The 57,671-nt window shown below is 40.8% G+C and carries 41 protein-coding genes, 1 tRNA gene and 1 pseudogene (1 of these 43 running past the window's edge); 17 read left to right on the top strand and 26 right to left on the bottom strand.

From position 1 onward, the window contains the following. Positions 1 to 110: 110 nt before the first annotated feature. The 21 genes and pseudogenes from H6G69_RS27585 to scyA form a co-directional block, all read right to left on the bottom strand. Positions 111 to 374 (bottom strand): annotated as a pseudogene (locus H6G69_RS27585) (3-deoxy-7-phosphoheptulonate synthase); the annotation flags it as partial. 166 nt (positions 375 to 540) lie between these two features. Next, positions 541 to 1,662, bottom strand: coding sequence for an anthranilate phosphoribosyltransferase (trpD, locus tag H6G69_RS27590; protein WP_190692311.1), 1,122 nt, complete (start codon positions 1,660 to 1,662; stop codon positions 541 to 543). 76 nt (positions 1,663 to 1,738) lie between these two features. After that, positions 1,739 to 2,962, bottom strand: coding sequence for a tryptophan synthase subunit beta (trpB, locus tag H6G69_RS27595; RefSeq protein WP_190692312.1), 1,224 nt, complete (start codon positions 2,960 to 2,962; stop codon positions 1,739 to 1,741). Between the two features lie 148 nt (positions 2,963 to 3,110). Then, positions 3,111 to 3,929 (bottom strand): tryptophan synthase subunit alpha, encoded by an 819-nt coding sequence (gene trpA / locus H6G69_RS27600; protein WP_190692313.1) that lies wholly within the window; start codon positions 3,927 to 3,929, stop codon positions 3,111 to 3,113. A gap of 6 nt (positions 3,930 to 3,935) precedes the next feature. After that, positions 3,936 to 4,760: an indole-3-glycerol phosphate synthase TrpC gene (trpC, locus tag H6G69_RS27605; RefSeq protein ID WP_190692314.1), complete on the bottom strand. Its 825-nt coding sequence runs from the start codon at positions 4,758 to 4,760 to the stop codon at positions 3,936 to 3,938. Between the two features lie 96 nt (positions 4,761 to 4,856). Continuing rightward, a complete protein-coding gene (locus H6G69_RS27610; protein ID WP_190692315.1) occupies positions 4,857 to 7,058 on the bottom strand; it encodes an anthranilate synthase in 2,202 nt (733 codons plus the stop codon). A gap of 309 nt (positions 7,059 to 7,367) precedes the next feature. Next, positions 7,368 to 8,744, bottom strand: a complete 1,377-nt coding sequence (locus tag H6G69_RS27615; protein ID WP_190692316.1) for an alkaline phosphatase family protein — start codon at positions 8,742 to 8,744, stop codon at positions 7,368 to 7,370. Between the two features lie 81 nt (positions 8,745 to 8,825). Further along, entirely contained in the window at positions 8,826 to 10,067 is a 1,242-nt protein-coding gene (gene eboE / locus H6G69_RS27620) for a metabolite traffic protein EboE (RefSeq protein ID WP_190692317.1), read from the bottom strand. Positions 10,068 to 10,151: 84 nt separating this feature from the next. After that, positions 10,152 to 11,351 carry a 3-dehydroquinate synthase gene (locus H6G69_RS27625; protein ID WP_190692318.1) on the bottom strand — a complete coding sequence of 400 codons (1,200 nt, stop codon included), beginning with the start codon at positions 11,349 to 11,351 and terminating at the stop codon, positions 10,152 to 10,154. Further along, complete coding sequence (locus H6G69_RS34545; RefSeq protein WP_277883478.1) at positions 11,348 to 11,482, bottom strand: hypothetical protein; 135 nt, start codon at positions 11,480 to 11,482, stop codon at positions 11,348 to 11,350. The genes H6G69_RS27625 and H6G69_RS34545 overlap by 4 nt, the downstream gene beginning before the upstream one ends. Before the next feature lie 112 nt (positions 11,483 to 11,594). Further along, the gene (gene tyrA / locus H6G69_RS27630; RefSeq protein WP_190692319.1) at positions 11,595 to 12,422 is read right to left on the bottom strand and encodes a bifunctional chorismate mutase/prephenate dehydrogenase; all 828 of its coding nucleotides are present in this window, start codon (positions 12,420 to 12,422) and stop codon (positions 11,595 to 11,597) included. Positions 12,423 to 12,439: 17 nt separating this feature from the next. Beyond that, positions 12,440 to 13,726, bottom strand: a complete 1,287-nt coding sequence (locus H6G69_RS27635; protein WP_190692320.1) for a glycosyltransferase family 4 protein — start codon at positions 13,724 to 13,726, stop codon at positions 12,440 to 12,442. Positions 13,727 to 13,788: 62 nt separating this feature from the next. Then, a complete protein-coding gene (gene eboC, locus H6G69_RS27640) occupies positions 13,789 to 14,688 on the bottom strand; it encodes a UbiA-like protein EboC (protein ID WP_190692321.1) in 900 nt (299 codons plus the stop codon). Positions 14,689 to 14,748: 60 nt separating this feature from the next. Further along, entirely contained in the window at positions 14,749 to 15,669 is a 921-nt protein-coding gene (locus H6G69_RS27645) for a TatD family hydrolase (protein ID WP_242072203.1), read from the bottom strand. A gap of 11 nt (positions 15,670 to 15,680) precedes the next feature. Beyond that, on the bottom strand, positions 15,681 to 16,415 hold the full coding sequence (locus H6G69_RS27650) for an EboA family metabolite traffic protein (protein WP_190692322.1): 735 nt from the start codon (positions 16,413 to 16,415) through the stop codon (positions 15,681 to 15,683). Between the two features lie 502 nt (positions 16,416 to 16,917). Continuing rightward, the gene (gene scyF / locus H6G69_RS27655) at positions 16,918 to 18,075 is read right to left on the bottom strand and encodes a scytonemin biosynthesis PEP-CTERM protein ScyF (protein WP_190692323.1); all 1,158 of its coding nucleotides are present in this window, start codon (positions 18,073 to 18,075) and stop codon (positions 16,918 to 16,920) included. 135 nt (positions 18,076 to 18,210) lie between these two features. Then, positions 18,211 to 19,515 (bottom strand): ScyD/ScyE family protein, encoded by a 1,305-nt coding sequence (locus tag H6G69_RS27660; RefSeq protein ID WP_190692324.1) that lies wholly within the window; start codon positions 19,513 to 19,515, stop codon positions 18,211 to 18,213. A gap of 86 nt (positions 19,516 to 19,601) precedes the next feature. Continuing rightward, positions 19,602 to 20,819, bottom strand: a complete 1,218-nt coding sequence (locus tag H6G69_RS27665) for a ScyD/ScyE family protein (protein ID WP_242072204.1) — start codon at positions 20,817 to 20,819, stop codon at positions 19,602 to 19,604. A 169-nt stretch (positions 20,820 to 20,988) separates the two neighbouring features. Continuing rightward, positions 20,989 to 21,969, bottom strand: coding sequence for a scytonemin biosynthesis cyclase/decarboxylase ScyC (gene scyC, locus H6G69_RS27670; protein WP_190692326.1), 981 nt, complete (start codon positions 21,967 to 21,969; stop codon positions 20,989 to 20,991). A gap of 36 nt (positions 21,970 to 22,005) precedes the next feature. After that, positions 22,006 to 23,067 carry a tryptophan dehydrogenase ScyB gene (gene scyB, locus H6G69_RS27675; RefSeq protein ID WP_190692327.1) on the bottom strand — a complete coding sequence of 354 codons (1,062 nt, stop codon included), beginning with the start codon at positions 23,065 to 23,067 and terminating at the stop codon, positions 22,006 to 22,008. Between the two features lie 232 nt (positions 23,068 to 23,299). Continuing rightward, positions 23,300 to 25,162: a scytonemin biosynthesis protein ScyA gene (gene scyA / locus H6G69_RS27680; RefSeq protein ID WP_190692328.1), complete on the bottom strand. Its 1,863-nt coding sequence runs from the start codon at positions 25,160 to 25,162 to the stop codon at positions 23,300 to 23,302. A 1,205-nt stretch (positions 25,163 to 26,367) separates the two neighbouring features. Here scyA and H6G69_RS27685 point away from each other — a divergent pair. Both H6G69_RS27685 and H6G69_RS27690 read left to right on the top strand, forming a co-directional pair. Further along, positions 26,368 to 28,305: a scytonemin biosynthesis sensor histidine kinase gene (locus tag H6G69_RS27685; protein WP_190692329.1), complete on the top strand. Its 1,938-nt coding sequence runs from the start codon at positions 26,368 to 26,370 to the stop codon at positions 28,303 to 28,305. 123 nt (positions 28,306 to 28,428) lie between these two features. Continuing rightward, on the top strand, positions 28,429 to 29,247 hold the full coding sequence (locus H6G69_RS27690; protein ID WP_190692330.1) for a response regulator: 819 nt from the start codon (positions 28,429 to 28,431) through the stop codon (positions 29,245 to 29,247). 20 nt (positions 29,248 to 29,267) lie between these two features. Here H6G69_RS27690 and H6G69_RS27695 read toward each other — a convergent pair whose 3' ends face one another. Next, a complete protein-coding gene (locus tag H6G69_RS27695) occupies positions 29,268 to 30,089 on the bottom strand; it encodes a carbonic anhydrase (protein WP_190692331.1) in 822 nt (273 codons plus the stop codon). A gap of 151 nt (positions 30,090 to 30,240) precedes the next feature. On the opposite strand from H6G69_RS27695, the gene H6G69_RS27700 reads away from it, so the two are divergent. Then, on the top strand, positions 30,241 to 30,468 hold the full coding sequence (locus H6G69_RS27700; protein ID WP_190692332.1) for a photosystem II protein, Psb35-related: 228 nt from the start codon (positions 30,241 to 30,243) through the stop codon (positions 30,466 to 30,468). A 144-nt stretch (positions 30,469 to 30,612) separates the two neighbouring features. Here H6G69_RS27700 and H6G69_RS27705 read toward each other — a convergent pair whose 3' ends face one another. Together H6G69_RS27705 and H6G69_RS27710 are read right to left on the bottom strand one after the other, a co-directional pair. Then, the gene (locus tag H6G69_RS27705) at positions 30,613 to 31,872 is read right to left on the bottom strand and encodes an MFS transporter (protein WP_190692333.1); all 1,260 of its coding nucleotides are present in this window, start codon (positions 31,870 to 31,872) and stop codon (positions 30,613 to 30,615) included. 234 nt (positions 31,873 to 32,106) lie between these two features. Beyond that, the gene (locus H6G69_RS27710; protein WP_190692334.1) at positions 32,107 to 33,699 is read right to left on the bottom strand and encodes an FAD-dependent oxidoreductase; all 1,593 of its coding nucleotides are present in this window, start codon (positions 33,697 to 33,699) and stop codon (positions 32,107 to 32,109) included. Positions 33,700 to 34,228: 529 nt separating this feature from the next. On the opposite strand from H6G69_RS27710, the gene groES reads away from it, so the two are divergent. The 3 genes from groES to H6G69_RS27725 all read left to right on the top strand — a co-directional run bounded on the left by groES (position 34,229) and on the right by H6G69_RS27725 (position 36,593). After that, positions 34,229 to 34,540, top strand: a complete 312-nt coding sequence (gene groES, locus H6G69_RS27715; RefSeq protein ID WP_190692335.1) for a co-chaperone GroES — start codon at positions 34,229 to 34,231, stop codon at positions 34,538 to 34,540. A gap of 81 nt (positions 34,541 to 34,621) precedes the next feature. Further along, positions 34,622 to 36,262, top strand: a complete 1,641-nt coding sequence (gene groL / locus H6G69_RS27720; protein ID WP_190692336.1) for a chaperonin GroEL — start codon at positions 34,622 to 34,624, stop codon at positions 36,260 to 36,262. A gap of 175 nt (positions 36,263 to 36,437) precedes the next feature. Further along, the gene (locus H6G69_RS27725; RefSeq protein ID WP_190692337.1) at positions 36,438 to 36,593 is read left to right on the top strand and encodes a hypothetical protein; all 156 of its coding nucleotides are present in this window, start codon (positions 36,438 to 36,440) and stop codon (positions 36,591 to 36,593) included. Here H6G69_RS27725 and H6G69_RS27730 read toward each other — a convergent pair. Beyond that, entirely contained in the window at positions 36,587 to 37,774 is a 1,188-nt protein-coding gene (locus H6G69_RS27730; protein ID WP_190692338.1) for an aminotransferase class V-fold PLP-dependent enzyme, read from the bottom strand. The two genes, H6G69_RS27725 and H6G69_RS27730, sit on opposite strands and share 7 nt — an antisense overlap. 156 nt (positions 37,775 to 37,930) lie before the next feature. Between H6G69_RS27730 and H6G69_RS27735 the strand changes: the two genes are divergently transcribed. From H6G69_RS27735 to H6G69_RS27755, 5 genes are all read left to right on the top strand, one after another. Continuing rightward, a complete protein-coding gene (locus tag H6G69_RS27735; protein ID WP_190692339.1) occupies positions 37,931 to 39,400 on the top strand; it encodes a TM0106 family RecB-like putative nuclease in 1,470 nt (489 codons plus the stop codon). Beyond that, the gene (locus H6G69_RS27740) at positions 39,397 to 40,578 is read left to right on the top strand and encodes an esterase-like activity of phytase family protein (protein ID WP_190692340.1); all 1,182 of its coding nucleotides are present in this window, start codon (positions 39,397 to 39,399) and stop codon (positions 40,576 to 40,578) included. Before H6G69_RS27735 ends, H6G69_RS27740 begins: the two co-directional genes overlap by 4 nt. A gap of 461 nt (positions 40,579 to 41,039) precedes the next feature. Next, the gene (locus tag H6G69_RS27745; protein WP_190692341.1) at positions 41,040 to 42,635 is read left to right on the top strand and encodes a serine/threonine-protein kinase; all 1,596 of its coding nucleotides are present in this window, start codon (positions 41,040 to 41,042) and stop codon (positions 42,633 to 42,635) included. A gap of 105 nt (positions 42,636 to 42,740) precedes the next feature. Continuing rightward, on the top strand, positions 42,741 to 44,267 hold the full coding sequence (locus tag H6G69_RS27750) for a protein kinase domain-containing protein (RefSeq protein ID WP_190692342.1): 1,527 nt from the start codon (positions 42,741 to 42,743) through the stop codon (positions 44,265 to 44,267). 157 nt (positions 44,268 to 44,424) lie between these two features. After that, a tRNA-Asp gene (locus H6G69_RS27755) sits at positions 44,425 to 44,498 on the top strand. Positions 44,499 to 44,654: 156 nt separating this feature from the next. Here H6G69_RS27755 and H6G69_RS27760 read toward each other — a convergent pair. Beyond that, positions 44,655 to 44,819 (bottom strand): hypothetical protein, encoded by a 165-nt coding sequence (locus tag H6G69_RS27760; protein WP_190692343.1) that lies wholly within the window; start codon positions 44,817 to 44,819, stop codon positions 44,655 to 44,657. 24 nt (positions 44,820 to 44,843) lie between these two features. Here H6G69_RS27760 and gltX point away from each other — a divergent pair, with 24 nt between their 5' ends. The 6 genes from gltX to H6G69_RS27790 form a co-directional block, all read left to right on the top strand. Continuing rightward, a complete protein-coding gene (gene gltX / locus H6G69_RS27765; RefSeq protein WP_190692344.1) occupies positions 44,844 to 46,280 on the top strand; it encodes a glutamate--tRNA ligase in 1,437 nt (478 codons plus the stop codon). A gap of 212 nt (positions 46,281 to 46,492) precedes the next feature. Further along, positions 46,493 to 46,987, top strand: a complete 495-nt coding sequence (locus H6G69_RS27770; RefSeq protein ID WP_190692345.1) for a hypothetical protein — start codon at positions 46,493 to 46,495, stop codon at positions 46,985 to 46,987. A gap of 612 nt (positions 46,988 to 47,599) precedes the next feature. Further along, positions 47,600 to 49,486, top strand: a complete 1,887-nt coding sequence (ftsH2, locus tag H6G69_RS27775; protein WP_190692346.1) for an ATP-dependent zinc metalloprotease FtsH2 — start codon at positions 47,600 to 47,602, stop codon at positions 49,484 to 49,486. Between the two features lie 481 nt (positions 49,487 to 49,967). Beyond that, entirely contained in the window at positions 49,968 to 54,881 is a 4,914-nt protein-coding gene (locus H6G69_RS27780) for a DUF4011 domain-containing protein (RefSeq protein ID WP_190692347.1), read from the top strand. Between the two features lie 81 nt (positions 54,882 to 54,962). Beyond that, positions 54,963 to 55,502, top strand: coding sequence for a hypothetical protein (locus H6G69_RS27785; protein ID WP_190692348.1), 540 nt, complete (start codon positions 54,963 to 54,965; stop codon positions 55,500 to 55,502). 294 nt (positions 55,503 to 55,796) lie between these two features. Beyond that, positions 55,797 to 57,671, top strand: the 5' portion of a protein-coding gene (locus tag H6G69_RS27790; protein WP_190692349.1) for a patatin-like protein. The gene runs 1,425 nt beyond the window's last position; only the first 1,875 of its 3,300 coding nucleotides appear in the window; the start codon lies at positions 55,797 to 55,799; its stop codon lies beyond the right edge, outside the window.

The raw sequence follows: 57,671 nt of genomic DNA on the forward strand, positions 1-57,671 counted from the left end.
CTGAATTATTGATATTAAGTCCTAATAAGCGTCCTTACTACCAACAAGGTCAAAGGGCTATGAAGCTTATTTTGTCTGCATTATAGCCCTTTTTGTATCCCCTTAAGAGGTACAACAACTTCGCTGGCTTCTCCATAACGGAATTCTCGACTCACCCGCTTGAAAGGTTTTTCCACACGTAAGACTTGCTCAATCCAAGGACTGAACTCTTGGATTTGCATCCGATCAATCGTAGAAGTATCGCCAATCATCCCTAAGATGACTTTATGCGCGCCGACACTTTTTTCGACTGTGACACCCCAAGATTCTTTTAAACCTTCACTGATACGAGTAATTTCGTCAGCAGGTGTACCGCTTTTAAGAACTACAATCATTATTTTTGACCTTTGTATAAACGAACAGAAATTATCTATAAATTCAAGGATTTGCCAATAAAAACATCCCAATTTTTTGTGGGGTGGGCATCCTGCCCGCTCTGGTTGGGGACGGGTGAGGACTCCCATCCCACAAGATAGATAATTTATTGCGTACTATTAGGAACTAGTGCAAGAATACTGCGAGTTGTTCTAACTTTGTCCAAGCTGCGCCACTTTGCAGAACTTCTTTAGCTAGGGTAATACCTTTGATGCAAGCTTGGGAAATATCTTTTGTCCCTTCAATTGCTTCACCAACTTGCAGTGCTAAAGCTGTATTCAAAGCAACTACATCTTGCTGTGCTGGAGTGCCTTTTCCTTGAAGCACGGCTTTCAATATTTCTGCATTTTCTTGTACATCGCCGCCACGCAATGCGTCCGTTGGTGCAGGATTTAAACCAAGTTCTTCAGGATTGATAGTCAGAGAATGGACAAGTCCATCTTGAAGTACAGCCAAATCTGTGACATCAGCTAATCCAGCCTCATCTAATCTTTCTCTGCCGTGGAGAGCGATCGCACGTCTACAACCCAGTTGTGATAAGGCTTGGGCGATTTCTTCAATTAACAATGGGTCATTTACACCAATAATTTGTCCTGTCGGACGTAGCGGATTGACCAAAGGCCCCAGCAGATTAAAAATAGTCCGCACTTTCAGGGTTTTTCGCAAATCAGCAACCGCCTTCAGTGCTGGATGCCAACCAGGAGCGAATAAAAAGGTAATGCCTACTTCTCCAACTGCCGCTTGTACCTTTTCTGGATTGGCGTTGAGGTTGATTCCCAAAGCTTCTAAGACATCAGCAGAGCCAGTCTTGCTAGATGCAGAACGATTGCCATGCTTGGCAACCTTTACCCCTGCGGCGGCGGCGACAAAAGCCACTGCTGTAGAGATATTAAAGGTAGAAGCACCATCTCCACCTGTACCGCAGGTATCAATTAGGGGAGTGGGGAATGGTGGTTCGGCTTCGCTCAGCAACCGGGAGTGGGGAGTAGGGGAAGATGATTGAGATTGTAAGACGCTGGCCATGCCTACTAATTCTTCGGCGGAGATGCCTTTGGTTTGAATTGCGGCTAAGATTGCGCCTGATAAGACAGGGGGAATGGCATCTGTTAGCCAACCGTGCATTAAATCTGTGGCTTGGTTAACTGTTAGTGATTGGCGTTTAAGTAACTGTTGTAATATGCCTGGCCAGTCAGAGGCAACAGCAGTTATAGAAATTTTGTCTGGCGGATTTTGAGTTATGGCTACCATATTGAATTAATGATTTAGAGCAGTCGAAGCATAAATTTAGAAATATTCTAAAAATACTGAGTTTCAACTCAGCACTTTACTTGAGGAGTTTAGCAACGGTTTGAACATCCTTATCACCTCTACCAGAGCAGTTAATCACTATGCGTGGGCTGCCTTCTAATTGGGGGCAGAGGGTTTCGAGGTAGGCGATCGCATGGGATGTTTCCAATGCAGGTATAATCCCTTCTAGCTGCGAAAGTCTTTGAAATGCTTCTAGTGCTTCTTCGTCAGTCACACTGTAATATTCAGCACGACCTAAATCTTTTAAATAACTATGCTCAGGCCCAACACCGGGATAGTCTAATCCAGCACTAATCGAATGAGCTTCAATAACTTGACCATCATCATCTTGTAAAATGTAGCTCATCGCACCGTGCAGCACTCCCACTCTACCTAGTGTCAGAGTTGCGGCGTGTTTTTCTGTATTTACACCTTCGCCTGCTGCTTCCACACCAATCAGACGCACAGAAGGTTCATGAACAAACTCATGGAACAATCCGATAGCATTGGAACCACCACCCACACAAGCTAAAAGAATATCTGGTAGTCCGTTCCATTTCTCTTGAGCTTGTACGCGAGTCTCTTTACCGATGATGGCGTGAAAGTCTCTGACGAGCATCGGATAAGGGTGAGGGCCAGCAACGGAACCTAGGATGTAGTGAGTTGTTTCAACATTCGTTACCCAATCTCGAATAGCTTCTGATGTGGCATCTTTAAGAGTGCCAGTCCCCGCCTCCACAGGACGCACTTCTGCACCCATCAGCTTCATGCGGAACACGTTCAGGGCTTGGCGTTCCATATCATGGATGCCCATATAGATGACGCATTCCAAGCCGAACCGCGCACATACAGTTGCCGTTGCTACACCGTGTTGACCTGCACCAGTTTCAGCAATGATGCGTTGTTTACCCATGCGCTTGGCTAGTAATACCTGCGCTAGGGCGTTGTTAATTTTGTGCGCGCCTGTATGATTTAAATCTTCTCTTTTTAAGTAAATTTGCGCACCAGTGCCATCGGGTCTAGCGTAGTGTGCTGTTAGACGTTCAGCAAAGTATAACGGGCTAGGTCTTCCTACATAATCGCGGAGTAAATTTTGTAACTGAGTTTGGAAGCCAGCATCGTTACGGTATTTTTCAACTGCGGCTTCTAACTCGCTGAGGGCGGGCATTAAGGTTTCGGGTACGTACTTACCGCCGAATTTGCCAAATCTCCCTAATGAGTCGGGTTGGACTGTATTTTTGATATCTGGAGTGCTGACCACTATCTAAAACCTCTCACATAAAAATTATTCTTTCCTCTGTGTCGCGCCAGTTGCTTCAAGTCGGGAAACCCGCCCAACGCACTGGCTTCTCTGCGTCTCTGTGGTTCGATAAGAAAACGAACCGCAGAGGCACAGAGGGCGCAGAGATTTATTTAGCACCAACTAGAGATGCAGGAGTAATTGCTGCTTTCAGTTCTTTACACAGTTGTTCTACTGCTTGTAAGCCTTCGGTGGGAGTACCTTCTGAAAGGCGTTTGACGAAGGCACTACCAACTATGACTGCATCTGCGCCCCATTCTTTAACTTGCTGGGCTTGTTCTGGTGCGGAGATGCCAAAGCCAACGCCAATGGGTTTATCGGTGACGCTGCGTAGGTCTGTTAGTAGGTGCTGGACGCGGTTTTGGATTTGAGAACGCATCCCAGTTACGCCTGTGACACTGACTAAATAGATAAAGCCTCTAGATTGACGAGCGATCGCATCAATTCTATCTTGGGAACTGGTAGGGGCTACTAATAAAATCACGTCAATGTTAAAGGTAGCGGCTGTTTGAATTAATTCTGCGGCCTCTTCTAAGGGTAAGTCTGGGACTACCAAGCCTTTTACGCCAACCGCAGCGATAGTTTGTAAAAATGGCTTGATGCCACGATGCAAGATGGGATTGTAGTAAGTAAATAGGATGATGGGTGCTTTGATGCTAGGGCTGATATCTGCCAACATCTCTAGCACTTGTTCTAATTTTGTGCCTCTTTGTAAGGCGCGGGTGGCGGCGGCTTGAATTACGGGGCCATCTGCTAGGGGGTCTGAGTAAGGAACGCCCAATTCAATAAAGTCAGCACCATTGCGATCTAATATGCGTAAAGCTTCGGCAGTAGTTTCTAAGTCTGGGTCGCCAGCTGTGATAAAAGGAATCAAAGCACATTGTTGGCGATCGCGTAAAGTTTGAAAATGCTCAGAAATAGTAGTCATTATGAATTATTTAAGTAATAAACTCTGCACAGCTTGTTCTATATCAGGTTGTTTAACTAAGGATTCACCCACCAAAACTGACCTAGCACCAACTTCAGCGACAAAGGTTAAATCAGCAGGTGTATAAATTCCCGATTCACTCACAACGGTGATATGGGAGTTTTGTATTTGTTCTTGTCTCTGGGTTAAAAGCTGCTGGGTTGTTTTTAAATCAACCGTAAAATTTTCGAGGTTGCGGTTGTTGATTCCTAATAAACGTAGTCCGTCTAGCTTTAATACTCTGTCTAGTTCAGCTAAGGTGTGGACTTCTACTAGCGCAGTCATCCCCAATTCATGAATGAGTTGCAAAAACTCTTGCAGTTGTTGGTCTGTAAGGATGGCGGCAATTAATAAAACTGCGTCTGCGCCTGCTGTGCGTGCTAGATATATTTGGTAGGGGTCAATGATGAATTCTTTACATAGTAGGGGTAATGAAACTTGCGATCGCACTTTACGCAAGTTATCAAAGCTACCTTGAAAGAACTTTTCATCAGTGAGAACCGATAGACAAGCTGCACCACCACGTTCATAAGCTTGGGCTATATTTACCGGGTCAAAGTCAGCCCGAATAACACCGCGACTTGGTGATGCTTTTTTTACTTCGGCAATTAAACTGGGATGTTTGGGATGTTGTTGTAAAGCTTTTAAGAAATCTCGCACAGTCGGCGCAGCAGCTAATTTTTGTTGCACAGCAGTCAAAGGTAATTCCTGCTGCATCTGGGCAACTTCTGGCCGTTTGTGCAAAACAATTTCTTCAAGGATATGCCGAGGCGGGGCGACTTGGTTTGTCATAAGTGGGAGGGGAAGAGGAAAAGGGGCAGGGGGCAGGGAGCAGGGGAGCAGAGGAAGAACAAGAAGTAATTATTTCTTACTCAGCACTCAGCACTTTTAACTAATAACTATTGACTCTTTACTTTGCGTGTAAGTCCGCACTACATTTTTAATAATTGTCATACCCACTTCTCCGGCTAAGGTCATGATTGATTCGGGATGGAACTGTACAGCCGCAATAGGTAGGGTTTGATGTTCTATAGCCATAATTACTTCATCCTCAGAAATTGCGGTCACTTTCAATTCCTGGGGTAAGCGTTGGGGTAAGGCAAACAGTGAATGATATCGCCCGACTGTAAAGGATTCTGGTAAGCCTTGGAACATGACAGAATCGGTAGCGGTGACAAAAACACGGGAAGATTTACCATGCTGGGGATAGTTCAGCACGCCTAATTCTCCGCCAAAAGCTTCAACAATGCCTTGTAAACCTAAACACACACCGAAAATCGGTATTTGCCGACGAATACAAGCGGCGACAGTCTCAGGAACTTTGAAATCCTGTGGTCTACCAGGGCCAGGAGACAAAACTACTAAATCTGGGCGTTCTGTATCAAAAACTGACTCTGGAAAGCCGTGACGGAGTGTGGTAACACTTGCACCTGTGGAACGAATATAGTTAGCTAGGGTATGAACAAATGAATCTTCATGGTCAATCAGTAAGATGCGTTTACCGGTTGGAACATCGGGGACGCATTTGCTTAATTTTGTAGAACCGCACTCGTCGATTTGTGTATCCTTTAGCTTGGCGCGGCGGATGGTTTCAAATAACGCGGCGGCTTTGGTGATGGTTTCTTGTTCTTCTGCTTGGGGTATGGAATCATAAAGCAGTGTTGCACCAACGCGCACTTCGGCTATGGAGTCTTTTAAGCGAATGGTTCGCAGAATTAAGCCGGTGTTTAAATTACCGTTGAAATTTAAATAGCCAACTGCGCCACCATACCAACGTCTAGCAGTGCGTTCGTGTTGTTCGATAAATTGAATTGCAGCGCGTTTAGGTGCGCCTGTAACTGTTACTGCCCAAGTATGACTCAAGAAAGCATCTAACGCATCAAAATCTGGACGTAATATGCCTTCTACATGGTCTACTGTATGGATTAAGTGACTGTACAATTCAATTTGGCGACGACCAATAACTCGCACTGAACCCGGTTCGCAAATGCGGGATTTGTCGTTGCGGTCTACGTCAGTACACATGGTCAACTCTGCTTCATCTTTGTGGGAGTTGAGTAACTGACGAATTTGTACAGCATCATCTATGGCATCTTGTCCACGGGTAATTGTGCCACTAATGGGACAAGTTTCTACCCGCCGTCCTTCAACTCTGACAAACATTTCTGGTGATGCACCAATTAAATATTCGCCACCTAAATTAAAAATAAATCCGTAAGGGCTAGGATTAATTTGCTTTAAGGTTTCAAATAATTTGCTGGGTTGTTCTTCACAGGCTGTGAAAAAGTTTTGGCTGGGAACTACTTCAAATAAGTCACCGCGACGGAAATAATCGAGGGCGAATTCAACTTGCTTGGCATATTCACCGATTTGATGATCGGCAGTTTTTGTCGGTGTCAAACGTTGACCGCGATAATCAACAGATTCACCTGTACGAGGCAGATTATAAGTGCTGCCGTGTGCTGTAATAAAGTCGTATTCTAACCGAAAAGCTTGTTGTTGATAGTAGTCTACAACTATCAGTTCATCGGGTAAATATAAAACTAAATCTCGTTGGTCTGAAGGACGTTTTAAGTGATGCGCAATTGGTTCAAATTGAAATACTAAGTCGTAACCAAATGCGCCATACAGTCCTAAATGTTCATCTTCTTGGCTATAAAATGTATGGAGGATTTCGCGGATAACTGTAAATGTTGAAGGCTGTTTACTACGTTCTTCTTCCGTAAAGAATTGCTGTGTAGGCTTAATTGACCCTGTGATATAGTTTTGATTTTGAGTGATATTTTCTAAGTCTTGTAACTTGCCTAGACGTTCATACAGCAACGCTAAGAGTATTTTACCGCGCTCATTTAGGGCGGTGAGAGTGAAAGTATTTTCTTTTGTGGTTAATTCTAATGGTGGGTTGACAAATCCAATTGCCCATCGCTTATATCTCCCTGGATATTCGTAGCTGCTGGTTAATAAACCTCCACGCTGAGAATTGAGATAAAACAAAATATCTTCGACGGCAGTCTCCATTTTGATTTCTGTAATCGAGCGCGAGACGCGCACATTATCCAAGGTTGTATAGGAATGGGAATCAGTAATCATAAAGAATTATTTAGAATTTTCAGAACTAACTTGGAACGATAGGAAAATTATAGAACTTGATTATTTTTCATTGACTTTACTTTAGTATGCTTTTTAGAGTTGATGTAGCTAGCAAAAACCATACTTCTCTATTTAGCCTACTCAATAAAATCTGGCTAATGAATGAATAATTTTTCGGTGAGGCTGACATTTTATTTGTGTTTCATAATATTTTGTTTTTAAGAATACAAAATTATTGATTTCTGTTTTTGCCAACATCCTTAAGAAAGAGATTTTGCTAGTTTTTGATTTTACCAAAAGATGGGTGTTTTATTTTATAGTTAAATGGTCAAGGATTAACTGACAGACACTAGTCGCCGGAATAGATGAGGAGTTGAGTAACTGGGTTTGTTGACTAATTAATAATGGCCCCTCAGATGGTGAAGGGGGAAGACAGCCGTGAGAACCTTTAACCAAAGAAGCATCTAAAGGAATCACATCCATTAAGTAGCGCAACCCAAGTTTTTTAGCTAAAAGTTTAGCACCAATTTTTAGTTTAGGAAATTTGATTTTTGGGTCTATGAAGAGTTCTACAGGGTCATAACCGGGTTTGCGATGAATATCGACAGTTGTGGCAAAATCAGGGGCGCGACTATCATCAAGCCAGTAATAATAAGTAAACCATGCGTCTGGTTGGGAGATAGCGACTAATTCACCTGAACGAGAATGGTTGAGATGATAGGCTGGTTTTTCGCTTTCGTCTAGAACGTAGGCGACTCCTGCTGTTTCTTCAAGGAGCGATCGCACTTTTGGGATATAAAATGGATCATTAACATAAACATGGGCTAGTTGATGGTCAGCAACTGCAAAGGCTTTACTCGCACCCGCATCTAAGAGTTCCCGTCCGAGTTCTTCACGCACTGTCAACAAGCCATGTTCGCGCAAAATACGGTTGAGGTGGATGGATTTAGATACTGATGTAATGCCGTATTCTGATAAAACAATGACTTGCGCGCCGCGATTTTCGTAATATTGAATTAAGTCGCTGCAAACTGCGTCAATTTCTTGTAAGTCTTTGGCTACTTTGTCTGGGTTAGGGCCGAGTTTTTGTAGGCAGTAGTCTAGATGTGGTAAATAAATCAGGGTTAGGGTTGGATTATTTTGTTCTTCGACAAACTTGGCTGAGTCTGCAATCCATTGAGTAGATAGAATTGAGGTGTTAGGCCCCCAGAAGTTGAAAAGAGGAAATTGGCCTAGTTGAGATTGAAGTTGCGATCGCAAATTTTCTGGTTGAGTATAAATATCTGGTAGTTTTCGACCATCGGCTGGGTACATCGGTCGAGGCGTTACCGCATAGTCTACCGAAGAGTACATATTGTACCACCAGAATAAATTGGCGCAGGTAAAACTAGGGTCTAGTTGTTTGGCAATATCCCAGATTTTGGGAGACTGGACTAGTTTGTTAGACTGTCGCCAAAATTTGGCTTCACACTCATCTCGAAAGTACCAACCGTTAGCAACAATTCCATGTTCATCGGGTGTTTTACCTGTGAGATATGTGGCTTGGGCTGTACAGGTAACAGCAGGTAAGACGGGTTCTATTGGTACGGCTTTTCCAGTGGATGTCCAACGCGAGAGGAAGGGGGTGTGTTGGCCTATTAGGTTGGGGGTTAGTCCGACTACGTTGAGGATGACTGTTTTTTGCATACGAACCGCAAAGGACGCAAAGGACACAAAGGAAGGGAAAAGAGTTGAGTTAAGAAAAGAATCAAATGACAAATGACAACTTTAACTAGGGACTAATTGCTTAGTTAACAGTTTGTTCATTACCCATTCATATTCACGTTGAATGGAGGCTGGTAAGTCTAATTTCATTTCATCAGGTAGGACTTCCCAGGTGTAGGTTTCGATTTCTAAGTGGTTGCAAAAGTGCTGATTTTGTAGCAGGTTTAAAACATTTACAATATCGTCTTGAGTGGATTGTAATAGTTGATAATCACGCACGAATATCGGAACATGGAAGTGAATTCGCCATTCTTCATCTGTGGTATTTTTGAGGTTTGGTAAGGCGTTTTCTAAATCTGAGTAGTGAAGCAGTCTGTTATTTTGTGTGCGTGCAATTACTTGATGTAAATATGTAGACTCGGCAAAAGGTTGTAATTTTTCTAATATTAATTGGCGTTGTTGTGTATCTTTGGGTATATTGACTTGCAATGCTGCACTAATTTGGATTTTACTAACTTTTATTCCAGTAGCTTGGAACTTTTTTAAAACTAAGATAGGGTCTTCATACTCTACAGCAAAATGGCAAGTATCATAACAAACGCGCACATGGTCTAATATATATTGTTCAGCAGTTTCTTGGGAGATACTTAATTGCTTGGTTAAATAATTCCTGGCAATGGGTAATAAATACTTTTGAAAATAATCTACTACTTCGTCGGCATTTTCAATTAACCCGTCTGGTTCTGGTTCTAAACCCAAGTGTATGAGTTTACCTTGTTCAGTGCGGATGCGAATCATTTGTTCTACTAGCTCTGCTATGTGGAGGCTAGAACTGTTCATTACTGATGCTTGAACAAATTGATTGGCGTCAAACCAAGGTTTATAAGAAAGGGGTAATGTGGAGATGCTACCTTCTATATTTGGTGGTAATATTTCTGCCAGAATTTGCGTTAGTTGCAATGTATATTCTAGGCGTTCTTGCTTTGTCCAATCTGGTGCATAAACTTGGTCTTTAACTATTTGCCGATGAAATTGTCCGTAGGGAAAGCCGTTTAAGGTAAATACGTATAAATCTTGTTGGGTTAACCAGGATTGGAATTGAATTAATGTATCTTTTTGAAGTAGTTCTTTAGCGGCTATGGCTGCTAAACGTAAACCTATACCGAATGGTTTATTAGGTGATAGTTTTGCTTTTAATGGTGGTAGATATTGTTGGAGGTTAGCAAAGACTTGTTGCCATTCTTCGCCAGGGTGAATGTTTGTGCAGTAGGTTAAGTGAAGGTTGTTGTCGGTTCCTATTTTCATAATTTATACCAAGATGATTTTTTAACGAACCGCAGAGGCGCAGAGAACGCAGAGGATATTGAGATTGCTTAATACGTATTGTTGTTATTTAAATTCACGTAGTAAGGATATTGCGTGTTTGTACAAAGACACATCTACTTCGTGAACTTCAATTCCCTTACCAATATTTTGCAGTAGGGTTAGGGTTAATTCTCCGCCTAAATGTTCGCGGAATTCTGTTAAACCTCGGAAGAGACAACGAGAGTTATTGATAGATAATGATTGTTCAGCTAGTTCAGGTATATACAAACTAAAACCTAGCGCAACAAGTGTTTTTAATATCTTTTGCCACTCTTGATGAGAAAGCATTCCTAAGAGATAGGAATAGGTGCTATCTAAGGCGATACCAATAGCTACTGCTTCGCCGTGTCGTAATCTATAGTTGGTCAATTGTTCTAGTTTATGGGCTACCCAATGTCCAAAATCTAAGGGGCGGGATGAACCCATTTCAAAAGGATCGCCGGCTGTGGCTATATGTTCTAGGTGTAACTGGGCGCAACGATAAATAAGTTGTTGCATAGCATCCATGTCTCGACAGGCAAGGGCTGTAGTATGGTCATGGATGAAATGGAAGAAGTTAGCATCTTTAATTAAGGCGACTTTGATGGCTTCGGCTATTCCAGAACGCCAATCGCGATCGCACAATGTACTCAAGAAGCTAAAATCGTTAATTACAGCATAAGGTGGGGCGAATGTCCCCAAAAAGTTCTTTTTACCAAAGGCGTTGATACCGTTTTTCACCCCTATTCCTGAGTCGTTCTGCGCTAACACTGTTGTGGGAATGCGAATGAGGCGCACACCCCGATGTGCTGTGGCTGCTGCATATCCGATTAAATCTAAGACTGCACCTCCGCCAATTCCTAACACGTAAGAATGGCGACATATCCCGGCTGCTTCAATTAGTTGGTGAATTTGTTCTAACAATTTTGGCTCATTTTTTGCCGCCTCTCCACCTGGAACTAATAAAGGTTCCGCCGCTAGTGTCAGCACTTCGGCATAGAAATTTGTATAGTTGGTTAATTGTTGGGATAAATTCGGACAAAATTCTAATAATCCGGCATCAATTACGGCTAATATCTTTTTAGGCTTCTTTTCACCATCAGCTGCGATCGCTTGTGCTAATGTAGGATTTTTTAAGTCGAATATATTGTTAGTAAAGTGAACTTCATAGTTAAAAGTAACTACAACCCTTTGCTGAATAGGTTGAATGTGAAATTTATTTTTTTTGTTAATATCAACTATCATATTTTTGCTTCCATTAATGCAGCACGATTAAAAGCTTGGAGAAATAATTCCACTGAGGCGGAACTTTTGACTTGGACTTTGTTGCTGATAATAAAGTAAGGTACGCTGGTAATGCCAATAAAATTAGGCAAACCTCTGCGGAACTTTGCGTTTAACTCCGCGTTCCTCTGCGTTAAAAACACTATTTTTGTACCTCACTTAACTGAAAATTTCTATATTATGACTCCTGCCTTCTGCCTCCAGCTAAATTTGTTGAAAAAACCATTGAGTATTTTCAAACTCTTTAATTAAAGCCTCTCTATCTTTTTTGGCTACTAACTTTGCTAAACGATTATAAGTATTAGCTAAAGATTTAATTGCTTGGCATCTTTCCTCGGTAGCTAACATAATATCAACGCACAACTGAGGATTTTGGCGAAACAAACGTTTTAAAATCTCGATTTCTTGACGATAGCTAGGTGATGAAATTGATAAACTTTGTTCTATATCAATATCTGCTTGAGCTAAGAAAACACCCAAGCTTAACCTACAAAAATGCTGCGTTGCTTGAATATACACCATCAGGCGATCGTGTTCTTCTGGTGAACAGGTTATTAATTCTGCGCCTTGACTTTCGAGGAAATTTAATAACCATTGAAATGCTTCATGATTACGGCCAGGACATACAACTACTTTTTGCGAACAAAAAGATTGGACACTTGGGCCAAACATAGGGTGTAAACCCATAACCGGGCCAGAATGATGCGCCAGCATCGCCTGATATGGTTGAGTTTTAATACTCGTGATGTCGCACAAAGCTATATGAGGTGATAAATATTTAGCTGCACGTTTAATAACATCAACTGTATATTTAATCGGCACGCTGACTAATACTAGTTCTGTATTACTTAACAGTTGACCTGCATATTCCCAATCCTCTTGTTCGAGAATATTTACTTTATGTCCTGCCTCTAAAAGTTGCTCTCGAAATAATCTACCCATTCTACCATGTCCACCGATGATAGTTATTTGTCGGCATTTGACATGAGTTTTTGATGTGAACTCTGGGTTAAGTGAGGATTGCAAAACCATTTGCCAGTCTCCAATTTTCAAATATCAACAATTGATTCTTTGGGACTCAATTCAGGCAATACTTCTAAATTTGTGGTGCGGTTGGTAATTACATCAGTAAATAGTTGTTCATAGCTATCTAATGCTTGTTCAAAAGCATAGTTTTCGACAGCGAATTTTCTACCTTGATGACCTAGTTGTGCAGCTAGTTGAGGATTTTTATATAATTTCACCACCGCTTGAGCTAAAGTTTCTGGTGACTCTGGAGAGACAACAATACCGCCACCACTTTTACGAATGGCTTTTGCAGCCGTACCACTGGCGGGAACTGAAGCAATAATTGGGCGATCGCTTGCTAAAAGTAGTGGTATTTTAGAAGGCATATTGAAGGAAATTACATTTTTCTTCTGCACAACTAACCCCACATCAGCAGCAGCCAGCATTTGTGGTATTGTTTCCCTAGGTTGCAAGGGTAACAATAAAACATTATCTGCACCGCAATCACAACAATATTGTTGTAATCTTTCTAAAGCTTTCGCTTCACCAGCAATGACAAAGGTAATTTCTGGAATATGGCGCAAGTTAGCGGCGGCTTGAATTACTGTTTCTAAACCTTGAGTTAATGCAATATTGCCGGAATAAAGCACCACGAATTTATCGTTAAGATTGTGAGTTTGTCTCCAATTATTTTGTTTAGGGGAAGGTTTAATAAAATTTAAATTTACCCAATTAGGAATGCAATTAATTTTCTCACCAGGTACGCCTTTACTAAGTAAATTATCGACAAAGCCATCAGCAATCACGCTAATACTATTGGCAGTTCGATAAGCAAATTTTTCTAAGACTTCAAAAGCCTTAATCATCAATTTATTTTTAATAATGCCAACCCGCACACCAGCTTCTGGTAAAATATCTTGTACATTTAACACTACTGGGCAGTTATAAAACCAACCTAATAAAGTTGCAGGTACAGAAACTAACAAAGGCGGAACTGTTAATAAAATTACATCTGGACGTTCACCTTTGATAGCTTGAGGAAAGCTCGTCAAAACAAAACTTAATTCCAACAATAACCGATCTAAAAGGTTGGGTTTAGATTTAATTCGCAGATAACAACGTTGAATAGTCACGCCATTTCTTTCTTCTGTTACATACCACTTACCCTGATATTCATCATAAATTCGGCGTTCGGGATAGTTAGGCATACCTGTAATCACCCGCACTTGATGACCTCGTTTAACTAATCCTTCTGCGAGTTCCGTCATCAATGGTGCAATGCCAATCGGTTCTGGATGATAGTTGTAAGAATAAATCAGAATGTGCATGAGTTATGTTTGAAGAAAGCAGGGTGCAGGGGTGAAGTCTCACTTTTCATACTTCAGACTTTTTAAGTCACAGCAAAAATTCTGGCCAAAATCATCGACATTGGTAGCAGGCTCAGAACTAGCACGCCATAGGGTAAGCCTGCAAAACCCGCAGCGATAGTTGTATCTAAAATAATTAATGACAATACACCTGCTCTAACGGCGATGCGAATTTGCTCTGGGGTAGGTTGGCGTGCGGCTTTGATAAAAGGTAGTAAAACACGGATGGCTAATAATGCCAGGAATGGTAAAGCGGTAAGAACTTGATACTCTGTCAGCCATCCTAGACTTAAAAGCCCAACAAGAACTGCCACGATTAATAATACTGCGATGATGCCAGTGCTGAGTTTGCCTCCGTGTACTTCACCGCGACTAAGGGCAGTAATGGCAGCAATATAGATTATGGGGATGAAAGCCAAAAACCAGTAATCTTCGAGTATGGCGGGTACAACACTCACACCCAGCAATAAGTTACCGCCTCGACAAAGCCCCATATTGATGGGGCCGAGAATTGGGTGATGCTTTGCGATCGCATCATACAATAAAGCAGATGTGGCAATAGCGATCGCGAGTATGCCACTCAACAACGAAACCTGCACCGCCGCCGTTACCCCTATACATAACAGCACAGTCCCTAACACAGTTGCGCCTGTGCGTGATGCCCTACCGCTAGGAATCGGTCTTTCTGGGCGTTCTTGGGCATCTAGTTGAGCATCAAATACATCGTTGAAGACAATACCGCCACCATATAACCCAGTTGTCGCTAACAATAGCCATAACAGTGGCGTGAGATTTGCTGGGAAGAAGTACCCAGAAGCAGCGAAGCCAGCCATAATATCTGCCCAGGCGGTGATAATATTGGCGGGGCGGAGTAATTGCAGATATGCCCAGAGGCGATGAGAGTTGAGGGTGGCGGTGTTCATGGTTTTACTCACGCAAAGGCGCAAAGGCGCAAAGGGAAAAAGACAGAGTTTCTAGAGTACTTATTCAATGAGTGCGTATTCGTGGGGGGACTCAACTAATGGTTTTTGTCCTCGGAGGACGGAGTTATCGCTGTAGGTTTGGCGTTGGTCGATGGGTTCAGGGTTGAGCCAGTCGGACTCTTGCATTTGACCGCTTTGACTGTAGGCTGTGAGGGCATTTTGATAGCAAACTTTCTGCACAGCTTTTTCGGAAATGCCGCGTTCTAGCATCAGGAGGGCGGTTTTAGGGACGGCGAGAGGGTCGCTTACGCCCCAGTCGGCGCTGCTATCGACGATGATGTTATTACTGCCATATTGTCGGACAATTTCTACCATCCGGGCATTGCCCATTTTGGTATTTGGATAAATGGTGAATGCTGCCCAAAAGCCTCTATCAAGCACTTCTTGGACTGTTTCTTCGTTGTTGTGGTCAACAATTACCTGCGATGGTTTTAACCCATGTTCAATGCAGACATCCATACTGCGGCTTGTACCAGCTTTTTTATCGCGGTGCGGTGTATGAATCATCACCAACATATCTAGCTCTTTGGCGAGTTCTAGCTGGAGGCGAAAATATTTATCTTCGGCTGGTGTCATATCGTCATAGCCAATTTCTCCAATAGCTACCACACCTTCTTTACAAGCATACAGAGGCAACAATTCCATTACTTGTTCTGCTAAAGCTTCGTTATTAGCTTCTTTAGAATTTAAGCCAATAGTACAGTAATGTTTAATGCCAAATTGTGCAGCCCGAAATCTTTCCCACCCAACTAAGCTACTAAAATAATCTTGAAAAGAACCAACATTAGTACGTGGTTGACCAAACCAAAAAGCTGGTTCAATTACTGCCACAATTCCTGATTGTCGCATCAATTGATAATCATCAGTAGTGCGGGAACTCATGTGAATGTGGGGGTCGATAAACATCATATTGTTATCCATAACTTTTTTGCCTACTTTTTGCGTAATTCTTCTATCATTCCAGCGTCAGCAAATTTTTCTACCAATCGCCAAATTTCTGCTGATACTAAGCGATTGGCACTATATCTTTCGTGGGCATAATCAATTAACATTCGAGATAATTCACGGTTAGCACGTAAGTCTAAGCCTTGAATTAAATGCAAAGGACTGCCTACAAACAAAGCTTTCACCACCATCTGATTCCATGCCAAAGTATCAAAATATTCGGCGGGATAAGGATTTTGTAAAGCCACAGCATTAAATACTGCTGTCATATTGCTGCGAATTCCTTCTGCTGCCCGTTTTTGTAACTTTTCTGGATAAGGTAATAAAGGTAGTGCTTGATAAAGGGCAACTAATTCACCAACATCAGCAGCTTGAAATACTTGCTCTAAAATATATAAATATTTTTCGGAATCGGTTTGAGGCAGAGTTAATACTAATAATGTCCGTGCGGCTTGGTCTACACTCCAATGGCTAGGAAACCAGTTTGGGCGAATTTGTGCAGCATTATCTAAGTCTTGAGAAGTTAGTTTTAATTGATTTTTACCTGTATAACGAGAGACTTTACTAAAAGCACTAAAAAATATTCTTGTATTAGCACCACTATTTATCTGCTTGATTGTTTCCTCTAAGCAAGTAACAGCTTCTGAATTTATTTGTCGTGTTACCCAGTGGTGTAGTAATTCATTAATGCTGGTTATTTTTAAATCAGTGACAGCAGACATAATCAATACCTGAGAGAAGTATGAAGTATGAAGTATGAAGTCTGAAGTAATACCGGCGTTGCATAAATGCAGGATGAATTGAGATGTTTAACAAAAATAAAATATTGATTCTTCGCGCCTTTGCGCCTTTGCGCGAAACAAAAAACATCCCACTAATCAGCAATGCCGTAATACCAATTGAATGTGAAATTGCACATATTTCGCTCCCCCTAAATCCCCCTTCAAAAGCTATCCATTATAAACATCTTTCTTAACATTTCGAGAGTATTAACTCACGTCTCTAGAACCCTTATTCGCTCGTTTTTCATTCTCAATAAAAACACTGTTTTAGCGAGAAGAATAAATGATAATTTGTCAAGTATGCTTAAAGGTTCAGCCACTAAGATGCTTATAGAGCAATGGTTTTAAGATTGTAAAGAAAGATGTGGGTAACGCATAGCTTAAAAAGGGGGACTTTGATAGATGTTTTTCCGGTTCTTTTGAAGGGGGGCTAGGGGGGATCTTAACTTATGGCTTTTTGTTGGCGATTTCTCCGCAATTTCACAACAGCAGCACCTAAACCAAATAATCCCATACCTAATATTGAGCTTGGTTCGGGTACTTTGGCTCTGTCTTCAACGTTGAACACTTGAACACGGCCTTGGAAGAAGTCGCCGACATAAAGTTTCCCATCTTTGTAGCTTGTACCACCTGTCCAGTTAAATACGCCAGGACGCAAATCGAGGGGGTTGCCAAAGGGTGGCGAACCTAATGCGGGTGCTGGTACAATTGCGCCTGAAGCATCACGAGCAGGTTCGCCAATTTCCGTCAAGAATTTACCGTTTTTATCAAATACCTGAACGCGGCTATTGATAGAATCAGCTACGTAAATATTTTCATATTCATCTATTTCTATACCAATGGGCTGGTTAAATTCTCCTTGCCCTGTGCCTTGTTTACCAAATGTCAATAGGGGTGTGCCGTCAGGGTTAAGTACCTGAACACGGTTGTTAAACTGGTCACTTATATAAAATCTGCCGCTAACTGGAGAAATTCTCAGGCCTGCTGGCCCTTGAAACTGCCCAAGTCCAGTACCAGATGTGCCAATGGAACCAAGCAGTTGACCATCTGGAGTGTATTTATTAATTTTATCGCCGCTAAAATCACCTATATAGACGTTACCCTGTTTGTCAAATGTCACACCAGAAGGGCCAAAGAAAGCTCGACCAGGAATCAGACCACCAAATGAGCCAAAGGAATTAATAAAATTACCTTGAGGATCGTAGACATTAACGCGGTTATTAAAAACATCGCCTACATATAAATTTCCTGTTACCGGAGAGATTTCTAGGGCTGATGGTTCGTCGAATTCTCCTGGCCCTTTGCCGCCTTTACCGATCGCACCGATATAATTACCTTGAGGGTCAAAGACTTCGACTTTATTACCAATATTTGGGTTAAAAGTTCCATCGGGGTTAAGTCCACGCCCATTACTAATGAGGGTATTGCCATTTTGATCAACGGTAATACCTTGGGGAACAAACAACTGTCCAGGGCCAAAGCCAGGGCTACCAATACTACGCTCGTATTTTAAATTTAAAGAGAAAGCTTGAGTCGATGTTGCCAATACCATAAATCCGGTACTTGCAGTAGCGATCGCAAAATGTTTTACTAATCCCATAAGTTTTACAGTTCTGGTTGATGAGGTATACTCTTTGCTAGACTAATGTCGCTCCCAGACCTCGTTTGGGAAATTGAAAATTCGGGCTGCTGCCTCACGGGCAAAGGGCAGCAGTCCATTCTGTCAAAAGAGAAATTAAACTATTTCTGCTTTAGCCAAAGCTTGACGTTTGCGTTTCTTCGCCATCGCTACACTACCGAAGGTCGTCACTAAAATTGTGCCGAAGATAGTGCTAGGTTCCGGTACTCGCGCACTAGGGTCGATGCGGAGAATTTGTCCTGTGCCTGCTAATCGAGCGTGGTTGGAGGTATATAAATAACCATCAGGGCCAAAAGTGAGTCCCGAAGCTGCTTCTAGACCGTTACCACTCCAGACGGTTGTGCGGCTACCATCTTTGCCAATTTTGATAATCGAACCACTAATATCCCCAGTAATGATGCCGCCTTGTTGAATTTCCTTCCACTCGGAACTGTTGATATGTTGTAAGACAAACAAGTTACCTTCGCTGTCGTAAGCTGCACCAGTTAACTGTGTGAAACCATCAGCGATGGTTTTGATGCTCAAATCATCAGGATCAACTGAGAAGACACGCGCTTCTTTTTCTGGATATGGGAAGTATGTATACTCGCTGATTGTTAAACTACCATCAGGCGCGATCGCAATGCCTGTAGGTACTGATTGTTGTGTGACAGGTAAGGTACTAGGATCTACATCTGGCCCCAAGTCTGGGTATTCGAGTTTATCTCTAGGGATAACTTTGAGTGGAAATGCAGCTACATCTTGAATACCACTACCATCAAGACCAACAGAATAAATTGTGTTACCGCCGCCATCAACTACAAAAGCTTTATCATCTTTAATGGCGAAAGCATAGGGGTTAGAAATTATATCTGTACCATCAGGATTAAATTTGCTTTCATAGTCAGCAAAATCGGCAATGGTTGTCAGACCACCAGTTGCTAGGTCTACTTTATATAGTTTGCCTAGGTCAGGCCCTTTTAATATAGTATCCCGGTTAGAAGGATCACCTGCTAAACCAGTTAATAAATAAGCGTTACCTTGAGAGTCAAATTTGAAATCGGCTGGGCCAGCTGCTTGTTCTCCCGATGGAGACAATGCTAAAGAGGTGAGATTAGAAATGACAGTGGTTTTTGTCCCATCTTTAGCAATTTTGAGTAAAGTTCCATTTTGTGCAGCGCATAAAGGAATATAACCTGCACTGGGTGATGGAATACATCTGCCATCTTTGCCATCGCCGCCATAACCACTTTCAGTCACATAAAGATTACCGTTAGGGTCAAAGGCGAAATTTCGCGGATTATTCAGACCGTCCGCAATGACTGTTAAACCTGATAAACTAGCAGCTTCGGCGGCTTTTGACCCAGCAACAACGGCAACACAAACACTCAAAAGTGTAATAGTTAAATGTTTTAGCTTCATTTGTCGTAAGTTGAGAGATTAGTAAAGTTGTGGTTAATGATTCTGGGAAAATTGTTGAGACTGGGTTCGTGGCCTAAGTTTGTAGGTTAATTTTCAATCCCTACACCCCACACCCCCACACCCTTGATGTTTCTTTTCCGTAACCAATTCAGGCTGAAAACGCTAAATGCTACTAAGCCAACAGCAGAAGTAGGTTCGGGAATAGATTTTGAATTGTCAATTCTGATAATTTGTCCTTGTCCTGGGCGATCGCTCCGATTACTGATATAAAATGAGCCATCAGTACCAATAGTTAAACCGTTGGGTGATTCTAAGCCATTGCCACTCCAAATTGTGGTACGTGTACCATCGGCAGCAATTTTAATTAAAGAACCATCGAAGTTACCTTTCCACGCTGACTGATTAGCATATTGCAAAGCGTACAAATTACCTGCAATATCAAATTCCAAGTCTGTGAGTTGGGTAAAACCATCGGCGTAAACTGTGGCTTTACCGTCAGCACCTATCCGGTAGATTTTCGCTCCTCCTTCGGGAAAGGGAAAACCTGTAAATTGACTGACGTAGTAAGCACCATCAGGGCCTTTAACAACGCTAGAAGGTACTACTTGAATTGGAATCTGCGCTGGCGGTGGTTCTGTGGGAGTTGGCACTTGGCCAGGTTCATTAGATGGGTCTCCGGCTGGCGGAAAGACGGGATTATTCAATATTTCGTCGGGAAATATCGTCAGTGCTTGCAAATTACTGCCATCTTTTTTCACACTCAGTAAGTCATTTGCAGCTGCATCTACTGTCACTAGGCGCTCGCCATCAATCACAAAGCCCAAGGGATTGCTGTTTACATCACCTCCATCAGGGTTGTTGAGAAGTTCATAGTTGGCTAAATCGGCAACAACTGTCCAGGAGTTAGTTTGAAAGTCTGGGGTAATAATTTTTCCCAGAGCAGTATTGCCAAGGTTGTTGCGGTAGCTTGGGTTAGCCCCATAACTCACCAAAATATAGGGCTTACCTGTCGCATCAAATTGGATGTCGCGCGGGCCACCGCCTCCTGTACCATCAGCTAAAGCAATAGAAGGCAGTCCTGTTAGTACGGGCTTGACTTGGCCATTCCCAATTTTGAGAATTCTGCCACTTGTGCCGTAGCACAAAGAACCACCTTCACCACTTGCAGTTGGAACACAAGCACCTTTCCCTCCGGTTCCTGCCTCTGTGACATACAACTGTCCATCCGGGCTAAAGCTTAGACCTCTAGTATTATTCAGTCCGTCGGCAATGACGGAAAAGGACGCTGCGGAGGCTGTTTTCATACTGGCAACAGCAGCAACACAGAAGGAAAAAAGAGTGAGAGTCAGTTTTGGGAGTTTGATGTGTTGCATTGTTTGAACGCAGAGGAATGGAAGGGAAACGGAAAGGGGCGCGGAGGTTTTTGAGAGTCTGTTAGTACATTTCTTTATTTCATACTTCAGACTTCATACTTCAGCCTTTTTTACTACCAACTAATTCTGGTTCTTTCGCCACTGGTACATAGCTCATCCCTCTATCAAAAGATTTGAGGTTCCCGGCTTTACCTTCTAGGAGGCGTTTGAGGTTCATACTTTCTGCACCGAAGTCTTCGATTTGCAGTTTGCCGTGAGCTAGTTGTTCACCATCTTTCCAGAAGGTGATGCGATGTAGAATTAAACCAGAAGCTTCAGGGTCGTTAAAAGCATAGGCAGTAGGAATCAGCAGAGCTACAGAACGCTGATAATAGTCATACTCTGGATAGAAGTATTCTTGTTCTAATAAGTAGTATTTGCTCAGACTATGGACGCGCACGGAGATTTTTACTTTCTGGTTATACTCATCTAAAAAGTCACCAGAATCACCGCTCACTTCGCCTATAGGACGGACTAAATGTGCCCAATCATCGATATTTTTAACATCTTTTAAATAATCGACGGCAATATTGATGGGCGCATCAACATAGATAGTATCTGTATCAATAAAGTAGCGACCTTTAGCGGCTGTCTTCCGGCCCAGTTTGCGCTCTAGATTAGCTTTGAGAGAACGACACTCGGATGTGTGTACAGTGTGAATTCCCTGCATAATCATTGGTGTTTGGCGTTTGGGATCGACAAAGCTCAACCAATGAAAGTACACACCTTCTTCGTTGCTTCCCGGCTCTATATAGTCGGGTGGGAAAAGGAGGACGGGGTAAACTTGGAAGTATTTATTGTACTCTAGCCCACAATGCCATTCAATCCCATAAAAGAGAGAGTTTTCTAGCTTTTTGACGTGATAGTAGAGATTTTTTTGATAGCCAGAGGCTGTTCCCACCCAGGTATCTTGGTCAATTTGCTCTTGCATCCGGCTATAGAGTGTCCATTCATCTAAGTTTTTCAAACTACAAAGATATTCAAAGGCACTCTCTGGTGTAGTGGCAATATAGGCTGAAGTTGCAAATGTATTTCTTTCCACTTGTTGCTCCTCAATTTAATGGTTAATTGCTTTGTGTTAAGCAGCAATTTGCTGTGTTTTACTAGTTCTGGCTTTCAAAATCCGTTCGTCTGCTAATCGTTTGGAGGCATCATTTGTAGTCATTGCTTGCTGGTGTGCAATGCTAAAAATCTTGAGCAATGTGTCATAAATATTATTGACTTGCTGGAAGGCTTTTTCTTCGTTGTAGCCAATCATCTCGTTATAAACATTGATGATCCCGCCAGCATTAATTACGTAATCTGGACAGTAGAGAATACCTTTTTCTATCAATCTCTGACCGTGGAGGCGTTCATTTTCTAGCTGATTGTTAGCCGCACCAGCAATAATTTTGGCTTGGATCAGGGGAATTGTTTGACTATTGATAATTCCTCCCATCGCACAGGGAGAAAATATATCTACATCTAAACCATAAATTTCTTCTGGTTCCACAACTGTAGCACCATACAAATGTTTTATTTCTGCTGCTTTTTCGGGGCTAATATCACTCACAAAAAGTTGTACACCATGTTCGTGTAAGTGGCGACAGAGGTTTTTGCCAACATTGCCTAAGCCTTGGACAGCAACTCTCATACCTTCCAGTCTTTGGGTTTGCCAAGTAAAATTAACAGCAGCTTTAATTCCTAAAAATACGCCTAAGGCTGTAATTGGGGCGGGGCCGCCAGATTTTTCTTCTACACCAACTACATACTTAGTTTCTTGATTAATTGTGCGGACATCTTGGGGGGTAATATTAACATCTTGCCCGGTGATAAACCGACCTTTGAGGCTTTCGACAAACCGTCCATAAGCTCTTAACATTTCGTCGGTTTTATCGGCAGGGTTAGCAATAATCACTGCTTTACCTCCACCTGCGGGAATATTAGCGCAAGCTGCTTTATAAGTCATTCCTCGGCTGAGGCGCAAAGCATCTCTTAAAGCAGCTTCTTCATTGACGTAAGGATATAACCTTGTTGCTCCCATTGCGGGGCCTAAGCTAGTGTCATGGATGGCAATAATAGCTCTGATCTCTGGGTTTTTGCCATGACAGTAAAGTATTTGCTCGTGGCCCATTTCTCTAACAGTTTCAAATAGCTGCATTTGGGTTTCTCTATTTTTAATGGTGAATTGGTTAGAGCAAAAAATGTGGAAGTTAGGTAAGGCAGCAAAATTAACTAAAAGTGTGAAAATTTCTAACAAATTATTTAGCTAATTTTGCTACTTTGGTAAGATGCAGAGCAGGTCTAAACTGAACGTTTGTGGTGTTATTGTTAACTAAAAAGTTTGCTTTTTGGTTAGCGATCGCCAATGACCTAAAGCTCCAGCCGGAAAGTTATACTAAGGGAAAGGAAACTTGCTTGGCTGGGGTTTTTATAGAATTTGCGCCATTAGAACCATTAGCTTTCACACCTTGAGCCGCCAAACTCTTATTGCGTCCACCAGAAGGGGCGGGGCGGTCTGGGTCGATAACTACATCAATTACAAAGGGGCCATTTGCGGCGAGCGCTTGTTGGAGGGCTGCTTCTAAATCAGACTCTCTCAAGACTCCGACTCCTTCAGCACCCATTCCACGGGCAATCATCGCAAAATTAGTAGCGGGAATCTCTGCATCTGCACCTTTTAAGCCCAATATTTTCATGCCTTGATGGCACATATTGTATCGGGCATCATTGAGGACAATCCAAACTGCTGGGATTTGATATTTCACAGCAGTGCTGATTTCGTTATTCATCAGCATCGCCCCATCACCGACAATGGCAACGGCTTTACCTTTTTTGGCTTGGGCTGCACCGACTACACCTGTGACGGCGTGTCCCATCGCCCCAACTCCGGTACTGACGCGGTAACGATGAGGTTCGGTAAAGCGCAGACAATGAGTTGACCAAGTAAAAGAGTTACCACACTCCGCCAAAACTATCGCATCACTACCTTCGACAACTATCTTTTGAATCGCCTCCATCAATACTTCTGGACGCACTGGATAGTCTGAACCTGCTTCTATCGGTTCTGGTTGGGGATTAGGTAGTAATTCGATAGCAAAAGGCTTTTCTGGTAAATGCTCTAATAGTTCCTCTAAATAGGCTTTGATATCCGATTGAATCGGGAATGTATGGGCGTGGGGGTAAGCTACACCAGGTACTTCCGGGTCGATATCTACATGGACAAAGCCTTTTGCCGGAACCATTGTCGGACTCCAAAAAGAAGTCGGTTCGCCAAGTCGGGTTCCCAGTACGAGAGTACGGGCAGGGCGATGTTTTTCCATATAGGTAATCACAGAAGCATCACCACCCAAACCTGTCACACCCACAAACTGCGGATGATCTTCAGGGAAGATGCCTTTGCCACGAGGGGAACACATCACGGCCGCACCTGTTTTCTCTGCTAGTGCGTAGATTTCATCGGCGGCATAACGCGCCCCAAAACCTACCCAGATAGCAAAGGGTTCGGAAAATAATAATTCCGCAGATTTAGCGACTTTCTCTCTTTGAGCAGTGATGTGATAGGCTTCAACATCTAGCTGAGGCCAGAGGATACCATCAACTAGACTAGTTTGTACGGCAGTCGGGATGCTCAAATGGGCGACAAATCCACCTGGTTGGGCTAAACCCAATGCCAGTTTGCGGAAAATTTGCGGTAGTTGGGCAGCAGACTCCACGGTAATTGCATAGTTAAACAATGCACCTGAAGTAAAAATTCCCCCACTCGGCAAGGTGTAGCTGCTGGTTTCTTGAATTGCCCAGCGTCCCCGTTGCGGTGCGGAAGTGCAAGCCGATAACAGAATTACTTTTGCACCTTCCCCACGGGCAGCAAATAGCCCGGTGAGAGCGTTGGTAATGCCTGGCCCGGCAGTGGTAAAGACGACAGTGGGGCAATTGCTGGCGAAGTAGGCTTCGACGGCAGCAAAAGCAGCCCCCGCCTCATGGCGAAAGTTCAGCACTTGCATTTGGCTGTTGGATAAGGCATTCCACAGGCTGGCCATTGCTCCCCCAGCAATCCCAAAAGCACTGTGTACACCCAAGTTGAACAGCATTTGCGCGATCGCTTCTGCGACTGTGAGCGTTGGGCTAACCTCACTAGGTAAAAAAGGCTCAATCACTGTTTGATTGTCTAGATATTTCTTACCGTTGGAGGAAAAATCTTTGTGAGGCTCACTAGTTACGAGCGGAGGATTGGAAGTAGTATAATTTGGAGTCATTGCTTTCACGTAAGTCCCGATACTTGCACAAGGCTCTTGAGTATACACTTTGTCACTTGGTGATGTGACACACGAAGAAACTTGTTGCTTCTTTTACGGATATGACCGGGCTTGGTTAAGGCTCGATGTTTGTGCGGCTGGTTAGCCCAGTACTAAAAACTTTTTAAAAAAATGAAGAAAATCAAGGCAGTACTTATGGAAACCAGAGTACGGGAAATAAATACCTATTTGCAATGAAAAATCTTTTGATGCCGTTACCAATTCTTTCGCTATCGTGGTAAACGCTACATTTAAGCCTTATTTAGTCAAGCTTATTGATTGATATCTTGCTTTAATCAGTGACTTGTGTCAAATTAAGTTTAGATAAATTAATATTAACTTCATTGTATTCGGCACTATCGTAGTTAAAATTTCACATACCAAACTCGGATTTTATGCTTAAATTTTTAGTTTAAAAAATCACTCAGTAAATTTACATTTGACCGTCCTAATGAGATATTGCTTGGGATAGATGACTCAAGAATACTTATTCAAGTGTAAATAATAATGTATTCCTTTTGACGGATGAGCAATTTGAATTTTGTATATTAGATTCCTGAAGAAGGGAGTTAAGAAACATTAAGAGGTTGCATCCATGAGCCAAAAATTGTAACTTTATCTGAGAATGACCTACAAAACTACGGAGTCAGTTTTTCATCACAGCACAACTCCAGGGATCTGTCATATCAAACTTTCAAAACTATCGAGATTTGACAGTCTCAAAGAGTAAGTCTGCATTAGTGAGACGCTCGACTTAAAGTAGATAATCATTTCTCAGAACAACGACAGCCACAAAAACCAGAAAAAACAGAAGTGTTGAAAAGCCACTTTAGTTAGACAGTTATCGACTGGTGGTGTTTTCCGCCAACGCTGCCGCTCAAATTATTTAAGGCGTGTAGTTCTGTATTTGTTGTTAGTTTCTTCTGCCAGATTAGAGATTAACTATTGGCAATCAACCAATACAGTTCGGTTAAGGCAACAACTTAGACTGGTGTAGGTTGGGTGAAGGAACGGAACCCAACATTCACGCATACTTTGTTGGGTTACTATTCTCTTAACTGAACCGTATTGGGCAATAAACCAGATGCAGAAGTGCTACTTCCAAAACATCAAGTAAAACTCCATAAAGGAACAAAAGTAATTATTATTTGGAGTCTAGAACTAGAATGGCACTACAGTCAGAATTAGAGTCTAAGTTTGCTCACTTTCTTATTAATAACGCTGTAGATGCTTACTTCTGTTTAGGGGATAATTGGCAATTTTTATATGTCAATGATGCCACTTGTCAGATGACAGGATATTCTCGTAAAGAATTGCTGTCAATGAGATTACAAGATATCGATTTAGATTTTGCCCTACATAATTGGTCAGAACTGCTATCTCAACAATCTGTAACTTTTAAAACTCGTTATCGTGCTAAAAAAGGACGGATATTTTTAGTCGAAATATCTCTCAAGGTATTAGAAGATAAAGGTAGAAGATTTAGCTGTGCTTTTGTGCGAGAAAAAAGTCAGGAAATAGTAGAGTTAAGCCTACAAAAATGGATTAATGAATTAAGAGATACAAATGAAAGCTTGCTCAACCAAGTATCTACCTTAAAACAAAAAGCAAACAACCTAGAAACATCCTTATCAATCCTGAATTCTACGCTAGAGTCTGCTGCTGTTGGTATTGTTGCAATTAACTTTGAAGGTGATATTCTCAGCGTCAATCAAAAATTTTTAGAAATGTGGCAACTGCCCAAAGCTCTATTTTTATCGAAAAAATGCCCTCAAGCCAGAGCTTTTTTTGAAAATCAAATTAAAGATACTGCAACTTTTCGGCGGATGATTTGGGAAGTTTCTAGTCAATCAGATATTACTAGTTATGATGTTATCGAGTTAAAAGACGGCAGAATATTTGCTAGCTATTCTCAACCTCAGTACTTAGGTGAAAGAATTATAGGTAGAGTATGGAGTGTTTGGGACATTACAGAAACAAAAAAGATAGAGTCAGAATTAAGACTAAATGAAGCTAGATTCCGAACTTTAGCAGAAACGACAGATGCTCTGATTTTTCTGATTCATGGTAGACAGATTTGTTATGTAAATCCGGCAGTGGAAATGCTGACTGGTTACACAAAATCAGAGTTATTGAATGGTTTTGATATTCGTCGCTTGGTGAAAAACAAAAAGTCAAGGCAAATAGGGAAGTCAACTGAAGCCAGCAATTTTGAATACCAAGAAATGTGTATTTTAACTAAAAATGGTGGGGACTTTTGGCTTGCTTGTGCAGTGGGTAGATTGAATGGCACACTTGATTTTCAAGAAAAACCAGTGGAATTAATTGCGGGGATAGATATTACTGATTATAAAGTTGCCGAATTAGAACTGAATAAGTCTTTAGAACAAGCAAAACAACTTGGAGAATTGAGAGCGCGTTTTCTTTCTATAGTGTGTCATCAACTCCGAAATCCGCTCAATGTTGTTGCATTCTCGAATAATTTACTCAAGCGGTATGTTGATGAACAAACACAGCAAATTATTCAGCCATTACTCGAACAAATTCAAGCTTCTATAGAACAACTTAGTGAGATGCTAGATGAGATTTTGTTTTATGCAAAGTCAGAATCAGCCAAGCTCAAATTTGCTCCAACATCTATCGAATTAGTTAAATTATGCTCTGATTTGGTCGCTCAAATTCAAATGAGTAGTCTGGAAAATAATTTACAATTTACTTGTTTTAATAAGCAAATTCAAGTCTGTATGGATAAACAAATTGTGGAAGCAATTTTGCGAAATTTACTCGATAATGCCATTAAATATTCTCCATTTGGGAGTATAATTGAATTAATGCTAGACCAGAATGAGGAAACAGTAATTTTTCAAGTAAAAGATGAAGGAATTGGTATTTTAGCAGAAGAGCGATCGCGTCTATTTGAGCCGTTTTATCGTGGTAGTAATATCGATAATATTCCTGGCACTGGGCTAGGCCTTGCCATTGTGAAAATTCTGGTAGATTTACATAGCGGTCAAATCACTGTAGACAGTGAAGTTGGTCGTGGTACTACTTTCACTGTCATGCTGCCAGCAAGCCTATCAAAAACGCCTAGTTCAGAGTTATGAGTGTTGAGTTTTGACAACTTAAAATTCACAACTTGGAACTAAGCTGTTAATTTTGTCCCTATTCTCACACTCTACCAGAAGCAATGTTCATAACTCTGTGTCCCTACTTTTATTAACATAAAAATGATTACCCAATCATCAAAAAGAATTCTAATTATTGAGGATGATAGTATTACCCGCAATCTCTATTTAAAGGGTTTAAAGCTTGAAGGTTTTGAAGCGATAGGTGCTGAAAATGGTTTAGTCGGCATTAAAAAAGCTCAAGAGAATTTACCCGACCTGGTGGTTTGCGATATCATGATGCCCCATATGGACGGTTACAGCGTTTTGAATGCGCTGCACCAAGATCCCCAAACAGCATCTATTCCCTTCATCTTTCTATCTGGGAGCGACTCTAGAGATGAGATTCGCAAAGGGATGGAATTAGGTGCAGATGATTATATTACCAAACCTTCGACATTAGACGAATTACTCAGAGCGATCGCCACTCGCTTACAAAAACAAGCATCAATTCAAAAGTGGTGCAATAATATAGTCCAAAAAACTTCCCAAGCAGTAACGCCTGAAGCAACGCCAGCAGAAACTGCTAAATCGAAATCCATATTTCCTGATATTCCCCAATTAAAAGAAGTTTTTGACTATATAGAAGCTTATTTTCATCAAGGAATTACTCTGTGTGATGTGGCGGAAGCTGTTGGTTATTCACCAGCTTATTTAACTAACAGAGTCGCAAAGCAAACCGGAGAAACTGTCAATAATTGGATTGTTAAACGTCGCATGGCCGAGGCTCGTACTTTACTGCAAAATACTGATGAAACAGTCGAGCAAATTGCCAAGCTTTTAGGTTATCAACACGTCTGTCATTTCTCGCGTCAATTTCGCCAACATCATGATTTACCTCCCCATGCTTGGCGGTTGTGTTCTAAAAATAAGCAGTCTTGAGTATATCTTAATTAAGATATCTATATAGTATTTGCGCTCTCCAAAACTATACGCTCATTCAATGGTTGGATTGGGCGATTATTATGGGGAAATAAGTGGACAAATTTATCTATCTGTTGGCGAGATACTTCAATAGGCTGTTCCATTACATACCAACTGACATTTTCAGAACAAGGTGGTGTAGTCAAAGAACCAGAGTAAGTTAAAAATCTGTGTTCTGTTGGCAATAGTTGGGCAGCATTGATAATTGTATCTGCTACTATATTTTCTTCTCCTTGTTTTTCCGGCATTGCATCCCAAATCGATTGCAAATTTGGGTTAAAAGCTCCTGCTTTTAAAAATACGCCGATAACTGCTAAATTACCTGTTTGATCACGGTGAACGAAATGTAATTCCATGTCATATAATTCACCGTTGATATGGTGTTCGCTGGGATGATGAAAGTGGAATTGGAGCAGTTGAAAAATTTGGCGATGCCTGTGGCGGGCTACGCCTACGCACTCAATAAAACTTCCAGTTTGATAGTTAACTTGGATAGTTTTGCCATTATTAATTAAATTTAACGGTGATGGCTGATAGTTAATTGCTAGTAAATCTTGATTTTTGTCGGCACTTTTAACACTGGCGAGTTGTAAATCAATTGGTGTTTGTCTTTTACCTGTATAACAAAGCTGAAAATCTGGTGAAAGTTTACCCCAATATTCTGGGCCTTGTTTGCCAATATATCCCCAATTGACTTTTGCCGCAGCCGCAGGAGAGGTAATACAACTAGAAACTGAACTTCCTAAGGCACTCATGCCTAATAACTTAAGTAGTTGCCGTCTATTTAAATTACCACTCATAAGAATTACTCAACTTCCCAAAAGTGGAAGAGTGCGGAATACCCTACTTACTTTATCGTGATAAGCACACTCATACATCAATTGCAAGATTTGTAAATTTTTAGTTATATTTATTTACATAAAGTTACAAATATTAAACAAGAGGTCAAAAATGACAACTCTAATTGTATTGTTAGTTCTAGGCTGGGTCGCTGCTGCCACTTTAGGTTCTTTAGCTTATTTCTTGGGTGAACAAACTAAGCCTATCCACGAACGTAACTGGCGTTCTGAGTCTTTTGAAAAGTTAGCTCAATCTATTACAGGTAAAGAAATAAATTATAGCGATCGCACTCCTGCCTACGCGATGGATGCTTATGCTAGCCGGACTTTACCTCAATAAAAATATTTACCCAAAGTTTAAAAGTGCTGAGTGTGCAGTTGTTTGACTCATGTATCACTCAGCACTTTTTTAATTAATAAGCTAATAAGTATTTAAACTGCAACATAGCCGAAATTACCTTTATGTTTGATTTGCCGATGCAAATTAATTTGCTACTGGGTTTGTCCTGAAGTGGATTAACTTTGCCAATTGGGGTAATTGTTGTAGGAATAACAGTGAACCTAAAATGCAGATTACACCACCTAAAATCAAAGTATTGGGAGCTTTTAAATAATTGGCGAGAGTTCCAGCAAGGAGATTTCCAAAAGGAGCCATACCCATAAAACACATAGCATAAAAACTCATCACCCTGCCCCGTTTGCTATCTTCCACAATAAATTGCAGCAATGTATTACTTGCAGCTACCTGGAGTGTAGAACTCCAGCCAACCATCACCAAAGCTAACTGAGAAATCCAGAAGACTTGAGAGACAGAAAAACAAATAAAGCCAACCCCCATAATCGCCGGACAAAAGGCAATTAAACGCTCTAAACCTACAATATTTTGCCGAAAACTCAGATAAACACAAGCAAACACCGAACCCATAGCAGCTGCGGCTGTGAGAAAACCCAAGGTTTCCGAACCTCCGTGCAGAACCTCGACGGCAAAGATGGGTAGAAGTGTTGTATATGACATACCCACTAAACTAGCTGTTGCCAGTAATAGCAAGATAGAACGCACAGGTAAGAAATGATAAGCATATTGAAACCCTTCTTGCAACTTCCGCCAAGGATCACTTGTCTGTATTTCTACTGGGCGGGGCGTGATTTGCATTGCTGCGATTGCCCAAATAGCCACAATGTAGCTGAGACTATCGTATAAAAAGCAGTAGCCTGCGCCAAACTTAGCAATCAAAATCCCACCAAGAGCAGGGCCAATTAATCGCGCTCCATTGAGAAAAGCTGCATTGAGCGCGATCGCATTTGCCATCAGTTCCCGATTTACCATATCACTAACAAATGCGTGCCGCACCGGCACATCTAAGCCTTTGAGCAAACCTAATAATGTACTCAAGGTTAGCAATGTCCAAAAATTAGCCAAACCCAAAAACGTAATGACTGTCAAAATTACAGATACAGAAATCCCGGCAATCTGAAATAACAATAACAAACGATGGCGGTTGTAGCGATCGGCTAAAATCCCGGAAATTGGAGCTAAGGCAAATACTGGTAATTGTCCAAAAAAGCCTGCTATTCCTAACAGTAAAGCCGAATCGGTTAATTGATAAATCAACCAAAGCACGGCTACCTGCGTCATAAAATTGCCCGTCATCGACAAAGCTTGTCCGGCAAAATAGAGGCGATAATTGCGCGATCGCCACGCAGGCAAATCAAGATTTAATTTAAATAAAGATAATAATTTCATGTATAAGATTTCACGACTTTTAAACTCTTTAATTCTCTGCGCCCCTCTGACTTGAAAGTGCTGAGTCCTGAGTCCTGAGTCCTGAGTCCTGAGTCCTGAGTCCTGAGTCCTGAGTCCTGAGTAAGCATAGTACTCGCTCTTTCATGCTTGGCTATGAAACAAGTTTCATCGGGACTGCGTTGAAAAAAGGAAGAAATCAAGCAATAGCCTCATTCCTTCCTCAATCTCCAAAACTTACACTGTGACTAATTCCCGTTGTGCAACTATCGACTCAGGCTTGACCCAAATCTGATCTAACCCACCACTCAACAGGCGATATTGTTGGTTGGGGTCTTGTTGGGGATAATCCATCCGCTTGTGCATCCCTCTGGTTTCTTGGCGTTGCAAACCACTGTTGTACATCCAGCGTGCAGTGGCTACCATCGCTGCGGCTTCGCGCGATCGCACAATTTGGTTATCATCTGGTGTATGGCTATGGCGGATTTCTTGCCACAGGTGATCCAGTCTTTCTAAAGATTCCCCTAATACTGATTCGCTGCGGAAGAGGTTGCGGTCATAGGGGAAAACTTCTGCTTGGGTTGCAGCGATCGCTTCTTCAGCAGAGAATTGATGATGACCTTCACCACGTAACCCGGCTGCACCCACTCCCTGAACACTGCGCTGGCTGGCTTTTTCACCCAAACTCAGGGCATAGTTAGCCGCAGATTGTCCCGACCAATAGCCAGAAGACATTGCCCAAGCCGCATTATGGCTACCACCACCTGTAAAACCACCGCAGATTAATTCTCTAGTAGCCGCATCCCCCGCCGCATAAAGTCCGTTAACTGAGGTAGCGCAGGTATGGTCAGTAATCCGAATCCCGCCAGTACCACGTACAGTTCCTTCTAAACGCAAAGTAATCGGGAATCTTTGTGTAAATGGGTCTATCCCAGCGCGATCGAATACTACAAAGAAGTTAGGCTGAGAAGCTCGCATCCAGGCTTTGGTAGCTTCATCCATATTTTGGTCGAGACGTGCATACACAGGTTGAGTCAGCAATGTCTTAGCAATCACTGAACGACCACGTTTAGAACCTGCACCTTCAATTACTGTGCCATCTTCATAGGTGAAAGAAGCCCAATCATAATATCGAGTCTTAGTCACCGAAGAAAATGCCGGCGAAATCGCATAGGCATTGGAAAATTCCATCCCAGAGAAATCAGCCCCGGCTTCAGCAGCCATTAAATAACCGTCTCCTGTCAAAACATTACAACCCAGAGCCTTACTCAAAAAGGCACAGCCACCAGTTGCAATTACAACGGCTCCGGCTTTCACTGTCCAGTGTTCCCCGGTTTGTCGATTAATCCCCTTAGCACCAGCTACCGCGCCTTCTGCATCCACCAATAACTCTAAAGCAGGACTGTGGTCTAAAATTTTCACCCCTGCTTGCTTAATCTTTCTCCGCATAAACCGCATATACTCTGGGCCTTGCAAAGAGCGACGGATAACTTTTCCTTCTGCATCCACACTAAAACGGTAGCCTTCGTCAGCCAGGGAATTAATGTTGTCATAGGTACGGTCTAATACCCGCTTCATCCACTGCCGATCTGCCAGGAAACCTCCCATTGCTTCCCGACTGGCCATTGCGGCTTCTCGTTGTTCTGGGTCTGGTGGTATATACCATACGCCATTTCCAGATGCGGCAGCAGCACCACTTGTACCGCAGTAACCTTTATCTACTAACACAACTTTTGCACCACTGGTGGCTGCACTCCAAGCTGCCCAAGTTCCAGACGGGCCACCACCAATAATCAAAACATCAGCGTCTTGATGAGTAGAACTATTCATGAAATTTACTCCTTGAAAAGTAAGAAATGGGGAAGATTGCCCTTCCCCAGATAATGAGCGAGGCTAAGTTACATACATAACTAGCCAAGTTCATCCAGGCATAATTTCTAGAAGACATGAAAAATTAGCCTTTCAAGTCTTACATAGGCTTCATTAAAATACTAATTATTGACCGATTTAACGTAGTTAATTTAGCAGTATTGCATTGCAGTTCAAAAAATTCAAGTACTTAGTATATGTAAAACAAATATTTAGCTACTCTAAATAATTTTTCTAGGCTTTACTGCACTGCTTGATTTTTTTCAAACTATGTGAAATGATATTTAACACGATAAACTACGGTAATTCGATAGACTTACTGTACTAACTCCTCTGCCGGCAATTCTGATTTAACTCGCTATTGCTTAGTTAGTTTAATCAGAAGCCATTCCTAGCCTAGGGTTTAATTTGAAAAACACAACCTATGAGGAATTTTCCTCTCAGTTGAATTGAACATTTACCTCAAAAAAGTGAGTTTGGAGAATTTTGTATGGCAGCTATAGCGTTGAGCGTATCTACCGTTAAACCATTGGGCGATCGCGTGTTTCTCAAAATTAGTGAGTCCGAAGAAAAAACTGCGGGTGGTATTCTTCTGCCTGATAGTGCTAAAGAAAAACCGCAGGTAGGTGAAATTGTCGCTGTCGGCCCTGGTAAACGCAACGATGACGGAACCTATCAAACTATTGATATTAAAATTGGCGATAAAGTGCTGTTTTCTAAATACGCTGGCACTGATATCAAGCTAGGCACAGAAGAGTATGTCCTGTTGTCAGAAAAGGACATTTTGGCAATTGTGTCATAGGCGGGCAAGCGCCATTCATTATTCATCATTCCTAAATAGCCAATCATCAACCTACACAATCTAAAGAGGACTGAAATTACTATGGCTAAACGCATCATTTACAACGAAAATGCTCGTCGTGCCTTGGAAAGAGGTATTGATATTCTGGCAGAAGCGGTAGCAGTTACCCTCGGCCCCAAAGGTCGTAACGTTGTTTTAGAAAAGAAGTTTGGCGCACCTCAAATTGTGAATGATGGAGTCACCATCGCTAAAGAAATTGAATTAGAAGATCATGTCGAAAACACAGGCGTGGCTCTAATTCGTCAAGCCGCTTCTAAAACTAACGATGCGGCGGGAGACGGCACAACCACAGCAACAGTATTAGCTCACGCCATTGTCAAAGAAGGCTTGCGAAACGTTGCGGCTGGTGCAAATGCCATTCAAATCAAGCGTGGTATCGACAAAGCCACAGGTTTTCTTGTGGAAAAAATTAGAGAACACGCGCGTCCTGTGGAAGATTCCAAAGCTATTGCTCAAGTTGCAGCGATTTCTGCGGGTAATGATGAAGTCGTCGGTGCTTTAATTGCCGAAGCCTTAGATAAAGTTGGTCGTGAAGGCGTAGTATCTCTAGAAGAAGGTAAATCAGTCACCACCGAACTGGAAGTCACAGAAGGCTTGAACTTCGACAGGGGTTATATTTCTCCCTATTTTGCCACTGATGCAGAACGGTTAGAAGCAGTCCTAGATGAGCCTTTCTTGCTGTTAACCGATAAGAAAATCACATTGGTACAAGACCTAGTACCTGTTCTAGAGCAAGTCGCCCGTCAAGGCAGACCCTTAGTAATTATTGCTGAGGATATTGAAAAAGAAGCTCTCGCAACCTTAGTTGTCAACCGTTTGCGGGGTGTATTGAATGTTGCGGCTGTCAAAGCACCTGGATTTGGCGATCGCCGTAAAGCTATCCTCGAAGATATTGCCATTCTCACAGGTGGACAGTTAATTACCGAAGATGCTGGTTTGAGACTTGATGCTACCAAGCTCGACCAACTCGGTAGAGCGCGCCGCATCACCATCACCAAAGACAGCACCACCCTCGTAGCAGAAGGTAACGAGCAAGCTGTCAAAGCTAGGGTAGAACAAATCCGCCGCCAAATCGAAGAAACTGAGTCTTCCTACGACAAAGAAAAACTCCAAGAACGTCTGGCGAAGTTAGCTGGTGGGGTTGCAGTCGTGAAAGTCGGTGCAGCCACAGAAACCGAACTCAAAGACCGCAAACTACGCCTAGAAGATGCCATCAACGCTACCAGAGCAGCTGTTGAAGAAGGTATTGTTCCTGGTGGTGGTACAACACTGGCGCATTTGGCTCCTGAGTTAGAAACCTGGGCGAAGACTAACTTAGTAGATGAAGAATTAATCGGTGCGTTAATTGTCTCTCGCGCTTTGGCTGCACCTCTCAAACGAATTGCGGAAAATGCCGGCCAAAATGGTGCGGTGATTGCAGAACGAGTCAAAGAGAAAGAATTCAATGTCGGTTACGACGCAACAACCGGTGAATTCGTTGATTTGTTTGCGGCGGGAATTGTTGACCCCGCTAAGGTGACACGTTCCGCCGTCCAAAATGCCGCCTCAATTGCAGGTATGGTATTGACTACCGAAGCCATTGTAGTTGACAAACCAGAACCAAAAGATGCCGCTCCGGCTGCGCCTGGTGGCGGCTTAGGCGGTGGCGACTTTGATTATTAATAGATCATAAGATAGGCGATCGCTATCAATCAACCATAGTTTCTGTGCATATTTTACAACTACAGGACTTACGCATGAAAACGAAAAATCAAGGGTTTGGAGAAGAGGGCAAGAGTTTAGGGGTCTAGGGGTGTATGTATCCAAAACCCATTAACCCAGCCTCCACAAACAATCTTTGTGCGTAAGTCCTAAACTAATTCAGGGACGAGATAATCCTGACTTACCTACTGCTGTTGCTTTTTCACCTGAGCAACAGCAGTCTTTATTGGCGATAGCACCTGCTGTCGAGGGCAAAACTCAACTGCAACAAAATACTCCTTCAGTCTATTGACTAAACTTTTCTATTTGTTCGACTAACTCATCCATTTCTGACTCTAAAGTAAAATAGTGAACAGTAGCACGGATGCAATCAGGATTGGCAATTGTGCGGGTAAATATCTTGTTAGTTTCTAAAAATTGCACTAATTTGAAACTAGTGTGAGAATCATGCTGCACAAATTGAAAAGAGACTAAACCGCTTTCGGGTGGTGAAGTTCGCAGACATTTAATTTGGGATAAAGCTGATAATTTCCGCCAGAGATATTCACTATTGCGGCAAATTTGCTGATAACGTTCTGCTGCTGTACCCCATTTTTGATGCAGGGCGATCGCCTCCACCAATCCCGCATAAAATGAATAAGCTGATGTCCCAACTTCATATTTCTGCCCGTTAGCTAAAAAATCTATCGGCTGACCTTGCTTGTCTTTAATCACGCCACGCCAACCAATGAATGTCGGTGCAAGTTTTTTAAATGCTTCTGGTTGGATATATAATCCACCCACACCAGCCGGGCCACACCACCATTTATGACCAGTAAAAGCATAAAAATCTACCCCTAATTCATTTAAATTTAAAGGCAATAAACCTACAGATTGGGCAGCATCAACTAACACTAAAGAATTATTATTTCTACAGACTGCCATAATTTTTTCCAGTGGCAAAACTTGACCAGTATTCCACAAAACATGGCTGAGAATTACTAAGCGGGTATTAGGGCGTAAATTTTGAGCAATAACCGCCACAGGATCGCCTGCATTTAAAGTAGCCATTAATGGACAAGTAGTAACTTCCACATGAAATCGTCGCCCAATTTCTTTGGCTGCGGCAATTACCCCTTGATGTTCACAGTCTGATAACAGCAAATGATCGCCAGAACGCCAATCAATTCCCCACAAAGGAATATTACAGCCTACAGTCACATTTTCAGTTAGGGTAATAGTTTCTGGGGTTGTGTTTAACTCTGTGGCGATGGCTTGTTTAATAGTTTGAATATGAGAACCTATCCAGCGCCCTACCTCATTACCAAAGGGGCCTAGCTGCTGAATATGAGTCTCAGCTTGAATAATGGCATCCATAGCCTGTTTTGATAACGGCCCTTGTCCGCCATAGTTAAAATAAATCTTATTAGCTAAAGCTGGAAATTGCTCTCGATGGCGATGCAGCTGAGTTGCTATAGCAGAACTACTGGTCATGAATAATGCCAAATATCAATATTGTTACTTTAAACTTAAACACCTTCACGTTCGCAAATAGGGAACAGGGTTGAGGAACAGAATAATTTCTCTTACCTATTGCCTATTCCATTTTTTCATCCCCAGAAAGCCATAATTATTGTTAGCTGAAAATTAATGTTGATTAATGCTGAACACCTACTGCAATACCAACGCTGCAAACGCCGACCTTTTTTAGACATTAATGCTGATAAAAGCCAGCGAGATGCGCCAAATGACTTGTTAGCCAAATTGCAACAAGACAAAATCGCTTACCAACGGGGAATTTTAGCAGAGTTTTCTTATGAACAGCCAAAGTATCCCCCAAAAGATTATGCAGCTGGACAAGCAGCAACTTTAGAATTAATGCAGCGCGGAGTTGAGTATATTTATCACGGATTGTTGTTAAGTAATTATCAAGATTGGGTAGCAACAGCTAGCGACAACTACACACTTGTGAGTCGTCCCGATTTACTAATTAAACAGCCAGGCGAATCTTGCTTTGGCAACTGGATGTATGTTCCCGCAAATCTGGAACTAGGTAAGCGTCCTAAACAAGAATATCAAGCTGTAGCTGCCTTTCACGCCCAAGCCTTGGCAACCGTGCAAGGAGTCGCACCAGATAGAGCGTGGTTATTGTTACGTACCAAAGACAGTGGTTATCCCGTAGATTTGGCAAAATGGACACCACAGATGTTACAAATTCTGGAGGAGTTCATTCAATCGCTACAGTTATCAGACGCGCCAGAAATGTTTATTTCGCGGCAAAAATGTAATCTTTGCCACTGGTATAGTCAATGTTATGCGATCGCCCAATCACAAAAACACCTGTCGTTATTACCTGGGGTCACACCAGTTCGCTACACCCAACTCCAAGCCCTTTCTCTTACCACCCTGGAATCTCTAGCCAAGACAAATCCAGAAACTCTAGAAGATTTGCCTGGTTTTGACAGCATAGTAGCAAGTAAGTTGGTCATTCAAGCACAATCGGTAATTGAAAAACGACCGTTAATTTTAACTAACCATCGGCGTAGGGAAGAAATTATATTTCCATCCCCAATAGAACTATATTTTGATATTGAAGCCCAGCCAGATTTAGAGTTAGATTATCTTTTAGGCGTTTTGGTGGTGAATAGACAAAATAACACACAACAATTCCATTCTTTTTTAGCAGAAACACCAGAAGCCGAAGAATTAATTTGGCGACAATTTCTCGATTTAGTTTGGCAATATCCAGAAGCCCCAATTTATCATTTTTGTGTTTACGAATTTGATACCGTCAAACGCTTGGCGAAGTTGTATCACACTCCTAACTCTTCAGTTAATCCAATCTTGAATCGGTTTGTCGATGTGTACGAAGAATTAATCCACAACGTTGCTTTGCCTGTAGAAAGCTATGCCCTCAAAGCGATCGCGCGTTGGTTGGGTTTTGAATGGCGTGATAAAGAAGCCAGTGGTGCTAAGTGCATTTACTGGTATGATCGCTGGTTAGAAACAGGCGATCGGACTTTCTTAGAAATGATCCAACGCTACAACGAAGATGACTGTTACGCCACCCTAAATGTTAAAGATTGGCTAGCCAACTTTTTCAACATGAATGCAGCATGAAAATAATTAAAAAGATTAGGAAAATCTCTAAAATTATTTACTTAGTAATTGCCATCTTAATCGCTACTATTATATTCACTAACTTGTTAAGCGATTCTGTTGAAATTAGCAGCATAGATTTCATTGGCGAAGCAACATTAGCCAAAGGATTATTATTTCAAAAAACAGAAGTAGGCGGCTTATCAGGCATCACTTATGATGCCAAAAATGACCTTTACTATGCCATTTCTGATGACCGAGGGCAAAAAGCACCGGCGCGCTTCTACACTTTCAAAATCGATTTGAGTCAAGGTTCTCTAAAAAATAGTGGTGTGATGCCAGTTGGCGTGACCATGCTGTTAAATAATCAGGGTCAAAACTTTCCTGCGGGTGCAACAGATACAGAAGGAATTGCGTTAACTGATAAAGATACTGTCTTTATTTCTTCTGAAGGCAATGCTGATCAATTAATTAATCCTTTTATTCAAGAATTTTCCCTATCTTCAGGAAGAACAATTACAACACTCCCAATCCCAAAAAAGTTTTTACCCGATAAGAATAATCAATTTGGTATTCGTGATAATTTAGCTTTTGAAAGCTTAACCATTACACCCAATCATCAATATCTATTCACTGCAACAGAAAATGCCCTCAAGCAAGACGGGCCAGCAACTCAACCCAATATCGGGACACCTTGCCGCATATTACAATACAACCTATTTACTCAAAAACCAGAAAAAGAATATTTATATCAAACTGAACCCATTGCATCATTTTTTAACATAACTGGTAAGTTCGCTAGTGGCTTACCAGATTTATTATCCTTAGATAATCACGGACACTTTCTCACTATAGAAAGGTCATTTACTGGATTAGGTTTTGCTGTTTTTTTATTTGAAATTTCTTTAAATGCAGCTGATGATATTCACAATATAAATAGTCTGTTAACAGTTAATTTTCCCAAGATTAAACCAGTTGCTAAAAAACTTCTGTTAGATTTACGCACTTTAGATGTAGCCCTAGACAACATCGAAGGTCTAACCCTCGGCCCGTGGCTACCTAACGGACAACGCTCATTAATTATGGTCAGCGATAATAACTTCAATTCTATACAGCGCACTCAATTTCTGGCATTTCAGCTTAAAATTGACCCTCCTATTCTTAGATGGTTCCGGCGGATTTTCAATTTTTCTGCATAGCAAAATTACTGAGATACTTGAATAATGGCAAGGAGATTACTACTGAATAGCCATAGTTTTTCTATTTATTGCTGAAGAGAAGTATTGATTTCCGAACTTTTTCTTACTTCTACTTATCTGTTCTATTGCTACTTAGATAATTACAATCATCAAAACAGGCTAATATAGTGTAGCTTATTACTGATGATTAACCGTATATTTACTGCCCATAAAAAGCAAATATATTCAATTTATTATTTGTTTCAGTGGATTTTCTCATCCACTTTGTTTCATTAATATGTTACATAATATTTAAGAAAATCTGCCGAGACACTATTTCTATTTTTATTAAAGGTTCATGGGTTATTAAATTTATTTTTATCAATCATAATTAATTCTCTAAACTTAGAGTAATTATTCATGGGTACAATTCAGCTTTGAAGAAAATTCTTCAATTATTTTATAGCGTAACATTTCCAAATATGGTAATTCCTAAAACCGAAATTGATAATTATATTGGAAAGTTTTTAAATAATCGCTATTTAATAAAAGATTTAATTGGCAAAGGTGGTATGGGTAGGGTTTACCTAGCGGAAGATGCAGCTAAAGGTGGAATGTTAGTTGCAGTTAAGCTGTTAATGCTGAGTCTAGGAAACCAGCAAATCTCTCAACGTTTTGCCAGAGAAATTTTTATTGGCGCTCAGTTAGGTCGTAAAAGCAAAAATATCGTTCGGGTATTAAGCTATGGCATGACGGATGATAAAACACCATTTTATGTTATGGAATATCTTCAAGGTAAAAACTTGAAGCAAATTCTCAAAGTACAGCCATTAACCTTAGAAAAATTTTTAGATATCTGTTATCAAATTTGCCTAGGTTTACAATGCGCTCATCAAGGTATTAGCCTTAAAGGCGAAATCTACCCTATTGTTCACCGAGATATTAAACCAGAAAATATATTTATTATTGATGATCCTCAACAAGGTGAGATTGTTAAAATTTTAGATTTTGGTATCGCTAAATTTTTAACAGAGCGTAGTGGTATGACACTTACAGATTCCTTTATTGGGAGTTTACCATACTGCTCTCCCGAACACATGGAAGGGCGAAAACTCTTAGATGTCCGCTCTGATATTTACAGTTTGGGTGTTTTGATGTTTGAAATGCTGACAGGTAAGCATCCTTTTCAAACAGACAACCAATCATTTGGCAGTTGGTATCAAGCGCATCGGTTTCAACTTCCTCCTACACCAGAGGAAGTAAACCCCCAAGTCAAAATACCACAGGCATTACAAAAATTATTGATGAACTGCCTAGCTAAAGAAGTAACAGACCGTCCTCAAACTATCAGTCAGATTTTAGCGATTTTAGATAAAGCGCGGCGACAAATTAATAAAAAAACTGCCCTGCATAATGATAGCTTTCAGGAATTATCGCCAGTACAACTAGTACCAGTAACTTCCATATCCGAAAAAGAATGCTTACAAAAAACCTGGCCCAAAAATAAACCAATTGCCTCGATTGGTTTTCCCTATTTATTACATACCACCCAAGGTGTAATTCCAACTTTTTGGGCAATGTTACCTAAACAAGAAATCAGTAATTTTTCTGATAAAGCTCATAGCACAGAATTTATTTCTAAAATGAATGTCTACCCTATGTTATTATGGGTGACTGTACTGTATAATGCTCAACTTTCTATTACTAGATGGTTGTCTTATTTTTTAGATTTAAAAGATTCTCGAGGAGAAAAAATAGTCAAAATTTTAGCAGATAGAGGATATTATCATCTGTTGTTTTTTGCTCTTGAAGAACCAAAGCAGTGCGCTCATGTGATGACGTTAACTTTGACAGCCAAGCAAAAACAGCAATTAACTGATTGGCTAGAACTAGAGCAGAATTCCCATGAAGAAATGGCCGCTGAGGAAGCTAAAACTATTTTGAAAGCAGAATATCACAAGTTGAAAGCGGAAATTTTGCAAAAACTAGTAGAAAAACAACAAATTGCCAAAATTGGTTTTAGAATTTGGCTTTCTCAGTTATTTGAGAAATTTTTGCAAATTCTATCGCGTTCTTAAAAAATAACTGAAATGGTAAATTTGCATTTAAAAATCGGTAGTTTTGGTGATTTATTAACGGGAAACACTTAATTTTTAATTACGGCAACAGCAGAGGTTGTAAAAGTGAGTCAAAGCGCGTTCATCCCTCCACACATGAAAGGATTGCTAGCTAATCGTTATCAGCTTAAGCAGTTAATTGGTAGAGGTGGCATGGGTGAAGTTTTTTTAGCTCATGATGTTTTACTGGGAGGAACACCAGTTGCCGTAAAATTTCTAACTCAAACTTTCTGTAGTGCGAAGATGCAGCAAGACTTTGCGCGCGAAGCTATGCTGAGTGCGGCTTTAAGTCAAAAGAGTCTACATATTGTGCGAGCTTATGATTATGGTGTGAGTGCCGAAGGTAAGCCATTTTATGTGATGGAATATTTAAATGGCAAAAGTTTAAAAGATTTAATACCTATACCTTTGCCTCAATTTTTAACTTTGACACGTCAGATTTGTTTAGGCTTACAATGCGCTCATCAAGGTGTAAATATTGATGGCAAAGTTTATCCTCTAGTTCATCGGGATATCAAACCTGTAAATATATTAGTTATTCCCGATCCTATACTAGGTCAGCTAATTAAAATTCTGGATTTTGGGATTGCAAAGTTTATTAATTATGCCAATACACTTAGCACTAGTCGAGGATTTAACGGCACATTGCCCTATTGCTCTCCTGAACAGCTAGAAGGCTCAGAAATAGATAGCCGTTCTGATATTTACAGCTTGGGTGTAATGATGTTTGAGATGCTGACGGGTGCTAAACCTTGGCAGCCAGAAACTGATTTATTTGGGGCTTGGTATAAAGCACATAATTTTGAAGCACCGCGAGCGATCGCTACTGTCAATCCTCAACTTAAACTACCACCCCAACTAAATAGTTTAATCATGGCTTGTTTGGAGAAAAAACCAAGCGATCGCCCCCAAAATATGGCAGAAATTTTACAAGTTTTAGGAAACTTAGAACAATCTAGTTGTCAGAGTTTGCCTAAACCTTTAGCCGCAACAGATAATTCTCCATTTTCTGGAGGTACTGAATTATCTCCTATTTTAAAAACTACCTTTACTCAACTAACATGGCCACAAAATAAACCGATTCAAGAAATTGTATTTCCCCATGATTTAGATACTCCACAAGGTACTTTAGCCGCTCTTTGGTTAATGTTGCCTGAACAAGAAATTCAAAAACGAGTTTTGTGTCAGCGTTACAACCAATTTATTTTCATCACCTCTCCACACCCGATGATGCTATGGGTAACACTGCTTTACAATCGAGAATTTGGCCCTAAATGGCTACCCTGCTATTTAGATATGCAAAATCCCCATAACCAAACATTGGTTTACTCCTTGGCAGAATATGGCCGCTACCCCTTAATTTGCTTCACCTTAGAACCCCCCCATAACTGTATTAATGTCCTCAGCAGCCACATTGCCAATACCCAGCGTCAAAGGTTAAAACTCTGGGTAGAAAAGAGCAAAACTCTGCCAAAATCTGACCAATCGGTTTTAAGCAAAAATTTATTAAAGCAGCAGTATAAACAGATGCAATCTCGAATGCTGCACCACTTAACCGAAAAACCACAGTTTGTGGCTGTTAGCTCAACTTAAAAAAATAAATGCAAAACACTTGCAAAAATTATTTGAAATGCTAATATGGTTAATCGTCGAGTGAAAGCCGCAGCCTTTAAAGCTAAAGCCAAAAAAAGTAAAAAAATCACTTGACAAACCCAAACAAAAAAGCGATAATAATAAAGTTGCAAATTAAGGGACTGTAGTTCAATTGGTTAGAGCACCGCCCTGTCACGGCGGAAGTTGCGGGTTCGAGCCCCGTCAGTCCCGTTAAAAAACAGAACTAAGAAATATGGGTGATTGGTCTAAAAAGGTTTTAGTTATAAATTAACCTTTAACCAAAGAATCATACAGCTATTCATGTATCAGTTATTCCCCATTAGGGCGGGAGTAGAGAACGGGAAGTGAGAGAGCAGCCTAAAACCCTTAAGTCGAAAGCCCAGCCTTTTCGGGCGATCGCATTGGTTGGAGTTTTAAGCCTCGACGAATTCCTGATCCTATTCCCCTTTTGTGACATCCAGTCTCAACACCTTGGGGGGCGTTGCCGCAGGCATTGAACTGAGAGGACGCTGTACTTGTTATATTGATCATGCTTTGTGAAAGAGAGAAATAACTGTGACTGTTAGAGTCCGTATTGCACCAAGCCCAACTGGCAATTTACATATTGGTACAGCTAGAACTGCTGTATTTAACTGGTTATTTGCCCACCACCACGGGGGTCAGTTTATCTTACGCATTGAAGACACAGACCTAGAGCGATCGCGCCCCGAATACACAGACAATATTCTAGCTGGATTGCGCTGGCTAGGGTTGAACTGGGATGAAGGGCCGTTTTTCCAATCCCAACGCTTAGACCTTTACAAAACAGCAGTACAAAAGCTCTTAGATCAAGGTTTAGCTTATCGCTGCTACACCACCCCGGAAGAACTAGAAGCACTGCGCGAAGCTCAAAAAGCCAAAGGTGAAGCACCCCGTTACGACAACCGTCATCGTCACCTCACCCCAGAACAAGAAGCCGCTTTCAAAGCAGAAGGACGCAGCTTTGTCATCCGGTTCAAAATCGATGATGACCGCGAAATTGTCTGGAATGACTTAGTAAGGGAAAAAATGGTTTGGCGGGGTAGTGACCTTGGCGGTGATATGGTCATTGCCCGTGCGTCGGAAGATGGCATTGGTCAACCACTCTACAACTTTGTGGTGGTGGTCGATGACATTGATATGCAAATCACCCATATTATCCGGGGAGAAGACCACATCGCCAACACCGCTAAACAAATTCTGTTATATGAAGCTTTAGGAGCAAAAATACCTGTATTTGCCCACTCGCCACTAATTTTGAACATGGATGGGCGCAAGTTATCTAAGCGCGATGGCGTAACTTCTATTTCTGATTTTCAGAAAATGGGCTTTACGGCGGAAGCTTTGGTAAATTACATGACTTTGTTAGGTTGGTCGCCACCAGAATCTACCCAAGAAATATTTACCTTAGAAGCAGCTGCCAAGGTATTTGGTTTTGAGCGAGTCAATAAAGCTGGTGCTAAATTTGACTGGGCAAAACTAGATTGGCTAAACAGTCAATATATTCACCATCTGCCAGTGGATAAACTAACAGATTTACTCATACCTGTTTGGCAAGAAGCTGGTTATAAGCTAGATGGGCGAGAGCGTCCTTGGTTAGAGCAGTTAGTTGCTTTAATCGGCCCTAGCCTAACTCGTTTGGTAGAAGCTGTAGACATGAGTAAAATGTTTTTCAGCGAAACTGTCGAATTGATCGATGAGGGTAGTAAACAACTGCAACAAGAAGGCTCTAGTGCAGTTTTGAGTGCCATACTTGCTGCTTTAGAAAATCAACCCGAATTCACAGAAGCCACTGCTCAAGACATTATTAAACAGGTGGTAAAACAACAGAATGTTAAGAAAGGGTTGGTAATGCGATCGCTCCGTGCGGCTTTAACAGGAGATGTCCACGGCCCCGACTTAATCCAGTCCTGGTTATTGTTGAATCAAATTGGTTGGGATAAACCAAGGTTGCATCAAGCAATTAATGTGTGATTGTGTAATTCGTAATTCGTAAAGACTCTATTACGAATTACGAATTAATTTGTCTTGAGTTCAAGCAATGCAAGTCACAGACAAATTCGTGTTTCTTACGTATGACTAATTGCTGTACCAAATCTCAGATATTAGTCAATTCCTCTTCTAATTGGGAACTTACTAGGTAAAAATCGTGTCTTTTAAAATACTGAGAAACCTAAGTAATTGCAATGGCGCAAACGTCTTTAAATAGAGGGATGAGATTTTCGTTGACGGTATTGGCTTTCTGTGTCACATCAGTAACAAATACAATAACTAATGCTCAAGAAGCACCACCGATATTTGGAGATGTGACTCTCAACCATCCATTTTCCCCAGATCCGATGAATGTTAGGGGAATGAGTGGTGGTTCTGTATCTGCGAGTCAAATTGCTGGTAAGACAGAAACAATCACCGGGCCATGTACTGGCTTTGTGGATAAAACACCAGATCATAATTTAGAACTGACAACTAAATTTGATTATCTGAAGCTACAAGTACAAAGTCCTGAAGATGTGACAATCGTTGTCAAAGGCCCTGGCGGTACTTGGTGTAATGACGATCTAGAAGGCAAAAATCCTGGTATTGGTGGTGAATGGCTACCAGGAAAGTATGAAATTTGGGTGGGTTCCTACAATCAAGGTCAGTATTTCCCTTACACATTAAAAATTACTGAGGTCAAGTAATCCTTACAAACAGCATTTCTCCAATATTTTTAGGACAGGGAAGAGGAAGCCAGGAATTACGCACAAAGTTTATTTGTGGAGATTGGGTGTAGGGGTGAAAGAGTATGGGGTATAAAGGTTCTAGATATCTACACCCCTATACCCCCACACCCTTATACCCTTGTCCAAACCCTTAATTTTTCGTCTGACTGCGTAAGGACTATAGTTTGGTGCTGGGCTTGTCTGAGTCTTTCTGTCCTTTTGTGCTTTCTTGGATTTTGCAATGTTGTATTAAAATTAAGTTAAATTTAATTAAGATTCTTGTCAGTGTCGCACAATTATCATAAAGACCTAACGGCTTTGTGGTGAGGCACGATTAGAGATCAAATTAAACAAAATGGATTAATAAACATCCGTTGCAAACTGAATCTAGTGAACAAGGTGAGGTAGTGCGTTGGAAAACCAGCAGCTTTAGCAGGTTCCCAGCTTGAGAGGTAAACAACCTACAAGCGAGCGTCACTACCGTAAAGCAAGTAAATTGGCGATTGACTAATCAGCAACTGCCAACCTACTTGGTAATCAAATCATCGTTTCCTAGAGATAATTAATTGTATTGGCAGAGGCAAAATTAAGATGAAATTCTCCTGGAGAGTCCTAGTACTCTGGACATTGCCTGCTTTGGTAATTGGCTTTTTCTTCTGGCAAGGAGCATTTGCTAATGCTCCTGCGGATATGGGCAAAAATGCTGCTAATACACGCATGACTTATGGTCGCTTTCTGGAATATTTGGATAGCGATCGCGTCACTAGCGTAGATTTGTATGAAGGCGGCAGAACAGCAATTGTCGAAGCTGTCGATCCGGATATTGAAAATCGCATTCAGCGGTGGCGGGTAGATTTGCCAATTAGCGCACCGGAATTAATTAGCAAACTCAAAGAAAAACAAATTAGTTTTGATGCTCATCCCATGCGGAATGATGGCGCAATCTGGGGATTATTGGGTAATTTAGTTTTCCCAGTTTTACTGATCGCTGGATTGTTCTTTTTGTTCCGTCGCTCTAGTAATCTCCCTGGTGGCCCTGGTCAAGCTATGAGCTTTGGTAAATCCAGGGCGCGTTTTCAAATGGAAGCCAAAACTGGTGTGAAATTTGATGACGTGGCTGGTATTGAAGAAGCCAAAGAAGAACTGCAAGAAGTTGTAACTTTCTTGAAGCAGCCAGAAAGATTTACTGCTGTAGGCGCACGCATTCCCAAAGGTGTGTTGTTGGTTGGGCCTCCAGGAACAGGTAAAACTTTACTTGCAAAAGCAATCGCCGGGGAAGCTGGCGTACCTTTCTTCAGCATTTCCGGTTCAGAATTCGTGGAAATGTTTGTCGGTGTGGGTGCGTCCCGCGTCCGTGACTTATTTAAGAAAGCCAAAGATAACGCTCCTTGTATCATCTTCATCGATGAAATCGACGCTGTAGGTAGACAACGGGGCGCAGGTATCGGTGGTGGTAACGATGAACGGGAACAAACCCTCAACCAGTTGCTCACCGAAATGGATGGTTTTGAAGGCAATACAGGTATTATCATTATTGCTGCTACCAACCGTCCAGATGTATTAGACGCAGCCTTGTTACGTCCTGGTCGTTTTGACAGACAAGTAACCGTTGATGCACCCGACATCAAAGGACGCTTGGAAATTCTGCAAGTCCACGCACGCAACAAGAAACTAGACCCCAGCGTATCACTAGAAGCGATCGCTCGCCGGACTCCTGGTTTTACTGGTGCAGATTTAGCTAACTTACTTAACGAAGCGGCTATTCTTACCGCTAGAAGACGCAAGGAAGCAATCACCCTCCGCGAAATCGATGATGCAGTTGACCGTGTGGTAGCTGGTATGGAAGGTACTCCCTTGGTAGACAGCAAGAGCAAACGCTTAATTGCTTATCACGAAGTGGGACACGCTTTGGTCGGTACTTTGCTCAAAGACCATGACCCAGTACAAAAAGTTACTCTCATTCCTCGCGGACAAGCACAGGGTTTAACTTGGTTTACCCCCAACGAAGAACAAGGATTAATTTCTCGTTCTCAACTCAAAGCTAGAATTACTGGTGCTTTGGGTGGACGTGCAGCCGAAGAAGTAGTTTTTGGCCCGGCGGAAGTTACAACTGGTGCAGGTGGAGACTTGCAGCAATTGTCAGGGATGGCGCGTCAGATGGTAACTCGCTTTGGGATGTCTGATTTAGGGCCTTTGTCCTTGGAAAGCCAACAAGGAGAAGTCTTCTTAGGTCGTGACTGGATGACCAGATCCGATTATTCTGAGGCGATCGCATCTCGGATTGATAATCAAGTTAGAGTAATTGTAGAAGAATGCTACGAAACTGCTAAAAAAATCATCCGTGACAATCGCACCGTTACCGATCGCATTGTTGATTTACTCATCGAAAAAGAAACTATCGACGGCGAAGAATTCCGCCAAATTGTTGCTGAATATACTGATGTTCCTGAAAAAGCTCAGTATGTACCTCAACTGTAAAAATTAGCTTTTTTGAGTGAATAACAAAAAATAGGGATAGTAAAAACTATTCCTATTTTTTTATTTGAATATGCAAAACTTTAATAAGTTTACATTTTTTAACTTTATACTCTGATTCAGGTGTAGGTTGGGTGGAGGAACGGAACCCAACATTCACGCATACTTTGTTGGGTTACGCTATCGCTACACCCAACCTACTATTCTCTTAACTGAACCGTATTGTAATCAGGTGACATTTTTTAACTTTATACTCTGATTCAGCTAGGGTGCGATCGCTAATACTGAGTATTCCATCAATTTACATTCTGATTTTGTTGATTTTGCTGTAATATATACCGTCTGTCGATGTTTAGCATCTACTCAAGTTGCGATCGCCGATAATATTTATGAATGAGTTAACTTACCTTTAAGTAAACAAAAGATTAAAAGAAAAAAGTTAGTATAATATTAAACAAAAAGTGTTTTTACGGAAAAGACTAAAATGAGACAGTCCAATCCAAGCTCTCAACAAAATCTTATTCAAAAGATTGCTAAATGGAAAGCTGGACTGGCTGACATAGGGAAAAGAAACCCCTTAATTAAATTTCGGGAAGATAGTCCCCGAACTCTGGAAGTGTTGACAAATGAACCAGGTATCATCTTCCAGAACCTGATAAAAGATAAAAAAACACTCAAATTCCAAATACTAGATAGCGAGTATCAAGATATTACTCGTGCATTAGCACCAGCCAAAAATCAATTAGAACTTATTACTCGTCAGACAGGGAACGAACAACTCAAGCGTTTGAAAAAAATACGTGCTGAGGCGCGAAAGTCAGTGGAAGAGAGAGGAGTTAACAGCCTGTTTCTCGCACTGGGAACGTTGACTTGGTATGACAAAGATAAACCCGAAGAAGCCTTAATCTCACCATTAATTTTGGTTCCTGTAGAGTTAAGTAAAGAATCTAGACGAGATGTATATAAGATATCTGCTTTGGATGAAGATGTTGTACTTAATCCAACCTTGGCACAAAAGTTAAAGCAAACTTTTGGAATTGACTTTCCAGAAGCAGAGGTTATAGAAGACCTAGTTTATAACGAAATACTTACCCAAGTTAGACAAATATTAGCTGCACAAAAGAGATGGCAAATTAAAGAGAATATATTTCTCTCATTATTCTCTTATGCTAAAGCAACCATGATTCGAGACATTATTGAAAATGAAGCTCGAATTTTCTCTCACCCAATTCTACAAGCAATTAGTGGAGATTTAACTAACTATCAGTCTAACTACAAAGAACCATTGCCTGCATCTGCTTTAGATGCACAAATTAAACCAGAGCGCATATTTCAAATTCTTGATGCTGATTCTAGCCAGCAAGTTGTGATTGAAGCGGCAAAATCTGGTTCTAGCTTTGTTGTTCAAGGGCCACCAGGAACAGGTAAAAGCCAAACTATAGTCAATATAATTACTGAATTGGTTGGTGCTGGTAAATCAGTTTTATTAGTAGCAGAGAAAGAGACAGCTTTAAGTGTTGTTTATAAACGCATAGCCGAATGTCGTTTAGAGCATATTTGTCTAAATCTTCATCACAGTGGCACTACCGATAAACGAGAATTAGTCAAGAATTTATCAAAAACAATTGATGATTTAGCTCAAATATCAGGTGCATATAATCGTCAAAGTTTATTTGAGAGACTTGTTTCCACTCGTCAATCGCTCAATTTTTACCTAAATAGTTTACATATAAAAGAAAAGCCATTAGATAAATCACCATTTGAGATATTTGGTGAGATTCTAAGAAAAGAACGTGAAAGTATACCAGATGTAAATCTCATACTTTCTAACTTCAATGAATGGACACAAAATCGCTTGCTTGAAGCTAAAGATTTATTGACTCAGTTAGCTCAATTTTTACCATTTTTCAAAGGAGAGAGAACAACTATTTGGGCGAAAAGCTCTCTAAACTCTTATTCCTACGCACTTGAGTTAGAAATTAGGGAGAAGCTAGGTGAGTTTCAGCAAGCAATTTTGACAATACCAAATCTTAACCAAAAACTTCAATCAATCCTGCAATTACAACCTGTATCTAATTTAGCATCTGTAGAGACTTACGATCACACCTTATCATATATTTCAAAAGCTCCGATTCAATTACCAGAAAATTGGGTTACGACAGATATTTTCAATGCTCAGAATGCTTTCAATATTTTAAAAACTGATGTTCAAGAGCTTGAAAAAAATAGTCTTACCTCTGAAGCTAAATCTTTATTAAGGGAACTTTCTTCATTTTTGCCATTTTTAAGAAGAGAATCAACAAATATTTGGGAAAATAGCAAAATAAAGTCTTTTTTTGAGACTTTAGAAATAGAACTAAATAGTAAACTTGATAAAATTCAGCAATCTATTTTTAGGCTTCAGTCTGCTAATCAAAGATTGCAAACATTTTTAGGGATAGAACCTTTATTGAAATTGGCAGATATAGAAGCTTGTATTCCTGCTTTGAGACATATACAAAACGCGCCATCCGAGTTACCAGAAAATTGGACTAGAGTAGATATTCCAAATGCTGATAATGCTTTTAATAAGTTGAAGGCGGATATAAAATTTTTAGAGGAAAATGAGCCATTTATTAAACAAAAATACCATTCTGATTTATTTTCTTCAGAATTATCTGCCTTAGCTAATAGGTTTCAGAGATATAGCCGTTTTTGGATTATTCGAGTTTTTAATCGTAGATACAGACGTGATATTAAACTTGTAAAGAGACTAAGCACTACGCAAGGAAAAATTTCATACAATGAATTAAAACGCGATTTAGCACAAGCTGTTAAAGTACAAGCAGCACGAAATGAACTGTATCACAGTGCCTACCCTGCGCATCAAGTTTTTGGTTCTTTATTTAATCCAGAAGTTTCTCAAGAATCAGAATTAAGCAACATTGAAGCAGCCTTAAGTTGGGTAAATAAATTACAACAATATTCACTATCTTCTTCTTCTGTTCAGCGTATTGTCAATTCTCCATCTCTGCGGAATGAATTAACTGAATTAGTTAATCAACTTGAATCATTTGCTGAAGATTTTCAGGAAGGGCTAGATTTTCTTCTTTTATACTTTGATGAAAATGCAATTATTGGGAGCTATGTACCTCGTAATCAAATTTCACTTACTGATATTATCAATTTTATTGATCTAGCAAAGGCAGATTTAGCTAAGTTTCGAGATTGGTTAAGTTTTAAAAAAATTTATGAGCAGTTACAACAATCGGGACTTCAAGAATTTGTCAATGCTTTGCGTGATGGTAAACCTAACCCTATTGTTTTTTTACGAAATAAGATAAGTCAAACTGACTACCTACCTGCTCAAGTTTTTGGCTCTTTATTTAATCCGCAAATCTCTACAATAGCAGAGTTGCAACCAATTGAAGAAGCTTTAAATTGGTTGGTTGGACTACAACAATATTCGCTTCCTGCTAATTCTGTCCAGCGCATCTTAAATTCTCCTTCACTGCGTCGTGAATTGGCTGAAATAGTAAAAAATGTTGAATCTACCAGAAACCAGATTAACCAAGGATTAGATTTTCTGCTATCACACTTCAAGGAAAGCGATATTACAGATAGTTATCTATCTCGCAATCAAATTCCTTTTGTCGAATTAGAAAATTTCTTGAACTTGGCTCAAGCTGAACTTGCATACTTTCAAGAATGGTTAACTTACAAAGAAATTTATGAAAGGCTAGAAAATCTAGGTGCAAAGAAATTCTTAGATATCTTACGTGAAAGCAACCTCGAACCGACGCTTTGGTTTCCAGTTTTAGAGAAACGAATTTACCAAACCTGCCTTGATGCTATCCTAGCCCAAAAACCAGAACTCAAAAATTTTAATGTTGAGTTACATGAACAGAAAATCAAAGAATTTTCTCAGCTTGATACTGATCAACTAGATGCTGCGAGAAAACGATTAAAACTACTTCATGTACAATGCTGGCAAAATTCTCAAAAGTCCTCAGTTATTCAAGATGAGTTAGCAATATTAAGGAAAGAAGCCAATAAGAAAAGGCAACATTTACCTATTCGCAAACTTTTGAATGACAAACAAAAAGGCATACCAAACCTGGTTAAAGCATTAAAGCCATGCTGGATGATGAGTCCACTTTCGGTTAGTCAATATATTAATGCTGATGTAGTTCATTTTGATGTCCTCATTTTTGATGAAGCCTCTCAGTTGCGTACAGAAGATGTTGTTCCTGCAATTCTGCGTGCTGATCAAGTTATTGTAATTGGGGATAGAAAACAACTTCCCCCTACATCATTTTTTGCAACGGGAACAGGAGAAAGTGAAGAAGATTTAGAAGATGAGGATGATGCAAGCTATGAAAGTGTTTTAGATGAATGTTCAAATTTTATGTTTGGACGCACACTAAAATGGCATTATCGCAGCCAAGATGAGCGTTTAATAGCTTTTTCTAATAAAAATTTCTACGAATCTGAGTTAGTAACGTTTCCAAATCCAATTCAAAATCCAGATTTGGGAGTATGGTTTCGACACGTTGCCGATGGAGTATATGATCGCAGTGGACGCAGAGACAATCAACGGGAGGCTCAAGTAGTTGCTCAGTTAGCGTGTGAGCATTTCCAACGGGTTCCTGACCAATCTTTGGGTATTATTGCCTTTAGCGAAGCTCAAGCTGATGCTATTCAAGAGCAAATAGAGATTTTAGGGAAAAACAATCCCGAATTTGATATATTTTGCAGCGATAATTCACCACAGTTTTTTCTGAAAGCACTAGAAAACGTTCAGGGTGATGAACGAGATGCAATTATACTCAGTGTTGGGTATGGTCGTGACTCTGAAGGTAAACTTAATCTTAATTTCGGCCCTATTAATAAGCTAGGTGGAGAACGAAGACTGAATGTTGCTGTCACACGCGCAAAAAGCAAAATTACGCTGGTTTCTTCTATCGTGGCTGGTGATATCGATATATCACGCAGCAAGAGCAAGGGTTTAAGATTACTGCGGGATTATCTGGAGTATGCAGCCACTGGAGGCGAACGGCTAGAAGGTAATTTGTATACTGACCAACTTAAATTTGACTCGCCATTTGAAGAAGACGTTTATCACACCTTAGCAGAGCGCGGGTATACAATTCGTAGCCAAGTTGGATGTTCGGGTTATCGAATTGACTTGGCAGTTGTCAATCAAAATCGCCCAGGTGAGTTTGTCTTAGGTATTGAGTGTGATGGTGCATCTTACCATAGTTCCCCGACAGCAAGAGACCGCGATCGCCTCAGACAACAAGTCCTAGAAAAATTAGGTTGGAAGATTCATCGGATTTGGTCAACAGATTGGTTTCGTAATAAACCCGCGCAAGTTCGCCTTTTGATAGAAAAAATTGAACAGCACTCGAAGCCATAGAAGCAAAATATCCCACCTAAAAAATGCCGAAAATAGAAGCCAAGATACTGTAGATAAACATCTACCAATTTTTTGCAGACAATGAATAGCAAAGTTAAATTCTTGATGGCGGCTGTCACCCTGGCTTTATCATCTGTAGGGGGAAGTGTCTTAGCGCAGACAAAACTGACAAACCAATCAAAAGTAACTATTAATGGTATTGGGCCTGTGCGAGTTGGGATGACTGTTAACCAAGCCGCCACAGCCGCAGGTACTCGCTTAGTGGGAAGTTCACCCAATAACACTTGCTACTACGTCAGCCCCCAAGGACAAAGAAACCAAATAGGTTTTATGGTGACTGGTGGTCGCATTGCTAGAGTCGATATATATAAAAATAGCCAAATTACTACTGTTAAAGGTGCAAAAATCGGTGACACCGAAGCACGCATCAAAGCACTCTATCCAGGACAAATTCAAGTCTCACCCCATAATTACGTTCCCAAGGGACATTATCTCAGTTTCGTGCCTAAAGACCGTAGCGATCGCAATTATCGAGTAATATTTGAAACCGATGGCAAGCGTGTAACTTTGATTCGTGCTGGTAAATTGCCAGAAGTTGAGTATGTAGAGGGGTGTTCTTAAATATCTCAGTTTTTTCGGGTCTTACAGCAGTTGTCACTTATTCATAATTAGCGTAAATCCTCGACTATTCATAGTGTAGAAGTCGGGGATTTAAATTTTTTCCCAATAGTATTTATATATTTATTAAGTAAAATCGTCTTGCAGCTTGTAGCTTCTGGAATTTGAGAAATTTTTGTGTGGTAATTGAAAAGTTTAGCGATGCCTTAGGCGAGCTTTGCTAACGCGCCATCCTACTGACAAGGATTTTGAAATTGCTCAATTGTCTTGTAGTTATCAGACTTGCTACCAAAAGTTATGACTTCATTTCCAGATTCTCATCAAATCAAAACTAACTCTACTGCCCTACCACCTGAATGCACCTACACTCAAGAAATCCGTTTTGCCGTAGTCATGTATGGCGGAGTGTCTCTAGCTATATACATGAATGGAATCACCCAAGAGTTATTTGAATTAGTCAAAGCCACCGCACCAGACCCAGAAAATACTAAAAATTTAGCTAAATTTACAGACAAAGAACTAACAGGTTCAGGACGTGTGTATCGCAAACTAGGTCAATTACTAGGTAGTGAATTTTCTGATGAAAATAAACGTAAAGAATTATCGGAAATCACACAAACTACATCGATTTCTACACGCTTTGTCATTGATATTCTTTCTGGTACTTCAGCTGGCGGCATTAATGCAATATTTCTTGCAAAAGCACTTGCGAATGACCAGTCAATTGAGCAAATTAAGAATTTATGGATTAATGAAGGCGATATTGATAAATTAATTAACGATCGCCAATCTTTAAAAGACTTACCAGGTATCACCCTCCAACCACAGCCAGAATCTCTACTTAACAGTGAGAGGATGTATATCAAGCTGCTTGACGCCTTTGAGCAAATGGAGAAATTGCCCTCGCTTCAGTCTTATCCTCACAAATCAAATTCGTATATTTCTCCTTATGTAACAGAGCTAGATTTATATGTAACAGCAACTAATATTCGTGGACAAGTTGTCCCAATTCAATTAGCTGACCAAATAGTTACAGAAAAAAATCATCGCCATGTTTTTCACTTTGTTTTCTCTGCAGATGAAGCTGATAATAGCCGCAATGATTTTGAGAGCAAAAATAATCCATTTTTAGCCTTTTCTGCTCGTTGTACTTCAGCTTTTCCACTGGCTTTTGAGCCTATGACATTAAAAGATGCTGAATCAACACTAAGCAAACTAGGAAAATTTAACGCCCAACACTTCAATGAATGGAAGCAAAAATTTCTCAGTAAATATGAAGAGGGAAAAAATTGTGTCACCATCTTACCTGCGGAAGAACTTGCTTTTGGTGATGGTGGTTATCTTGATAATAAACCTTTTAGCTATGCCATAGATGAAATTTTACGACATCGCTCTGACTTACCTGTAAAGCGTAAGTTAGTTTATATAGATCCATCGCCAGAACAACCTGAATTTAATTCTCAATCTCACAGTAAACCTAACGTTATCGAAAACAGTTTGGCGGCTCTAATTAGTTTACCTCGTTATGAAACAATTCGAGAAGATATTACCAGAGTCTTAGAACAAAACAGATTGATTGGGCGTTTATTAAGAATCACGAACGATTGGAAGTTAGAAGATGATATTCAATCTTTCAACAATTTTCATCAACTAGAAAAACAAACAACAATCACTCAGCAAGATAAGAGTCTTGATGAGATGATTCAAGACAAAGGTATTAGTTACGGTAGCTATCACCGATTAAGAATTTCGGCTGTAACTGACGATTTAGCTTTACTGCTGACTAGTACATTTAACTTTAATGAAGATTCAGCCGAATTTTTAGCAATTCGTCGCTTATTAAGAGAGTGGCGACAACAATATTATTGTGAATCTCATAAATCTCAGCAAGATGCCTGTAAAAATTTTGAGAATAACTTTTTAAATACCTTTGACTTTGAATATCATGTCCGTCGATTTTATTTTCTTAAACGGAAAATTAATGATATTTATCGACTTGACAAATCTGCAAAAGATATTTTGTGTAAAATTGCGCCGGATGAGCTAGGTTTACAAGAACATCTAGATAAACAAGAGTTGAGAAAAGAATTACAAAACATAAAATCTATTATCAGTCAAGGACTGAAAGATTTATTTAATGTTAGATATTGCTTAAAGACCCCATTTAAGCAT

The organism is Nostoc sp. FACHB-110, from assembly GCF_014697425.1.
Lineage (GTDB): Bacteria > Cyanobacteriota > Cyanobacteriia > Cyanobacteriales > Nostocaceae > Nostoc_B.

Bases quoted from the DNA above. Each gene is read 5' to 3' on its own strand.
- H6G69_RS27710 (WP_190692334.1), bottom strand. From the start codon at position 33,699: ATGAATAGTTCTACTCATCAAGACGCTGATGTTTTGATTATTGGTGGT.
- H6G69_RS27695 (WP_190692331.1), bottom strand. From the start codon at position 30,089: ATGAGTGGTAATTTAAATAGACGGCAACTACTTAAGTTATTAGGCATG.
- H6G69_RS27740 (WP_190692340.1), top strand. From the start codon at position 39,397: ATGAAAATAATTAAAAAGATTAGGAAAATCTCTAAAATTATTTACTTA.
- groL (WP_190692336.1), top strand. From the start codon at position 34,622: ATGGCTAAACGCATCATTTACAACGAAAATGCTCGTCGTGCCTTGGAA.
- ftsH2 (WP_190692346.1), top strand. From the start codon at position 47,600: ATGAAATTCTCCTGGAGAGTCCTAGTACTCTGGACATTGCCTGCTTTG.
- H6G69_RS27615 (WP_190692316.1), bottom strand. From the start codon at position 8,744: ATGCAAAAAACAGTCATCCTCAACGTAGTCGGACTAACCCCCAACCTA.
- H6G69_RS27660 (WP_190692324.1), bottom strand. From the start codon at position 19,515: ATGAAGCTAAAACATTTAACTATTACACTTTTGAGTGTTTGTGTTGCC.
- H6G69_RS27625 (WP_190692318.1), bottom strand. From the start codon at position 11,351: ATGATAGTTGATATTAACAAAAAAAATAAATTTCACATTCAACCTATT.
- H6G69_RS27645 (WP_242072203.1), bottom strand. From the start codon at position 15,669: ATGGATAACAATATGATGTTTATCGACCCCCACATTCACATGAGTTCC.
- H6G69_RS27685 (WP_190692329.1), top strand. From the start codon at position 26,368: ATGGCACTACAGTCAGAATTAGAGTCTAAGTTTGCTCACTTTCTTATT.
- tyrA (WP_190692319.1), bottom strand. From the start codon at position 12,422: ATGGTTTTGCAATCCTCACTTAACCCAGAGTTCACATCAAAAACTCAT.
- H6G69_RS27650 (WP_190692322.1), bottom strand. From the start codon at position 16,415: ATGTCTGCTGTCACTGATTTAAAAATAACCAGCATTAATGAATTACTA.
- H6G69_RS27690 (WP_190692330.1), top strand. From the start codon at position 28,429: ATGATTACCCAATCATCAAAAAGAATTCTAATTATTGAGGATGATAGT.
- H6G69_RS27745 (WP_190692341.1), top strand. From the start codon at position 41,040: ATGGTAATTCCTAAAACCGAAATTGATAATTATATTGGAAAGTTTTTA.
- trpC (WP_190692314.1), bottom strand. From the start codon at position 4,760: ATGACAAACCAAGTCGCCCCGCCTCGGCATATCCTTGAAGAAATTGTT.
- H6G69_RS27770 (WP_190692345.1), top strand. From the start codon at position 46,493: ATGGCGCAAACGTCTTTAAATAGAGGGATGAGATTTTCGTTGACGGTA.
- H6G69_RS27780 (WP_190692347.1), top strand. From the start codon at position 49,968: ATGAGACAGTCCAATCCAAGCTCTCAACAAAATCTTATTCAAAAGATT.
- scyF (WP_190692323.1), bottom strand. From the start codon at position 18,075: ATGGGATTAGTAAAACATTTTGCGATCGCTACTGCAAGTACCGGATTT.
- H6G69_RS27700 (WP_190692332.1), top strand. From the start codon at position 30,241: ATGACAACTCTAATTGTATTGTTAGTTCTAGGCTGGGTCGCTGCTGCC.
- eboE (WP_190692317.1), bottom strand. From the start codon at position 10,067: ATGAAAATAGGAACCGACAACAACCTTCACTTAACCTACTGCACAAAC.
- H6G69_RS27705 (WP_190692333.1), bottom strand. From the start codon at position 31,872: ATGAAATTATTATCTTTATTTAAATTAAATCTTGATTTGCCTGCGTGG.
- trpA (WP_190692313.1), bottom strand. From the start codon at position 3,929: ATGACTACTATTTCTGAGCATTTTCAAACTTTACGCGATCGCCAACAA.
- H6G69_RS27730 (WP_190692338.1), bottom strand. From the start codon at position 37,774: ATGACCAGTAGTTCTGCTATAGCAACTCAGCTGCATCGCCATCGAGAG.
- H6G69_RS27635 (WP_190692320.1), bottom strand. From the start codon at position 13,726: ATGCACATTCTGATTTATTCTTACAACTATCATCCAGAACCGATTGGC.
- H6G69_RS27760 (WP_190692343.1), bottom strand. From the start codon at position 44,819: ATGATCAATATAACAAGTACAGCGTCCTCTCAGTTCAATGCCTGCGGC.
- scyB (WP_190692327.1), bottom strand. From the start codon at position 23,067: ATGCAGCTATTTGAAACTGTTAGAGAAATGGGCCACGAGCAAATACTT.
- H6G69_RS27735 (WP_190692339.1), top strand. From the start codon at position 37,931: ATGTTGATTAATGCTGAACACCTACTGCAATACCAACGCTGCAAACGC.
- H6G69_RS27610 (WP_190692315.1), bottom strand. From the start codon at position 7,058: ATGATTACTGATTCCCATTCCTATACAACCTTGGATAATGTGCGCGTC.
- H6G69_RS27785 (WP_190692348.1), top strand. From the start codon at position 54,963: ATGAATAGCAAAGTTAAATTCTTGATGGCGGCTGTCACCCTGGCTTTA.
- eboC (WP_190692321.1), bottom strand. From the start codon at position 14,688: ATGAACACCGCCACCCTCAACTCTCATCGCCTCTGGGCATATCTGCAA.
- scyA (WP_190692328.1), bottom strand. From the start codon at position 25,162: ATGACTCCAAATTATACTACTTCCAATCCTCCGCTCGTAACTAGTGAG.
- H6G69_RS27665 (WP_242072204.1), bottom strand. From the start codon at position 20,819: ATGAAAACAGCCTCCGCAGCGTCCTTTTCCGTCATTGCCGACGGACTG.
- groES (WP_190692335.1), top strand. From the start codon at position 34,229: ATGGCAGCTATAGCGTTGAGCGTATCTACCGTTAAACCATTGGGCGAT.
- trpD (WP_190692311.1), bottom strand. From the start codon at position 1,662: ATGGTAGCCATAACTCAAAATCCGCCAGACAAAATTTCTATAACTGCT.